The 55,883-nt window shown below is 64.6% G+C and carries 53 protein-coding genes and 1 pseudogene (1 of these 54 running past the window's edge); 25 read left to right on the forward strand and 29 right to left on the reverse strand.

Annotated features, from left to right (window positions below):
- Window positions 1-239: 239 nt before the first annotated feature.
- The 4 genes from FHW64_RS29745 to FHW64_RS29760 all read right to left on the reverse strand — a co-directional run bounded on the left by FHW64_RS29745 (window position 240) and on the right by FHW64_RS29760 (window position 2,918).
- On the reverse strand, window positions 240-998 hold the full coding sequence (locus tag FHW64_RS29745; RefSeq protein WP_184532124.1) for an SDR family oxidoreductase: 759 nt from the start codon (window positions 996-998) through the stop codon (window positions 240-242).
- Between the two features lie 23 nt (window positions 999-1,021).
- Complete coding sequence (locus FHW64_RS29750; protein ID WP_184532126.1) at window positions 1,022-1,501, reverse strand: carboxymuconolactone decarboxylase family protein; 480 nt, start codon at window positions 1,499-1,501, stop codon at window positions 1,022-1,024.
- A gap of 141 nt (window positions 1,502-1,642) precedes the next feature.
- Complete coding sequence (locus FHW64_RS29755) at window positions 1,643-2,650, reverse strand: bestrophin family protein (protein WP_184532128.1); 1,008 nt, start codon at window positions 2,648-2,650, stop codon at window positions 1,643-1,645.
- Window positions 2,651-2,684: 34 nt separating this feature from the next.
- Window positions 2,685-2,918, reverse strand: coding sequence for a hypothetical protein (locus tag FHW64_RS29760; protein WP_260306477.1), 234 nt, complete (start codon window positions 2,916-2,918; stop codon window positions 2,685-2,687).
- 201 nt (window positions 2,919-3,119) lie between these two features.
- Here FHW64_RS29760 and FHW64_RS29765 point away from each other — a divergent pair, with 201 nt between their 5' ends.
- The 5 genes from FHW64_RS29765 (at window position 3,120) to FHW64_RS29785 (ending at window position 9,765) form a co-directional block, all read left to right on the forward strand.
- Window positions 3,120-5,969: a winged helix-turn-helix domain-containing protein gene (locus tag FHW64_RS29765; protein WP_184532130.1), complete on the forward strand. Its 2,850-nt coding sequence runs from the start codon at window positions 3,120-3,122 to the stop codon at window positions 5,967-5,969.
- A gap of 65 nt (window positions 5,970-6,034) precedes the next feature.
- Entirely contained in the window at window positions 6,035-7,042 is a 1,008-nt protein-coding gene (locus tag FHW64_RS29770; protein WP_184532132.1) for a LysR family transcriptional regulator, read from the forward strand.
- A gap of 268 nt (window positions 7,043-7,310) precedes the next feature.
- Window positions 7,311-8,144: an alpha/beta fold hydrolase gene (locus tag FHW64_RS29775; protein WP_260306491.1), complete on the forward strand. Its 834-nt coding sequence runs from the start codon at window positions 7,311-7,313 to the stop codon at window positions 8,142-8,144.
- 28 nt (window positions 8,145-8,172) lie between these two features.
- The gene (locus FHW64_RS29780; RefSeq protein WP_184532136.1) at window positions 8,173-9,036 is read left to right on the forward strand and encodes a hypothetical protein; all 864 of its coding nucleotides are present in this window, start codon (window positions 8,173-8,175) and stop codon (window positions 9,034-9,036) included.
- 21 nt (window positions 9,037-9,057) lie between these two features.
- Window positions 9,058-9,765 (forward strand): dienelactone hydrolase family protein, encoded by a 708-nt coding sequence (locus FHW64_RS29785; protein ID WP_184532138.1) that lies wholly within the window; start codon window positions 9,058-9,060, stop codon window positions 9,763-9,765.
- Between the two features lie 24 nt (window positions 9,766-9,789).
- Here the strand turns inward: FHW64_RS29785 and FHW64_RS29790 are convergent, their stop codons facing one another.
- Complete coding sequence (locus tag FHW64_RS29790; RefSeq protein WP_184532140.1) at window positions 9,790-10,248, reverse strand: carboxymuconolactone decarboxylase family protein; 459 nt, start codon at window positions 10,246-10,248, stop codon at window positions 9,790-9,792.
- 40 nt (window positions 10,249-10,288) lie between these two features.
- On the reverse strand, window positions 10,289-10,705 hold the full coding sequence (locus tag FHW64_RS29795) for a cupin domain-containing protein (RefSeq protein WP_184532142.1): 417 nt from the start codon (window positions 10,703-10,705) through the stop codon (window positions 10,289-10,291).
- A 239-nt stretch (window positions 10,706-10,944) separates the two neighbouring features.
- On the opposite strand from FHW64_RS29795, the gene FHW64_RS29800 reads away from it, so the two are divergent.
- Genes FHW64_RS29800 through FHW64_RS29810 form a run of 3 tightly spaced genes read left to right on the forward strand, consistent with a single transcriptional unit; the run spans window position 10,945 to window position 14,256 of the window.
- Complete coding sequence (locus tag FHW64_RS29800) at window positions 10,945-11,283, forward strand: hypothetical protein (protein WP_184532143.1); 339 nt, start codon at window positions 10,945-10,947, stop codon at window positions 11,281-11,283.
- Window positions 11,284-11,304: 21 nt separating this feature from the next.
- A complete protein-coding gene (locus tag FHW64_RS29805; RefSeq protein ID WP_184532145.1) occupies window positions 11,305-13,194 on the forward strand; it encodes a CocE/NonD family hydrolase in 1,890 nt (629 codons plus the stop codon).
- Between the two features lie 21 nt (window positions 13,195-13,215).
- Entirely contained in the window at window positions 13,216-14,256 is a 1,041-nt protein-coding gene (locus FHW64_RS29810; RefSeq protein ID WP_184532148.1) for an acyltransferase, read from the forward strand.
- Here the strand turns inward: FHW64_RS29810 and FHW64_RS29815 are convergent.
- The 3 genes from FHW64_RS29815 to FHW64_RS34575 form a co-directional block, all read right to left on the reverse strand.
- On the reverse strand, window positions 14,210-14,818 hold the full coding sequence (locus FHW64_RS29815) for a glutathione S-transferase family protein (RefSeq protein ID WP_184532150.1): 609 nt from the start codon (window positions 14,816-14,818) through the stop codon (window positions 14,210-14,212). The genes FHW64_RS29810 and FHW64_RS29815 overlap by 47 nt on opposite strands.
- Before the next feature lie 95 nt (window positions 14,819-14,913).
- Entirely contained in the window at window positions 14,914-15,609 is a 696-nt protein-coding gene (locus tag FHW64_RS34790; RefSeq protein WP_311733396.1) for a glutathione S-transferase C-terminal domain-containing protein, read from the reverse strand.
- A gap of 72 nt (window positions 15,610-15,681) precedes the next feature.
- Window positions 15,682-15,978: a glutathione S-transferase N-terminal domain-containing protein gene (locus tag FHW64_RS34575; protein ID WP_260306478.1), complete on the reverse strand. Its 297-nt coding sequence runs from the start codon at window positions 15,976-15,978 to the stop codon at window positions 15,682-15,684.
- Between the two features lie 261 nt (window positions 15,979-16,239).
- Between FHW64_RS34575 and FHW64_RS29825 the strand changes: the two genes are divergently transcribed.
- The 8 genes and pseudogenes from FHW64_RS29825 to FHW64_RS29860 all read left to right on the forward strand — a co-directional run bounded on the left by FHW64_RS29825 (window position 16,240) and on the right by FHW64_RS29860 (window position 24,001).
- Window positions 16,240-17,631 carry an amidase gene (locus tag FHW64_RS29825; RefSeq protein WP_184532152.1) on the forward strand — a complete coding sequence of 464 codons (1,392 nt, stop codon included), beginning with the start codon at window positions 16,240-16,242 and terminating at the stop codon, window positions 17,629-17,631.
- A gap of 34 nt (window positions 17,632-17,665) precedes the next feature.
- Window positions 17,666-18,565: a tryptophan 2,3-dioxygenase family protein gene (locus FHW64_RS29830; RefSeq protein ID WP_311733397.1), complete on the forward strand. Its 900-nt coding sequence runs from the start codon at window positions 17,666-17,668 to the stop codon at window positions 18,563-18,565.
- A gap of 171 nt (window positions 18,566-18,736) precedes the next feature.
- Window positions 18,737-19,426: a nitroreductase gene (locus tag FHW64_RS29835; protein WP_260306479.1), complete on the forward strand. Its 690-nt coding sequence runs from the start codon at window positions 18,737-18,739 to the stop codon at window positions 19,424-19,426.
- Between the two features lie 44 nt (window positions 19,427-19,470).
- Window positions 19,471-20,421 (forward strand): ring-cleaving dioxygenase, encoded by a 951-nt coding sequence (locus FHW64_RS29840; RefSeq protein ID WP_184532154.1) that lies wholly within the window; start codon window positions 19,471-19,473, stop codon window positions 20,419-20,421.
- A gap of 17 nt (window positions 20,422-20,438) precedes the next feature.
- Entirely contained in the window at window positions 20,439-21,074 is a 636-nt protein-coding gene (wrbA, locus tag FHW64_RS29845; RefSeq protein WP_184532156.1) for an NAD(P)H:quinone oxidoreductase, read from the forward strand.
- Window positions 21,075-21,147: 73 nt separating this feature from the next.
- Window positions 21,148-22,060, forward strand: a pseudogene (locus tag FHW64_RS29850) (LysR substrate-binding domain-containing protein).
- A 115-nt stretch (window positions 22,061-22,175) separates the two neighbouring features.
- Complete coding sequence (locus FHW64_RS29855) at window positions 22,176-23,294, forward strand: iron-containing alcohol dehydrogenase (protein ID WP_184532158.1); 1,119 nt, start codon at window positions 22,176-22,178, stop codon at window positions 23,292-23,294.
- On the forward strand, window positions 23,291-24,001 hold the full coding sequence (locus FHW64_RS29860; RefSeq protein WP_184532160.1) for a tryptophan 2,3-dioxygenase: 711 nt from the start codon (window positions 23,291-23,293) through the stop codon (window positions 23,999-24,001). The genes FHW64_RS29855 and FHW64_RS29860 overlap by 4 nt, the downstream gene beginning before the upstream one ends.
- Before the next feature lie 59 nt (window positions 24,002-24,060).
- On the opposite strand, the gene FHW64_RS29865 is transcribed toward FHW64_RS29860, so the two are convergent.
- Window positions 24,061-24,993: an MBL fold metallo-hydrolase gene (locus FHW64_RS29865; protein WP_184532162.1), complete on the reverse strand. Its 933-nt coding sequence runs from the start codon at window positions 24,991-24,993 to the stop codon at window positions 24,061-24,063.
- A 277-nt stretch (window positions 24,994-25,270) separates the two neighbouring features.
- Between FHW64_RS29865 and FHW64_RS29870 the strand changes: the two genes are divergently transcribed.
- Genes FHW64_RS29870 through FHW64_RS29880 form a run of 3 tightly spaced genes read left to right on the forward strand, consistent with a single transcriptional unit; the run spans window position 25,271 to window position 28,071 of the window.
- Window positions 25,271-25,744, forward strand: coding sequence for a MaoC/PaaZ C-terminal domain-containing protein (locus tag FHW64_RS29870; protein ID WP_184532164.1), 474 nt, complete (start codon window positions 25,271-25,273; stop codon window positions 25,742-25,744).
- Between the two features lie 52 nt (window positions 25,745-25,796).
- Window positions 25,797-26,627, forward strand: coding sequence for an SDR family NAD(P)-dependent oxidoreductase (locus tag FHW64_RS29875; protein ID WP_184532171.1), 831 nt, complete (start codon window positions 25,797-25,799; stop codon window positions 26,625-26,627).
- Between the two features lie 16 nt (window positions 26,628-26,643).
- Window positions 26,644-28,071: an aldehyde dehydrogenase family protein gene (locus FHW64_RS29880; RefSeq protein ID WP_184532173.1), complete on the forward strand. Its 1,428-nt coding sequence runs from the start codon at window positions 26,644-26,646 to the stop codon at window positions 28,069-28,071.
- Window positions 28,072-28,111: 40 nt separating this feature from the next.
- Here FHW64_RS29880 and FHW64_RS29885 read toward each other — a convergent pair whose 3' ends face one another.
- From FHW64_RS29885 to FHW64_RS29900, 4 genes are all read right to left on the reverse strand, one after another.
- Window positions 28,112-29,242: a CaiB/BaiF CoA-transferase family protein gene (locus FHW64_RS29885; RefSeq protein WP_184532175.1), complete on the reverse strand. Its 1,131-nt coding sequence runs from the start codon at window positions 29,240-29,242 to the stop codon at window positions 28,112-28,114.
- A gap of 26 nt (window positions 29,243-29,268) precedes the next feature.
- Window positions 29,269-30,282, reverse strand: coding sequence for an acyl-CoA dehydrogenase family protein (locus FHW64_RS29890; protein ID WP_184532177.1), 1,014 nt, complete (start codon window positions 30,280-30,282; stop codon window positions 29,269-29,271).
- Window positions 30,283-30,287: 5 nt separating this feature from the next.
- Window positions 30,288-31,448, reverse strand: coding sequence for an acyl-CoA dehydrogenase family protein (locus tag FHW64_RS29895; protein ID WP_260306480.1), 1,161 nt, complete (start codon window positions 31,446-31,448; stop codon window positions 30,288-30,290).
- 125 nt (window positions 31,449-31,573) lie between these two features.
- On the reverse strand, window positions 31,574-32,479 hold the full coding sequence (locus FHW64_RS29900) for a LysR family transcriptional regulator (protein ID WP_184532179.1): 906 nt from the start codon (window positions 32,477-32,479) through the stop codon (window positions 31,574-31,576).
- A gap of 94 nt (window positions 32,480-32,573) precedes the next feature.
- Between FHW64_RS29900 and FHW64_RS29905 the strand changes: the two genes are divergently transcribed.
- Entirely contained in the window at window positions 32,574-33,758 is a 1,185-nt protein-coding gene (locus FHW64_RS29905) for an acyl-CoA dehydrogenase family protein (protein WP_184532181.1), read from the forward strand.
- Between the two features lie 28 nt (window positions 33,759-33,786).
- Window positions 33,787-34,767, forward strand: a complete 981-nt coding sequence (locus tag FHW64_RS29910; RefSeq protein ID WP_184532183.1) for a tripartite tricarboxylate transporter substrate binding protein — start codon at window positions 33,787-33,789, stop codon at window positions 34,765-34,767.
- A gap of 165 nt (window positions 34,768-34,932) precedes the next feature.
- Here FHW64_RS29910 and FHW64_RS29915 read toward each other — a convergent pair whose 3' ends face one another.
- The 7 genes from FHW64_RS29915 to FHW64_RS29945 all read right to left on the reverse strand — a co-directional run bounded on the left by FHW64_RS29915 (window position 34,933) and on the right by FHW64_RS29945 (window position 45,061).
- A complete protein-coding gene (locus FHW64_RS29915) occupies window positions 34,933-35,781 on the reverse strand; it encodes a tripartite tricarboxylate transporter substrate binding protein (RefSeq protein WP_260306481.1) in 849 nt (282 codons plus the stop codon).
- 28 nt (window positions 35,782-35,809) lie between these two features.
- Window positions 35,810-36,586 carry an enoyl-CoA hydratase/isomerase family protein gene (locus FHW64_RS29920; RefSeq protein ID WP_184532185.1) on the reverse strand — a complete coding sequence of 259 codons (777 nt, stop codon included), beginning with the start codon at window positions 36,584-36,586 and terminating at the stop codon, window positions 35,810-35,812.
- Between the two features lie 16 nt (window positions 36,587-36,602).
- The gene (locus FHW64_RS29925; RefSeq protein WP_184532186.1) at window positions 36,603-37,826 is read right to left on the reverse strand and encodes a CaiB/BaiF CoA-transferase family protein; all 1,224 of its coding nucleotides are present in this window, start codon (window positions 37,824-37,826) and stop codon (window positions 36,603-36,605) included.
- 794 nt (window positions 37,827-38,620) lie between these two features.
- On the reverse strand, window positions 38,621-39,745 hold the full coding sequence (locus FHW64_RS29930) for an ABC transporter permease (RefSeq protein WP_184532188.1): 1,125 nt from the start codon (window positions 39,743-39,745) through the stop codon (window positions 38,621-38,623).
- Window positions 39,746-39,747: 2 nt separating this feature from the next.
- Window positions 39,748-42,507 carry a ribosome-associated ATPase/putative transporter RbbA gene (rbbA, locus tag FHW64_RS29935; RefSeq protein ID WP_184532190.1) on the reverse strand — a complete coding sequence of 920 codons (2,760 nt, stop codon included), beginning with the start codon at window positions 42,505-42,507 and terminating at the stop codon, window positions 39,748-39,750.
- Entirely contained in the window at window positions 42,504-43,577 is a 1,074-nt protein-coding gene (locus FHW64_RS29940; protein WP_184532192.1) for an HlyD family secretion protein, read from the reverse strand. Before FHW64_RS29940 ends, rbbA begins: the two co-directional genes overlap by 4 nt.
- Window positions 43,574-45,061 carry an efflux transporter outer membrane subunit gene (locus FHW64_RS29945; RefSeq protein ID WP_184532194.1) on the reverse strand — a complete coding sequence of 496 codons (1,488 nt, stop codon included), beginning with the start codon at window positions 45,059-45,061 and terminating at the stop codon, window positions 43,574-43,576. The genes FHW64_RS29940 and FHW64_RS29945 overlap by 4 nt, the downstream gene beginning before the upstream one ends.
- A gap of 648 nt (window positions 45,062-45,709) precedes the next feature.
- Here FHW64_RS29945 and FHW64_RS34935 point away from each other — a divergent pair.
- Complete coding sequence (locus FHW64_RS34935; protein ID WP_184532196.1) at window positions 45,710-45,922, forward strand: hypothetical protein; 213 nt, start codon at window positions 45,710-45,712, stop codon at window positions 45,920-45,922.
- A gap of 98 nt (window positions 45,923-46,020) precedes the next feature.
- Here FHW64_RS34935 and FHW64_RS29955 read toward each other — a convergent pair whose 3' ends face one another.
- Together FHW64_RS29955 and FHW64_RS29960 are read right to left on the reverse strand one after the other, a co-directional pair.
- On the reverse strand, window positions 46,021-46,428 hold the full coding sequence (locus FHW64_RS29955; protein ID WP_184532199.1) for an Hsp20/alpha crystallin family protein: 408 nt from the start codon (window positions 46,426-46,428) through the stop codon (window positions 46,021-46,023).
- A gap of 16 nt (window positions 46,429-46,444) precedes the next feature.
- Complete coding sequence (locus FHW64_RS29960; protein WP_184532200.1) at window positions 46,445-46,897, reverse strand: Hsp20/alpha crystallin family protein; 453 nt, start codon at window positions 46,895-46,897, stop codon at window positions 46,445-46,447.
- A 278-nt stretch (window positions 46,898-47,175) separates the two neighbouring features.
- On the opposite strand from FHW64_RS29960, the gene FHW64_RS29965 reads away from it, so the two are divergent.
- Together FHW64_RS29965 and FHW64_RS29970 are read left to right on the forward strand one after the other, a co-directional pair.
- The gene (locus FHW64_RS29965; RefSeq protein ID WP_184532202.1) at window positions 47,176-47,484 is read left to right on the forward strand and encodes a hypothetical protein; all 309 of its coding nucleotides are present in this window, start codon (window positions 47,176-47,178) and stop codon (window positions 47,482-47,484) included.
- A gap of 11 nt (window positions 47,485-47,495) precedes the next feature.
- Window positions 47,496-47,735, forward strand: coding sequence for a hypothetical protein (locus tag FHW64_RS29970; RefSeq protein ID WP_184532204.1), 240 nt, complete (start codon window positions 47,496-47,498; stop codon window positions 47,733-47,735).
- A gap of 93 nt (window positions 47,736-47,828) precedes the next feature.
- On the opposite strand, the gene FHW64_RS29975 is transcribed toward FHW64_RS29970, so the two are convergent.
- Together FHW64_RS29975 and FHW64_RS29980 are read right to left on the reverse strand one after the other, a co-directional pair.
- On the reverse strand, window positions 47,829-48,785 hold the full coding sequence (locus tag FHW64_RS29975; RefSeq protein WP_184532206.1) for a fasciclin domain-containing protein: 957 nt from the start codon (window positions 48,783-48,785) through the stop codon (window positions 47,829-47,831).
- 496 nt (window positions 48,786-49,281) lie between these two features.
- Window positions 49,282-50,499, reverse strand: coding sequence for an MFS transporter (locus FHW64_RS29980; protein ID WP_311733398.1), 1,218 nt, complete (start codon window positions 50,497-50,499; stop codon window positions 49,282-49,284).
- A gap of 122 nt (window positions 50,500-50,621) precedes the next feature.
- Here FHW64_RS29980 and FHW64_RS29985 point away from each other — a divergent pair, with 122 nt between their 5' ends.
- Window positions 50,622-51,542, forward strand: a complete 921-nt coding sequence (locus FHW64_RS29985; protein ID WP_184532210.1) for a LysR family transcriptional regulator — start codon at window positions 50,622-50,624, stop codon at window positions 51,540-51,542.
- A 55-nt stretch (window positions 51,543-51,597) separates the two neighbouring features.
- Here the strand turns inward: FHW64_RS29985 and FHW64_RS29990 are convergent, their stop codons facing one another.
- The 4 genes in view from FHW64_RS29990 to FHW64_RS30005 are tightly spaced (each overlapping or abutting the next) and all read right to left on the reverse strand, a layout consistent with a single transcriptional unit that may run on beyond the window.
- On the reverse strand, window positions 51,598-52,518 hold the full coding sequence (locus FHW64_RS29990; protein ID WP_184532211.1) for an ABC transporter substrate-binding protein: 921 nt from the start codon (window positions 52,516-52,518) through the stop codon (window positions 51,598-51,600).
- Complete coding sequence (locus tag FHW64_RS29995; RefSeq protein WP_184532213.1) at window positions 52,515-53,357, reverse strand: alpha/beta fold hydrolase; 843 nt, start codon at window positions 53,355-53,357, stop codon at window positions 52,515-52,517. Before FHW64_RS29995 ends, FHW64_RS29990 begins: the two co-directional genes overlap by 4 nt.
- Entirely contained in the window at window positions 53,350-54,792 is a 1,443-nt protein-coding gene (locus FHW64_RS30000) for an amidohydrolase family protein (RefSeq protein WP_184532220.1), read from the reverse strand. Before FHW64_RS30000 ends, FHW64_RS29995 begins: the two co-directional genes overlap by 8 nt.
- Window positions 54,792-55,883, reverse strand: the 3' portion of a protein-coding gene (locus tag FHW64_RS30005) for an amidohydrolase family protein (protein WP_184532227.1). Its footprint extends 279 nt past the window's final position; the window shows 1,092 of its 1,371 coding nt (coding positions 280-1,371); the start codon falls outside the window, past its right edge; it ends in the stop codon at window positions 54,792-54,794. The genes FHW64_RS30000 and FHW64_RS30005 overlap by 1 nt, the downstream gene beginning before the upstream one ends.

Consider the following 55,883-nt stretch of genomic DNA (forward strand, 5'->3'; position numbering starts at 1 on the left):
CTGTTGACCCATCATGTCAAAGCGCCTCCAACAAATTCGTTGCCTTCAACATAGGCGACCCGAACCAATTTGCCAGCGGGTTTTTCAACAGAATCGCTGCGAAGCGGTCTTGCGCCGGGAAAAGAGGGAATTCGAAAGCCAACGTTCCGAGGTCAAGTCGGCTCCGTACCCTGGGGAGAAGCGGCGTTCCCGGAAGAGCAGACCGATTCTTGAACCCGGAGCAAATTGGAGGCTCGCAATCAACGCGGCGTCTTCGGCAGGGCGAACCAGGCTTCGAAACCAAGCGCACCCAGACGAGGGTTGGGGCTGCCCGGTACCAAGGTGTCGTCCTTCAGTTCGGCCCCGAAGTAGCGCGCATGCGCGTCCGGCACCACAGTGCGCGGATCGTTCGATGCCTTCAGGAAACGCTGCACCAGATCCGACAGCCGCACACGCTCCGGCCCCGCGATCTCGACGATGGCGTTCTGCGGCGTGCTGGCCGTGTAGTCGGCGACCGCATCCGCCACATCGTCCGAGGCAATTGGCTGCACGAAGGCGGGGGACAGGTGCACCTTGTCGCCATTCACCCCCGATTGCGCGATCGAACCCAGGAATTCGAAGAACTGGGTCGAGCGAACGAGGGTGTATGGAATCTTCGACTCGCGGATCAGCGTCTCCTGAACGATCTTGGCCCGGAAGTAACCGCTCTCCGTGAGCCGGTCAGTGCCGACAACCGAGAGGGCCAGGTGGTGCTTCACGCCGGCCTTCGCTTCTGCCGCCAGCAGGTTCTGCCCCGAGGTGCGGAAGAAGTCCATCACCGCCTTGTCCTCGAACGATGGCGAGTTGGCCACGTCCAGAACTACCTGCGCGCCGGCGAGCGCCTCGTCGAGGCCCTCGCCTGTGAGCGTGTCGACGCCCGATGCCGGCGACGCGGACAGCACGTCATGTCCACGCGCGCGCAGCCTTGCGACGGTCTTGGACCCAATGAGGCCGGAGCCTCCGATGACGACGATCTTCATGATGATGTTCCTTTCGATGTGCTTCAGGAGAGCTTCGCCTTGTCAAGGCCGAGAACCTTGTCGGACGAGCCGGGCACGCTCTTGAAGCCGACGTTCAGACGACTCCATGCGTTGGTTGACATCACGAGGAAGGAGAGGTCCGAGATTTCCTTCTCCGAGAGTTGCGTGCGCACGCGGTCGTAGATGTCGTCGGGAACGCCCTGCTCGGGCAGCTTCGTCAGCGCCTCGGTCCATGCGAGTGCGGCGCGCTCCCGCGGAATGAATAGCGTGGAATCGCGCCACGCAGCGAGGTGGTAGAGCCGCAGTTCTCGCTCGCCATGGATCCTGGCCTGCTTGACGTGCATGTCGAGGCAGAAGGTGCAGCCATTGAGTTGCGAAGTGCGGATGGCCACCAGGTCGCGGATCGATTCCTCGATGGCGCCCTCCTTGATTGCGTTGAGGAACTCGACGAACTTCTTGAACAGTTCCGGGGACTGCTCCGCATAGTTGATACGTTGGGTCATGACTTAACTCCTGGATGGAACGGCTTGCGGGAACCGCGAAGCGGAATCGATGCTAGGTTTGAGGACTCCATCCGGGTAGCCATTCGCGCGTGCTCACGATGTTGAGCGCAACGCAACAATCGACGGCATGCCTGCATGCGATCACATCAGGATGTCGTTGACGGGTTGCGGCACCTGCGGCAGTACGGACTCACCGGCAAGCGCCATCAACTCGCGCTCGATACGCTTCGAGATGTGCGTGATAGGGACGTCGTTGGCGCTGCCTTCGAAGGGGTTCTCGGTGCTCTCCCCCACCTGATCCAGTGCGGCGTACATCCATGAGATGGTGGCGCTGAACGGCACCACGAGCCACACCATGTAGCCTTGCATGAGGCCGGTGATGCCCTCGTTGAGCTTGTCGAACTCCTTCAGCAACCCGAAAGGCAGCAAGGCACAGAACGCCCAGACGAAGATCGTGTTGATGATCGCGTACTGCCTCGGATAGGGATAGTTCTTGATGCGTTCGGCGCGCCCTTGCTGGTCGATGAACTCTTTCAGTAGCTTGTTCAGCTCGAGGTGATAGGTCGGCGACAGGCGTCTCTCATCCAGAAGGCGTTTCAATGCACGGCCTTGCAGGCAGAGCACAAGCGTCGCCTTGTCTGCGGCATTCGCAACCAGCCGCTGCTCCGCCGGGTGCAGGTGACGCCGCAGTTCGTGCTCGATGGCGGTCTCGTGTTCGGGAATGCGGTACAGGCGACGGTACTCGGCATGCGACGCTTTCGTAAGGGTCTCCCACGGCCTCGGCGTTCTGAGTTCATGCCGCAGGCAGGTGACCCATGCCACATGCCTCGCGAGGAGGTCCCGAACGTCGGCAGGATTCAGTGCGTAGCTGTGCACGCTGGAGCCCCAGAACCGGCTGGTTCCGAGAATGGCGGTCCAGAGTTGTTGCGCCTCGATCGTCCGGCTGTAGGTCTGGACGTTCTTGAAGCCGACGATGAAGGAGGTGGCAGTGCCAAGCAAGCCGACCACGGTGAGCGGCAAGCTCAGCCACTTCAGGCCGAAGACCTGGTAGAGGATTACCGGCACGGCACCCACGCACAGAAGAAGATAGATCTGACGCCGGGTCCAGACGATGAACTCGGTGACCTTGTAGGACTTTCCCAGGTGCATGGCGGTCGTGTGGTGTGAGATGCGGGCCGCGCCACTAGACCCGAAGTCCCATGCTTTTCATGGCAGCAAGCACCTCGCGCGGCTCGGCACGTTTGCGAATGTCTTCTTCGATGAATGCGAAGCGGATCTTCCCTGCGGTGTCGATCACGTAGGTGGCGGGCACCGGGAGCACCCACTGCCCGTTGCCATTGAGCACCGGGATGTCGGTGCCGATGCTTGGGTGCAGGATCGCCGGCGCGCCTGGCGCGTGCCGCGATTCCGGTGGCATCGAAGACCTCGTCGGCCTCGCTGGGCTCATCGTGACCGTTCTTTAGGAGGTTCATGCGGCAGATCGTAGGAAGCCACCCCCCGATGCAGAAGACATGTGCAATCGCGCACTGCGTTGACGGAGACGCACCAATGGCCCCAATGTCCCCGCATTGGATAGGGTCCTCCGCTAGACTCGACGGCCTTCGCGGATCATCGCCCCATGGAGCCACCGCACACAGCGCAAGCCGAACCCACACAAGCGCCGACCGACACCTGTTGGCGCTTCGGCTCGTTCGTCTTGTGGGAAGCGCAGCGGCGTATCGAGCAACAGGGTGAGGCCGTGCGCCTGGGCTCCAGGTCCTTCGACCTTCTTCTGCAACTGATCAAACGGCCCGGCGAAGTGGTCAGCAAGGAGGACTTGCTGGCCACGGTCTGGGCCGGCGTCGTCGTCGAAGAGGCCAGCGTGCGCGTCCACATGTCCACGCTTCGCAAGGCATTGGGCGAGCCGGAGGACGCGCAGGAGTGCAAAGAATGGATCTCCAACATTCCACTGCGCGGCTACCGTTTCAACGGCCGGGTCTATCGCGAAGCGACGCCCCCCACTGTCGCGGACAGGCAGGTGCCGTCCGATGTGAATTTCACGAAGCTGCCAGTTCGCCTCACCCGACTGATCGGGCGCGAGGCCGACGTGGAGCGCATCCACCAGGCGCTCGGGATCGGTCGGCTCGTGACCGTCGTCGGCACTGGCGGCATCGGCAAGACGAGCGTCGCGATCCGTGCGGCGGAGTGCCTCGAACAGCAGAAGGCTTCCCGGATCGCCTTTGTCGATCTGTCGCCTCTGGCGTCCGGCGACCGCGTGCTGAGCACCCTGGCCCGAGCACTGAGCGTGACTACCGATATGGGCGACACCATGCAAGCGGTCGTCATGCGCCTTGCCGGCCTGGATGCGCTTCTGCTCATCGACAACTGCGAGCATGTGGTGGACACCGTGGCGCCGCTTGTGTCCAGGCTGCTGTCCGAGCTTCCGCAGTTGCGCATTCTCGCGACAAGCCGGGAAGCAATGCGGGTCCAGGGAGAGCACGTGCTGCGCCTCTCTCCTCTCGCCGTTCCGGATGAGGACGACGTGGGTTTCTCAGAGGCAATGCGTGCACCGGCCGTCGAACTCCTCGTCGAACGAGCCGCCGCTGCGGGCTCGCGCGTGTTCGGCGAATCGGATGGCTCCGCCCTGGCAAAGATCGCTCGACAGATCGATGGCATCCCCCTGGCGATCGAGCTGGTGGCCGCGCGCCTGGGCGTTCAGCCCATCGGCGACTTGGCCCTGCGGCTGAACGACCACATGCGGCTCTACTCCATGGACAAGCGGGCCCTGCTCGCACGCCACACGACGCTCGCCGCCACCCTGGAATGGAGCGCGACGCTGCTGACACCTGACGAGCTGAAACTGTTCCGGCGGCTTTCGGTCTTCCGCGGCCGCTTCGACGTGGAGTCCGCGCTGAGCGTGGCGCAGAGCGACATGGACGGTGAGCTGGCCTTCGACGCGCTGATCTCGCTCGCGAACAAATCGCTGGTCTCCTTCGACAACAACGACGCGATCGCGCCGTACCGGCTCCTCATCACGACCCGCAGCTATGCGGCCGCTCTGCTGGCGGCGAGCGACGAACGCCCGGCCATGATCCGCCGGCATGCCGCACTCATGCTCGATCTGATGAAGACGGCGCGCACGCAATTGCACGAACTGGGCGAGCAGGCGTGGCTCGGCAGGTACGCGTTCCGGCTGGACGACGTGCGCCTTGCGATCGAGATGTGCCTGACGGAACAGCTCGATACCAAGTTCGCCACGTCGCTGATCACCGCTTCCGCTCTGTTGTGGTTCCAGGTGTCGCAAGTCGCGGAATATCGCGACTGGGTCCGGGCCACGCTCGCGCTGGTCGACAGACAGCCCCATCCGGACATCGAGACCGCCGCCTCGTTGAACACCGCACTGGTGAGCGCGTTGCTGAGCACCGGCGCGCCCAGCGACGAAAGCAGCGAGGCATGCGATCGCGCGCTGGCCGGCGCCCTGGCCGTGAAGATGCGGATCCCGGAACTGCATGCGCGCTGGGGTCGCTGCACGCACGACATGTTCCGCGGTGAGTACCTGGCGGCACTGCGCAACAGCGAGATCCTCGAATCGGTCGTGCAATCCTGGGACGACCCGCCGGCACTCATCCTCTCGCACCGCGTCAGCGCCATGGCGAATCACTTCTGCGGCAGCTTCGCGCTTTCGAGGAAGCACAGCGAAGCGGCACTGGGCCTTTCCGGCCCCTTCGGTCGAACGGCCGTCACCGCGGTGGTCGGGCCCGAAGACGTCGTCGCAGCCAAGGCCGTGCTGTGCAAGACGCTGTGGCTGCAAGGGCAAACCGTGAAGGCGCTGGAAGCAGCCAGCGACGCCGTCTCGCGCGCGGAGGCGACCGGCAACTCCGTGTCGCTGTGCGCTGCGTTGTACGGGAGTTGCGCCGTCGCACTGTGGAGTGGCGAACTGGAACTGGCCCGCAGGTGGATTCCACGGATGATGGAAGAGGCCCGTCGCAAGGGCCTGGAGGGTTGGTACCGATACGCGGAATGGTTCAGCCAGGGCCTCCAGCTGCGTCTCGCAACGGATCCGCAGCTTCATGTCTGCGGGGTCCGGGAAAAACTCGCAGGCTACGACGCACCCCACAAGGAGATGCTCCTGACCTTCTGCGTCAACTGGCTCGACGATGAGATCATTGCCCGGATCGAAAGGGGCGAAGGCCTGTGGTGCGCGGCCGAAGCCTGGCGTGCCGCCGGTTGGCGCGAGGAACAGCGCGACAGGCTGCCCGCGGCCGGGGATTTCTACCTTCGCGCGATCGATCTCGCCCGGCAACAGGGCGCGCTGAGTTGGGAGCTTCGTGCAGTCACCAGCCTCGCCAGACTGGGACAGCGCCTGGGCAAGCGGGATCGGGCCGCCGGCAGGTTGGCGGAAATCTGCGAGCGCGCCGCCGCGGCCGGCAGCGAAGGCCCGGAACTCGACGAAGCCCGCGCCCTGCGTCTCCAGCTCACGTGTCCCTGAGCCGATAACAAACCTTGACAGGCATTAACTGGCCTCCACTGGCCGGTGCGCGCAGAGTGCATGCCATGTCAATATCCTTACTGTCTCCTTCCTCGATCGCGTCGCCGACGGTGCACGCCGATCCACTTGCATCCAGCTTCGCCACGACCTATGCGGGCGTTGTCGCCTTCATCGCCGTGGTGGCCGAGGGCAGCTTCGCGCGCGCGGCGGACCGGCTCGGCATCGGCCGCTCCGCAGTGAGCCGCAGCGTGCAGCGACTGGAAGACCAACTCAACGTGCGACTGTTCCAGCGCACCACGCGCAGCACGACCTTGACTCGCGAGGGCGACATGTTCTATGCGAGTTGCCACACGGGTGTCGACCGGATCGTGCAGGCGGTGGAGGAAATGAAAGACCTGCGCGCAGGACCACCGCGCGGGCACTTGCGCATCAGCGCCGCGGCCGGCTTCGGCCGCAGGGTGGTTGCACCGCTCCTCTGCGAATTCCAGCGCGCCTATCCCGAGGTCACGATCGACCTGTCCCTCGGCAACAAGCCTGCGGATTTCATCGCGGACCGCATCGACATCGAATTTCGCAACGGGCGCATCGAGGACGCGCAGATCATCGCCAGGCAGATCATCCCCATGCAGATGCTGGTCTGCGCTTCCCCGGCCTACCGGCAGGCGCACGGACTGCCCGCCACGGTCGAGGCTTTGGCGCAGCACCAATGCATCAACTTCCGGCACACCTCGGGACGGATCTCGGAATGGGAGTTCAAGGTGGATGGCGAGCTTCGCAAGTTTCTGCCAAAAGCCAGGCTCACCTACAACGACTCGGACCTAGTGCTGCAGGCGGTACTCGACGGCCAGGGCATCGCCCAGTTGCCCGGCTACATGATCTGCCATGCGATGCGCAGTGGCGCGCTCGTGGCCTGCCTTGCAGATCATGCGCCCGACGATCGCGGCCACTACATCTGCTACCTGAGCCGGCAGCATCTGCCCACACGCATGCGCGCCTTCATCGACTTCATGGTCGAGAAGATCCGGGCCGCCGATCTTCAGTGCGCGGCCGAACCCGAGTTGCAGGCCGCCTGATCGTTGCACGGCTACCGGCATTGGTGCCCGCCGAACAACAGGTTGAGTCCCCCCTCGGATCTACCGCGCGCGGGGACGCAAACCTACGATGAACCCGTCACTTTCAACACAGAGGACTCTCATGACCCAAGCACATATTCCTGCGCGCCGCCGCAGCCTTCTGCTCGGCGGCGCTGCTCTCGCCACCGGCGCAATGACCGCATTGACGGAAGGCACGGCCAACGCCGCCACTTCTTCCCCCGCATCCCAACCCAACAGGAGTTCCCGCATGACCAGCAGCACCATCACCACCAAGGACGGCACGCAGATTTACTACAAGGACTGGGGCGATGGCCCCGTGGTCACGTTCTCGCACGGCTGGCCGCTCAATGCCGACGCGTGGGACGGGCAGATGCACTTCCTCGCGCGCAACGGCTTCCGCGTCATCGCCCATGACCGGCGCGGCCACGGACGGTCCACGCAGTCTTCCTCGAACAACGACATGAACGGCTATGCCGACGATCTGGCGGCCCTGTTCGAGGCGCTGGACCTGAAGAAGGTCACCATGGTCGGGCACTCGACGGGCGGCGGCGAGGTGGTGCGCTACCTCGGGCGGCATGGCACGAAGCGCGTGGCCAAAGCCGTTCTGATCGGCGCGGTGCCGCCGGTGATGGTGAAGTCGGCATCGAACCCCGAAGGACTTCCGATGCAGGCCTTCGACGACATCCGTGCCGGCGTCGCAGCGGACCGCTCGCAGTTCTACAGGGACCTCGCGATGCCGTTCTATGGCGCCAACCGCGCGGGCGCGAAGGTCTCGCAGGGCATCCTCGACCAGTTCTGGCTCTGGAGCATGCAAAGCGGTCAGAAGAACGCCTACGAGTGCGTCAAGGCCTTCTCGGAGACCGACTTCACCGAAGACCTGAAGCGCATCGACGTGCCCACGCTCTTCATGCACGGCGAGGACGACCAGATCGTGCCGGTGCACGATTCCGCAAAAAAGGCCGCGAAGCTGGTCAAGGGCGCCAAGGAGATCTACTACCCCGGCGCGCCGCACGGCCTTACCGCGACCATGCAGGACAGGGTCAACGCGGATCTGCTCGCCTTCCTGAGCGGCACTGCCTGAGTGGGGATGAACCGCACGCGACCGAGCCATGCTTCACCTGTTGCTCCAGACCACCATTGAAGACGTGCCGGACGACTGGAACGTTTCGCGCTTCAGTCTTCTGAGTACCTTCCTGCGCGAATTGCAGGACGAGCATGGCCGACCGCTGTTTCGCGTGACGGCGCGCAATCGCACTCGCCGCGGCGCGCCGGACCCAATGCTGTCGACGCTCGATGAATCGGACGTCGACCAGCTCTGGCTTCTGGGCGTCGACAACGGCGACGGCCTCACGGCCGACGATTGCGCGGGCATCACCCGCTTCCGCCGCGCCGGCGGATCGCTTCTGATCACGCGCGACCACATGGACCTCGGCAGTTCGCTCCTGCACCTTGCCGACATCGGTGCAGCGCATCACTTTCACAGCCGCAACTGCGAGGCTGACCAGAGCCGGCAATGCATCGACAACCCCAACAGTCCCGGCATCTCCTGGCCCAACTACCACTCCGGCGCCAACGGAGACTACCAGCGGGTGTGGTCGGTGGGGAGCATCCATCCGGTCATGCGCGACAGGCACTCGTCCAGCGGCGTCATCCAGTACCTGCCCGCGCATCCGCATGAAGGAGCGGTGAGTGCGCCGCCGGACGATCCGAGCAGCCGCGTGATCATGGAGGGCAGGAGTTCGGCCACCGGCCGGCGCTTCAACATCGCGGTCGCCTTCGAACGATCCCACCAGGGCGGGCGCGTCATCGCGCAATCGACCTTCCATCACTTCGCCGACTACAACTGGGACCCGGCCGCCGGCTGCCCATCCTTCGTGATCGAGCCTGCCGGTTCCGGCATGGCGCGGTTCGCGGAGGCGCTTCGATCGACCCGGCAGTACGTGCGCAACGTCTCGCTCTGGCTCGGCTCGTAGTCTTTTCCAAAGGAGATTCAAATGTCACATCCCATCCGGATCACATCGCCGGAAGGCACCTTCGCGGCGTACGTCGCCGAACCCAAGAACACGCCCGCGCCCGCGCCGGCGATCGTCGTCATCCACGAGGTCTTCGGCGTCAACGCCGACCTGCGCCAGACCTGCGATGAACTGGCTGCGCAAGGCTATCTCGCGATCTGCCCGGACCTCTTCTGGCGCATCGAGCCCGGCATAGCCCTGACGGACCAAACCGAAGCTGAGCGCATCAAGGCAACGGCGCTCTACGCTGCCTTTGACCTCGACGCCGGAGTGCGGGACATCGCAGCCGCCATCGAGACCGTGCGGAAGGTGCCGCAGTGCACGGGCAGGGTCGGCGTGGTCGGCTACTGCCTCGGCGGATTGTTGAGTTACCTGACGACCGCACGTGTCGGCGCCGATGCCGCCGTGGCCTACTACCCCGGCAACGCCGACAAGCATCTGGAAGAGGCGGCGGGCGTGAACAGTCCTCTGATCGTTCACCTCGCAGAAGAAGACGAATACATCGGCAAGCCCGCACAACGGCAGATCCGCGAGGCGTTCGCGTACCGGCCGACGGTGGAAGTCTTCAGCTATCCCGGATGCGGGCACGCCTTTGCGCGGCACCACGGCATCGCCTATGACGCCGCGGCCGCCGCACTGGCGAACGAACGGACCCGCGACTTTCTGCAACTGCATCTGAAGCGGGCCTGATCGCCCTCGCGGGCGATGCGCGACTCACTCCAGTGGGTCGCGCGAGGGGGGCGTGCGCATGCCGACCGACATGCGGTTCCACGCGTTGATGGAGGCGATGGTCCAACTCAGCTCCACGATCTCCTGGTCGCTGTAGTGCGCCTTCAGTTCCTCGAATGCGGCGTCATGGTCATAGTGATGGTCGGGCAACTGGGTCAGGACCTCGGTCCAGTTGAGCGCGGCGCGCTCGCGGTCGTCGTAGAAGTCCACCTCGCGCCAGGTCTGGAGACTGTTCAGGCGCTGCCAGCTCTCGCCGTGCTTGCGCAACGTACGCGCATGCATGTCGAGGCAGAACGCGCACCCATTGATCTGGGAGGCGCGCGTCTGAACGAGTTCCATCAGCGCGGGGCCGAGGGAGGACTTGGCAATTGCGCCATTGACCGAAGCCATTGCCTGGTAGGCCTTGGGCGCGATCTGAGTCCACGGCAGTCTGGGTTGATTCATGAGTTTCTCCTGGTGGTGGGTTGAAAGAGCGCAGCCGGCCTCAACGGCCTTCCTGCACCGGAATGAAGAACTGGGCGTTCTTCGGCTTGATCAGCGTGACGATGAACTTCGCGGGTTTGCTGTTGCTCGCGTTGCGGCCGACCGTATGGATGTCCCCGGGCCCTTCATAGAAGGTCTGCCCCTTGGTGAGCGTGACTTCGTTGCCGCCTTTGAGCCCCATCACGATGGTTCCCTCGAGGACGTAGACGAAGGCATGCGCGTCGTGCCGGTGGACGGGATCGACCGCGCCCGGGGGATAGTCGACGCTGATCGTCAGCACCTCCTTGCCGGGTATGTCGGGCAGGTCGTGCGTCATGAGTTCCTTGACGACGGCCTGGGGCGCCGCGGCCGCATGCTGTGCGAGCAGCACGCCGCAGGCCAGGAGCAGTTGTCTTGCTGTGTTTCGGTTGGAGAACATCGACTTCATCCTTCAGCGAGTGCTGGTAGTGGTGGTGTCGACAGATCCTATGAACCGACCGCCACGTCAGGTAGACATGCCAAAGGGAGCACGGTGTTGCTGGCTGCGCACCAGTTCGGTTGTCGCCCCGAGGACAACATTCCAGTGCCCGCCAGCCAGCTTCCGGGGCCTATGGCGTCCACCTAGCATCGAGGCATCGATCCACCGATCCACCGATCCACCGATCACGAGGTGAGCAGATGAACCAGACGATCCTTGCGCAAGAGAACGCAGCCTTCAAAGGAAGCGGCGGCGTCAGCGCCAACAACAGGTCCTTGGGATTTCGCCCCGCGTTTCGCAACAACGAGACCGGCCTCATCTATGCGTCACGCTTCGCAGATGGGAGGCTCGCGCCGATTCACCTGATCGATGGCCTGCCCGACGAAGTGGTCATCGCGCGATCGGCCTCAGGCCGGGTCATCTTGGTGAAGCCGTCGGTGCAGGCAGGATTCACCCTGGACGGCGACTTCTACGATCGCGAGCAGGCGGCATGCAAAAGCCGCCAGGACGCGGCAAGATGTCGAACTTCGGTTTCCTGACGCAAACCCTCCTCCGACACGATGGCCAGAACAGGAAGAACCGGCTTCGCTGCCGGACTCGCATTCACGGTGGCATTGGCCTCGGCCTTCGCGGCACATGGACAGGAGGGCCCGCTCGATCCGGACACCGGGCTTCCGGTTTCGAAGCCGTTCAAGTTTCCGGAACTCGGCGTGATGAAGCCGTTCTGGGCTCGCCGCATTACCGGCTACATGACGACTGCCGACGGAGCGCGACTGCGCTATAGCGCGCTTCTGCCCAAGAACACGGGCAGGTTCCCGACGGTGCTCACACTCAACGGCTATGACGCCGGATCGATCGGAACCACGCCCTACCTGAAGTACAGGACCTCCATGTCGGTGGATCTGGACAAGCGGCTGGTGGAAGCGGGCTACGCGGTGATGGGCGTGAACACGGCCGGCACCGGCTGCTCCGACGGCAGGCTGGAGTACACGCGGCCTCAACTAGGTCAGCATGGTGCCGAGGCCGTCGAGTTCGCTGCCGTGCAGCCTTGGTCCGATGGCAAGGTCGGCATGGTGGGCGCGTCGTACAGCGGGTCGTCCCAGGTCGCAACGGCGCAGAATCGACCGCCGCACCTGCGCGCCATCGTTCCCGGCATGGTGCTGACCGACTACCGCGACGCCATTGCGCCTGGCGGCGTGCCCGCACCGGGGTTCCTGACGCCGTTTCGCGTCGTCTTTCGCGGCTACTGGAGTGACATCGTCGCGCAGGCCGCGGAGGAAGAAGGGGATACGCAATGCCTGCAGCAGATCGTGAGGAACCTCGCGGCCGAGGAATCGAACTCGGTGATGCATCTGCCGGTGGCGCACCCCTTGCGCGACGACTACATGAACAGCTTCGACCTCGCGCGCAATGCGGATCGCATCCAGGTGCCGGTGCTGTCGGTCGAGGCCTTCCAGGATCAGGCGATCACGCCGCGCAGCAGCCACTATCAGGCCCGGCTGGACCCGGACAAGCTATGGCTGTTCCAGACGAACGGGCGGCACGACATGTACTTCGCCGCGGCCTTCCAGGCTATGGCAATCCGCTTTCTCGACCGCTTCGTCAAGGGGCAGGACAACGGCTTCGAGCGCGACACACCACGCACGACCGTGTGGATGGAGACCTTCGAGACCGGCGACAGCGTGCTCGAACGCCGCGCGTCGCCGCAGCCGCGCTGGACGGTGCACAAGCCCACGGTCAAGCCGTCCGATCTCGTTGTGAAGGAGTACCACCTGGCGCCGGGCGGCGTGCTTTCCGATGGCGTTTCGCCGGGTGCCGCCGATGGGTTCGACTACCCGGGCGCCGGCGTCGCAGTCAATGACGTCGCGGGCACCACCTTCTGGGGGCCGCTGCCCGCCGACTGGAAGAAGACGAGCCTTGCCTACACCTCGGCGCCGCTCGAGCGCGACATGTTGGTGTATGGGCCCGGCAGCGCGGACCTCTGGGTCACGGCCAACGCCGGTGATGCGGACATCCAGGTCACCGTGACCGAGCTTCGTCCCGATGGCCAGGAGACCTATGTGCAGCGCGGATGGCTGCGCCTGTCGAATCGAACGCTCGACACGGCGCGATCGACGCCGCTCCTGCCAGTGCATTCGGAGCAACCCGAGCATCTCAGCCCGGTGCTGCCCGGCCGACCGACCTTCGCGCGCGTGGAGATCAACAAGATGGGCCACTATTTCCGCAAGGGCTCGCGGCTTCGCATCTGGATCGACACGCCCTCGCAGACCGGCGGCCTCGTCTTCGACAACTTCACACAGGCGCAGCGCGTGCATGTGCTGCATACCACCAGATACGACTCCATCGTGCGGTTCGGCCTGCTCCAGGACGTCAGCGGACCGGCCGCATATCCAGAGTGCGGGAAGACGCTGATGCAGCCGTGTCGACCTGATCCCCTGACCGGCCATTGACTCGAGGGGCGCAGGAACGCGATGCACTACAACCCTGCACTCGATGGCGTTCGCGCCCTGTCGATCCTCGCGGTCGTGCTCTTCCACTCCAACGTGCCGGGCGCCGGCGGCGGGTTCGCCGGGCTGGACATGTTCTTCGTCCTCTCCGGCTTCCTGATCACGTCGCTGCTGGCCGACGAGTACCGGCAAGCCGGGGACATCCGCATCGGCCGCTTCTACGCCCGGCGGGCGCTCAGGCTCTACCCCACCCTGCTGCTCATGCTGGCGGCCTATATCGGGCTGGCACCGATCGTGTGGCCGACCGAGAACCGATGGATGAGTGCCTCGCTCTCCGCGCTCTACGTCATGGACTACGCGATGGCATTCATCCGGAATCTTCCACCTACCGTCGCGCATACCTGGTCGCTGGGGGTCGAGGAGAAGTTCTACCTGCTATGGCCGCTCCTGCTTCCGCTCGTGCTGCGCACGCGGCGCCCGGTGGCATGGCTGGTCGCGGCCTTCGTGGCAGTGACCGCGTGGCGCTATTTCGTCGCGCTCAACTGGGGATGGCGGCAGGCCTACTTCAGCTTCGACACGCGCATGAGCGGCATCCTGCTGGGTGCGATCGCGGCGCTGGCCCGGCCCAAGGTGTCAGGTGGTTCCGTCGCGGTGGCCAGCGTTGCGCTGGCCTTCGCCATCGCAATGCCATTCATGCCATCGCTGCCGCTCCATCGCGAGGTCGAGGCAGTGACGCTGTCGATCACGCTTGCGGAGCTTTGCTCCTTCCTCCTGATCTGCCATGTCGCGGATCACGCGCACAGCCGCTTTCTCGCTTCGCGGCCGATGGTCTACATCGGCCGCCTTTCCTACGGGATCTTCATCTGGCACTTTCCGCTCGTCTTCACGCTCAGGAAGTTGGGCACACCGGTCTGGATCACGTTGACCTGCGGCATCGCCTTTTCATTCGCCATGGCCGCGATCTGCCTGCACCTGGTGGATATGCCCATCAAGCGATGGCGCGAAAGAGCATGGCCTCTCAGCCGGCTTGCGGGATCAGCTCCACCCATCCAGTCTGACCCTTGACTCGCGCGATCCATTCGCCAATGGAAGGAAATCGGTCCATCTCGTAGCCACCTTCGGAAGCCAGCGAGACGTAGGCGAAAACTGCCGTGTCTGCAACCGTATAGCGCTCTTCGACCAGCCAGGTTCGCCCGTCCAGCCATCCTTCCAGCATCTCGAGGGCCGCGTAACCCTCGGCATGAAAGCGCTGGATCTCCTGTTCTCTGCCGCTAGTGAGGCCACGCAAATGCCATACGCGCGGTATCGCGATCGGCTTCTGCAAGTCGGCCTGCTCAAAGAAAAGCCAACTCGTCACCTGCGCGCGAACGAACGGATCGTCCGGGAGGTAGGGCGTGCCCTGCGCCAGATAAAGCAGGATCGCGCCGGACTCCACGATCGTCTGGCCGTTGTCGAGTTGGAGGACGGGAACGCGTGCGAAACGGCTGAGCTTGCGAAACGCCGGATCCTGCGTTTCATGCTTGACGAGATCGAGCGTGATGCGCTCATACGGCAGCCCGAGCTGGCTCAGCAGGATTCGCACCTTCCACGAATTCCCGGACAACCGACTGTCATAGAGGCGAAGCATCCATTGGCTCCAACATTGACTGCGCGCCGCGATTTTCCCACCACGAAGGTGGGATGGCGAGATCAAGGCCGGAGCCCAAGGCCCGCTTGCTGCAATCAATGCATGAGCGCATCCATGGGTCTGGAGTGCGGCAAGCTCCGCACCGAGGCTTCGATCGCCTCCTCGTACAGCGAAGGCCGCTGGACCAGCGCATCGAAATACCGCGTGACGTTCGGGAGGTCGTCCCACAAAGACGCCAGCCCGAGATAGGCCACGCGAACGAGATTGACACCCCAGACCACGTCACCGAGAGAAAAGGCGCTTCCCATCAGGTACGGCGACTGCCCATCCAGGTCACGGTCGAGATCCTCGAGCAGCTTGCGCGTATGGAGGCGAGCGGCGCGCTGGAACTCCGCGTCCCGTCGCCTTGGCAGGCCGCCGCTTTCCTTCGTGATCTTCGCGCGGTAGGCCGCGACGAGTTCGGGCTCCCCGGCATTGGCGGCGATCAATCCCTCCAGCACCCGGATCTTGTATTCGTACACCGTCTCCATCACCGACTTGAGTGCCTCCGGCCGCATGTCGGCATCCGGATGGAAGCCATAGAGCAGCGCGGTATTCGGAATCCTGTCGACGATCCCTGCCTGGCGCATCACTTCGGCAATCGCTTCGGGGGCGTTCGGCACGAGCTGGATCGCCTCGCGGGATGTCGAATCGAGGTACGCGCAGATCCGCAGCGAATCCGCGATCACACGACCCGCCTGGTGATCGACGAGCAACGGAACGACGCAAGGGTCGAAGCCTTCAGTTTCCACCGACGTCCGCCCGCTGTAGCCCTTGACGAACTCCCGACCCAGCTCGCGACAGGCGACCAGCCGCAGACGGACCTAGGCAGGGCTGTAGTGTTCGGCCGGCACAAGCCCTTCGGCGCCCATCGAACTCAGGATGAGCATGTCGTTCGATCGATAGGGCAATCGCTTCTCGTGGAGCACAGCCCGCACCTTCTGCGAGCACAGCGAGCTCGCAGCATGGAACAGCTCGAAGCGAGGGTTCGCGAAATCGCCCACGATGGTCGAGCGAGCCGGATCCACCATCGCCGCGCGAGCGGCTGTCGCCATCTTCATCAACGACTCGTCACTCGACATCGAATCGCTCTTGCTTGCGTCGCTCTTGATTGCATTCACGGCAGCTACTCCATCAGGTCCTGGCAAAGATTCCAGTAGAAGTTCGAGACACGCGTCTCTCGGCGACCGACTCTAGGCACATCCACATCCACGGTGAAGCCTGCAGTTCTTGCACGCACGGTTCGAGGACGCCGAACGATCTCACCGCATGCCGTCGTCCATATCGCTGGACGCTGTGTCCTGCAAAGGACAGCAGACGACGGACGCTCATTGGCATATCTTTTTACGCAAGAGAACAGGCACCGATCGAGTCCCCACGCCATGAGCCACGTCCATCAGTCATCCACCGCAGCATCGCGCTCCCCAACCCTTCGAACCGCGCTCGATGCGCTCGCGACGCGGCGCATCACCGCTGTCGAGTTGATCGAACAGTCGCTCCAATCCGCGGAGGCCTGCAAGCGAACCGTCAACGCCTTCTCCATCGTTGACTGGGATCGTGCGATGGCGGCGGCAGCGGACAGCGATCTGCGCTACGCCCAAGGCACGCAGCGACCGCTGGAGGGCCTGCCGATCGGCGTCAAGGACCTGATCGACACAAAGGACCTCGAGACCCGGTACGGCTCTGCAGCCTATCTCGGTCATGTCCCCACCGCCGATGCCGACATCGTGAGAGCTCTCGTCGAGCAAGGCGCGATCCCCATCGGCAAGACGAGTACGCATGAGTTCGCATGGGGCGTCACCACGACCAGCAGCGTCTTTGGTGACACGTTGAACCCACTGGACAAGCAACGCATCGCCGGAGGCTCCAGCGGCGGCGCGGCTGCGGCGATCGCCTTTGGTTCGATTGCCGCCGGATTGGGTACGGACACCGGTGGCTCCGTCCGCATCCCCGCAGCGCTGTGCGACATCGTGGGCTTCAAGCCGACGTTCGGGACACTCTCCACGCGCGGCATATTCCCATTGGCGCCGACGCTCGATCACCCGGGCCTTCTCGGAGCAACAGTCGATGACGTCGTCCTTCTCGCGAAGGCCCTCCAGATTGAATTCCCCCCGCGCAATGCTTCGGCTTCCGCGCGCCTGGGCGTCATACGTGGGATTGCCCCAGTGCCCCCGAGCCCGGAGGTCGCCTCTGCATTCGGCAACGCCATCGATTGCATCAACGAAGCGGTGGAGTGCGTGGAGGTCGATGCCGCGGCATCCGGTCTCTTCGACAAGCTCTACGACGCGTTCGCGAGCATCGTGCTGACCGAAGGCGCCATAGAGCATTTCAGGCGAAACGACTGGGACCGCATCGTCACGCACTATGGCGCCGAGACCGTCGAGCGCTTGCAGCGGGCAAAGAAGCTGGAGTTGCGTGCCTATGCCGAGGCACAGGAGACGCGCCGGTCCTTCGCAGCCAACCTGCACCGGGTCATGTCGACGGTCGACTACCTCGTGCTGCCGACCTGCCCTTGCACCGCACCGTTGCGGCACGCGCAATCGACCGTGATCTGCGACTGGTCCGGCACTGTGCGCGAGGCGCTCATGACCTACACCGCGCCTTTCAACCTCGCGGGATTCCCCGCCATCTCGATTCCCCTGACGCACGCTGGCTGCGCGCTTCCCGCATCGCTGCAGATCGTGGCGCGGCCGGGACAGGACGGCGCGCTCCTTCGGCTTGCGGCGCAGTTGGAGTCGATAGCGCGCGTCCCATCCCATCGAACGGAACCCTGAATCCACCCCGCCAACGCAACCCAAGGAGATAACTGTGAGCAACAACCCTGCAAGCCTGGACATCCAGGCATCGTCAAGCCACGGAACCGGACAGACACCGTACAGCGCGTGGATGCAGACGGATGCACTTCACGCCCTGCAGCGCACGGTGAGCGACCACCCCGGAGAGCACGCTTGGATCACGCACGTGCAGGTCTCCGAACTCTATTGGATGCTCATCATCAAGGAGATCCAGACCGCGCAGGCCTGTCTGCGGGCCGACAACCTGCGCGAGGCCCATCGAACATTGCGCCGCGTCGTCGCACATCACGCGCCGCTCCAGGCCATCTGGAAATCGATCGAGTGGATGACCCCCTCTGACCTGTTCGCCATGCTTTCTTGCGCGGTCGCGAAATATGGCAAGGACACGGCACTTCAAGGGTGGACGTATCGACAGATGGTCTACCTGCTCGGCATCAAGCAATCCCAGCACCTGGAGCACTTCGTGCCGCAGCCCGAACGGCTGGCACAACTCAGGAAGGTGCTTTCCGAGCCAAGCCTCTACGACGACGTCCTCGCATACTTCAGCCGGATCGGCCGGTCTGTGCCCACGTCATTGCTCGAACGCGATCTGAGCGCACCCTACAGCCCCAGCAAGGAGATCGAGCAGATCTGGCGAGACATCTACGCAGACCCGGACAAGAACATCGAGCTTCAGCAACTCGGCGAGACGCTTGCCGACATCGCCGAAGGATTCACCGAATGGAAGCATCGCCACCTCATGGCGACGCGCAGGACCTTCGGCGCCAGGCCGGCCTACTTCGGCACCGAAGGCGTTGCATGGCTCATGCCCACGATGAACGAGATCCCGTTTCCGGAGCTCTGGTCGGCACGTACCTTCATCGGCGATCCCCCAGCGGTATGCCCGCACATGTCCAAGGCCAGGGGCGCCTGACGACCCACTGCCAAGACGGCTGCGAGGTCGATCGTTCGGCAATCCGGGACCGTGCGTACAAGCATCGACGCCTTCTCAGTCGAAGGTCCCCTCCCTACGATTTCCTTGCTTTCATCAATGCGTCACACACACAGAGGAACGACCATGTCAGCGAACCCACGGATGGAGAGTATGGAGTTGAGTGCGAACCCTTTCATTGACGACCTGATCCGGGACCGGCACACCAAGCGCGGCTTTCTCGATCGCCCCGTTGCGCTCGACATGGTCAGGGACATCCTCGAGGTCGCGAGGTACGCGCCCAGTTCGAGCAATACACAACCCTGGCGCTGCTATGTCGTCACGGGCGAAGCGCGCAAGCGCGTGACGACCGCAGCCGTAGCTGCGTTTCGCGCCGGCCCGGAGAAGCTGGAACCCGAGTACGCGTTCTTCCCGCAGCCCCTGCCCGATCCGTATTCGACCCGGTTCAACACCTTTCGCGGCCAGCTCGGCGATGCGCAAGGCGTGCATCGCAGCGACAAGACGGGGCGCATGCGTGACGTCGAGCGCCAGTTCCTGTTCTTCGATGCGCCCGTCGGCATCATCTTCACGATGGATCGATGCCTGGAGCGGGCGAGTTTCATCTGCTACGGATGCTTCCTGCAGAACGTGATGCTTGCCGCCAGGGGCCGAGGGCTCGACACCTGCCCTCAACAGATCTGGTCGCTGCAATACCCGGTGCTGCGCGCCGAGCTCGGCATCCCCGAAGACGAGATGGTGATTGCCGGCATGTCGCTGGGCTGGGCCGACAACAGGCTGGCGGAGAACAGGATGACCCTGCACAAGGTGGAAGTCGACGACTTCACCTCGTTCATCGACGCATAACAGCGGCATCCATCAACCATTTGAGTCATTCACAGGAGACTTTCATGTCAATCATCAAGGGCTTTCATCATCTGACCGCGTGCGTCAGCGGCGCACAGGAAGACGTGGACTTCTACGTCAAGCTGCTAGGACAGACCCTCATCAAGAAGACGGTTCTTCTCGACGGCGAAGAACCGGTCTACCACCTCTACTACGGCAATTCACAAGGTGACGCCGGCACGCTCGTGACGTCGTTCCCCTTCAAGCAGAAGGGTGTGAAGGGACGACGCGGCTCCGGCCAGATCAAGGTGATCAACTACTCGGTGCCGAAGCATTCGCTCGATTTCTGGCGCGACCGCTTCAGCGCGAAGGGCGTTGCCTTCGACCAGGACGTGGTCGAGAGATTCGATGAAAGACGGCAGCGCTTCCAGCACCCGTGCGGCATCGAATTCGATCTCGTCGAATCCGACCGGGACACGCGTCCGCCCTGCTCCGCCGGCGACATCCCGGAGCAGTTCGCGATCCGCGGCGTGCACAGTATCACGCTGTCGCTTCGCGAGGTCGCCGAATCGATCATCTTCATGCAGGAGGCGCTGGACTTCCGGTACGCAGCCCAGTCCGGTCCTTACCACCGCTTCGAAACCGCGAACGGCGCGCCCGGCACGATCGTCGAGTTCGTGCATGAACCTGACCGGCTGCAGGGATCGTCGATCTACGGCGAAGGCACGATCCATCACGTCGCCTTTGCCGTTGACAACGTCGAGCAGCAGATGCTCATCAAGGAAAAACTCATGTCGATGGGCCACATCGACACGTCCGAGTCGGTCAACCGCAATTACTTCCGCTCGATGTACTTCAAGATGCCCGGCGGCGTGATGTTCGAGGCGGCCACCACGGACATCGGCTTCGCCATCGATGAAGCGCCGGGGCACTTCGGCTCGGAGTTCCAGCTCCCGCCGTGGCTGCGCGAGCGCAAGAACGAATTGCTCGGCCGCCTGGAACCCATCGCCGTCTGACCCGTCAGGAAAAAAAAATGTCGAAACCCAAGATCCTCATCGCCTTCTACTCCCGCAACAGCTCGACCGAACTCCTCGCAAAGGCCATCGCCGAAGGCGCGCTGTCCGAGGGCGCCGAAGTGCGCCTCCGTCGGGCCCGCGAATTCGTCGGACCCGAGGTCATGCGGCAATCGCCCGGCTGGTCGGAGCGTGCCACCGAAATGAACGCGAAGTACGAAGCCCCGACCGAAGCCGACGCCGAATGGGCAGATGCCATCGTCTTCGGAACGCCGACGCGCTTCGGGTCGATCTCGGCCGAGCTGAAGGCCTACATCGACGGGCTCGGCGGCCTCTGGCTCCAGGGCAAGCTCAACGGCAAGGCAGGCTCCGTGTTCGGATCGACCTCGTCGAAGCACGGCGGCAACGAGTCCACTCTCCTGTCCATCTACGCACCCATGGCGCACCTCGGCCTGATCATCGTTCCGCTGGGCTACGCCGACGCAGCGATGTTCAGCGCCGGCACGCCGTACGGCGCGACCCATGTGTCCCACCGGGATACGGTGATGCCCGACGCGGATCACCTGGCCGTGGCGAACTTCCAGGGGCGGCGCGTAGCGTCGGTTGCGCGCGCATTGGCAGGCCCACGCATCCGCGTACCCGAGACCGTCTCCTGAGTGAGAGCGGCTGGCCAGGAACGCGGCCCGCGGGTCGCGTCATCCAGGTCGCGCGCAGTATGCTTGCCGGACCATGTTGGACTTGAAGGATGTCTTCTATTTCGTTCAGGTCGTCGACCGGGGTGGATTCACCGCCGCCGGCACGAGCCTGCGATTGCCGAAGTCGACTCTGAGCCATCGCGTTCAGGAACTGGAGACGTCGCTGGGCGTTCGTCTCCTCAACAGGACTTCGCGTCAGTTCGGCATGACCGACATCGGCAAGGAGTTCTACGAATACGCCGTCGCGGCGCTGCGCAGCGCGGAGATCGCCGAAGAGGCGGTCCGCCAAAGGCTGACGGAGCCCAGCGGCGTGATCCGCTTGACGACGGCCGTCGAGATTGCACAGTTCGCCCTCCGGGATCTGCTGCCGATATTCCTCAATCGTCATCCGAAGGTCCGCATCGTCGAGATCGCGACCGACCGCTACGTCGACATCGTCGGCGAGGGTTTCGATCTCGCGATACGCGGGCATACATCGCCGCTGCAGGATTCGTCGCTGGTCCAGCGTGCCATCGCCCACGTCCCCCTGGTATTTCTTCGCGGGGCCCAAGTACCTAGAGCAGATGGGCGTGCCCGAACGACCCGAGGATCTCGCTCGACACACGGCAATCTCGATGGTGCTCAACGGTCCGCCCAACTGGCAGTTGCGCGGACCCGACGGCGAAGAAATCACGATGCCGATCGAGCCCCGATTCCAGAGCAACAACATGGTCGCGCTCAAGGAAGCGGCATGCGCCAACCTGGGCATCGCCGCGCTGCCCGGCTACATCTGCAGGTCGGAACTGCAAAGCGGTGCGTTGCAGCAACTCCTGCCGGACTGGATGGCGGCCGATGCGCGCATATCCGCGCTGATTCCCTTTCGCACAGGCCTGCTCCCGGCGGTGCGATCGCTTGTCGACTTCCTTTCCGTCGAGATTCCCGTCATCACTGCATTCGATCGGCAGTAGCCTGCGCGGGCCTCGATCGTCCACCGACGTGGACGCTGCGTTTGATGTTTGACGGCTTGTGAGCGGATGGCGTGGACTCTATCTTTTGGTCCTGAATCTGAAAGGACCGATCGAGATGAATCAATACAACTGCCTCCCGCAAGACGGCGTGTTCTGGGGCGAGCACATCCTGCAAAGCACCGTGGCGCGACTTGGGGATTACGGAATCCATCGCGCAATCACCTTCACTGTCGAGCCGTTGGCGAAGCTGCATGACACCTACGTGCAACCCAACGTCAAGTTGGGTGTCGGCACCTTCACGGACCTTCCGGCGCACGCCCCCGACGTGGCCGTGCAGATGGGGCTCGATGCGTGCACGAACGCCGGAGCCGAATCGATCATCGCGCTCGGCGGCGGGTCCGTGCTCGATGCCGCCAAAGCGGTGTCGCACTTGCATCACGAGAGGACCGGCCGCTTTCTTCCCATAGCCGCTCTGCCCACCACGCTGTCGGGCTCCGAGTTCTCTCACTACTTCGGCATCACCGAGACCGATGGTGCACAGAAGTTCAAGCGCAGCTACGCCGTCCGTGAAACAGTTCCGAAGGTTGTCGTGATCGACCCCGTGCTTGTGCTCGACACGCCGCGCGCACTGCTTCTGTCTTCCGCCATCAAGGGGGTAGATCACGCGGTCGAAGGCATGCGCAAGGTCACCCGCGAGCATCCTCACGCGGTCATGGCCGCGAGCGGTGTCGCGCGATTCCTTCGAATTCTCGAGAAGTGGCCCAGGGCAATGCAAACCCGCGAGGCCATCGACGAGGGGCTGGTCACGGCCAACGACCTCCTGCAGCTCCAGCTTGCCGCATGGCAGTGCTACTTCTCCCCGGCTTCTGTCATCTACGGGCTCAGTCACCGCATCGGGCATATCCTGGGTGGGACCTATGGACTGCCCCACAGCGCGACCTCCTGCATCACGCTCGGTCCCGTCATTCGTGCCTGTGCGGATTTCTACGGTGACAAGCTCGAAGTCTTTGCGGCGCGCGCGGGTGACAAGCGGGCGGCGAACGATCTGGCCGACAGGATCACCGGCGTCGTGAAGTCATTGGGGTTGCCCTATCGCGTCAGTGCATTCGACCTCGACAGGGCAAAGTTGCCCGAGGTCGCAACGCTCCTGAAGAAGAACTATCCCAACGAGGTCGCCGACCTTGGCACGAACGCCACGGCAAAACTCGACGCCCTGCTCGAAAGCCTCTGGTGACCACCACAACTGCGCACTCGCCGGATGCGCCTGGAATCCTTGTTGCGACTCAGGTTTCCGAACTCTGGTGGACGCTGATCGCAGAAGAGCTTCGGACGGCCCAGGAGCAGCTTCGCGCGGACAATCCGAGCGGTGCAACCCAAACCTTGGGACGCGTGGTCGTTCACTTCGAACCGTTAAACGCCACCTGGCGCTCGATCGCAACGACGTCACCAAAGGACCTTTTCGGGACGGCCACATTTGATAGCTGGCGCTATCACTACACCCTGTATGTCCTCGGAGGGGCGCAGGCAGAGCATCTGCGGTCCCTCGCATCCTCACGACATTGGCCGCAGATCAGTTCGGCGTTGGCCAAACCGACCGTCTATGACGATGTCCTTGCGTACTTCAATCGCATCGGAATGCGTGTACCTGAACATGTCCTCGAACGAGATCCCAGTGTGCCCTACGTTCCGAGTCTTGAGGTGGAACAGATCTGGCGCGAAATCTATGAGGACCCGTACCCGGATGCCACACTGCAGCAGCTCGGCGAAACGCTCATGGACACTGCAACAGCGTTGACCGATTGGAAGTGCCGCTGTTTGATGACGATGCGCCGAACGATCGTTGAGCGGCCGACCTCCATTTCAGATACGAGTGAGATCTCATTTCCGGAACTCTGGTCGGCTCGGCGATGCGTTACTGGCCCGTTCGACGTTCAGACGTAAAAACGCCGCGGATCTCTTGAACCCGCGGCGCTCCCCTAAGAGTCCTCAGGGCAAGGCTATTAGTAGTCCCATTGCACTGGCACGAATCGGAAGGCCGCACCGTCCTTTGCAACATGCCCGATGGATGGGAACGCGACATGCGCCGCAGCCAGCAAAGCGCCGGTCTCAGCCGCTTCATTGAGGAGCGCGATACGCGCCTCGGTGGCTAGTTCAGGCTCGTGCTCGAAGCCGTTCTGCCAGTCGGGATTTTTGAAGCCGACCGCGAAGATCATGTCGCCTACGAACGTCAGCTTCTCACCTTTCGATGCAACGTCCACGACGCAATGTCCCGGCGTGTGTCCACCCGTCACACGGGCCGACACGCCCGCAGCAACTTCCACGGTCTGATCGAACTGCACGATGTTCTCGCCATAGAGTTCCACGAACTTTGCGGCAGCCTTGCGGAGTGCGGGAGGAACCGCTTCGGGCATGACGGTCTTGCTGAAGTCCGGATTTTTCCAGAATGCCACTTCTTTGGCCGATACGTGAATGCGAACGTCCGGGCGCAGCTTGGCCTTCACGCCATCAACGTTCAGCCCGCCGACGTGATCCATGTGCATATGCGTGATCACGACATCGGTGATCGCGGCCAGTTCGATGCCAGCGGATTCGAGACGCATGACCGATCGGCCGGCGCGTGAGAAGTATTCAAAGCCGTCGCCCACGCCCGAGTCGACCAGGATGAGGCGATCGCCGCTCCGTATCAGCGCGATATTCAGCGCCCAGTCGAACATGTCACGTTGCAGGAAGTGATCATCGAACCATTCGTTGCGGGCCCCCTCGCTCACGTTGGTGGACATGGTGGTGGTCGGCAGCGGCAGAACACCATCGCTGATCATCACCACGTCAACGTCACCGATGCGCACTGCGTAACGAGAAGACACGAGTTCGCCTGAGCCCTCTCTTCCGAGATCGTCAGTAACCGGTCGAGTATTGCGGATTGTTTCGCTCATTTCAGTAATCCTGTAAGTTAAGTGGGTAAGCCGCACTGGGCGGCGGCATACGGCCAGCTTCGTAGTGCGGCCCTCTTCTTCGACAGTCGCAACGGCTTGCGCAACTACCGTCGGAATGAGTCTAAGAAGGAGCTTGGGGTCGCTGGTAGTACCGCGAGAGCGGCTACCGCGTTGCTCGCAAGGCAACAATCCGCGACTTGGCGCGGCCGATTGGGCGGCTGCCCGCCGCCGCGCATTGCCGCATCAGGCCGCGAAGTGAAGGTATTCCTCTCAACAAATGACCGCAACGGGCACGGACCCGCCCATCCACCCTGCCCTTCCGAAGGACGCTTCACGCTGCAATGCCGGCCTCGCCAAGACGGCCTCGCTCGGCGGCACCGCATTCCTTTGCTGTGCTTCAACCGCGCCGCTTGAGTTTGTGGTCCGTAGCGCCTCCGGCGACCACAACCCGATCCACATCGACATCGATTTCGCACGCTCTGCCGGGCTCGACGATGTGTTCGCGCACGGCATGCTCTCGGCCGCCTACCTCGGTCGCCTCGTCTCCGACTGGGCCGGGCAGAAGCGCATGCGCAACCTGCAGGTGCGCTTCACCGGCATCACCCATGTGCACGACGCGCCGCTCTGCACCGGCAAGGTCGTCGAGCGCTTCGACGAAGGCGGCGAGACGCGCTTGCGTGTCGACCTCCAGTGCGCGAACCAGAAGGGCGAAGTCAAGCTCACCGGGCAGGCCGTCGTCGCTATTCACTGAGCCCGCCTTTCATCTCTCCATCCCCCGACATCTCGATTCACAGGAGCAATTCATGAGCAGAAAACTCGAAGGCAAGGTCGCCATCGTCACCGGCGCGGGCCGCGGCATCGGGCGCAGCGTCGCCCTCAAGCTGGCCGGCGACGGCGCGAAGGTCGTCGTCAACGACCTCGATCCCGCACCGGCGAATGAAGTGGTCGCCGAGATCCGTGCTGCTGGCGGCGAGGCCGTGGCCTTCGCCGGCAGCGTGACGGCTGCCGGCTTCGCCGAAGGCTTCGTCCGCTCCGCGCTCGACACCTGGGGCCGCCTGGACGTCATCGTCAACAACGCCGGCTACACCTGGGACAACGTCATCCAGAAGATGAGCGACGAGCAGTGGGACGCGATCGTCGATTGCCATCTCAAGGCGCCGTTCCAGATCCTGCGCGCCGCGCAACCCTACTTCCGCGAGGCCGCCAAGGCCGAGGCGGACAAGGGCCAGGAGGTCTTCCGCAAGGTCGTCAACATCTCTTCCACCTCGGGTACCAGCGGCAACGCGGGCCAGTCCAACTATTCCTCGGCCAAGGCAGGCGTGATGGGTCTGACCAAGTCCCTCGCCAAGGAGTGGGGCCGCATGAAGGTCAACGTCAACTGCGTGGCCTTCGGCTATGTGGAGACGCGCCTCACGCAGCCCGTGACGCAAGAGACGACGGTTGCCATCGAAGGCCGCGACATCAAGGTCGGCGTACCCGCCGACAAAATCGCCGGCGCGATGCGCGAGATCCCGTTGGGCCGGGGCGGCACGCCCGAGGAAGCGGCGGGCGCGGTCTACCTGCTGTGCATTCCGGAGTCGAACTACGTGACCGGGCAGACGCTGATCTGCGGCGGCGGACGCGGCGGGTTCTGAGCTTGCACGGCCACCCATGACCGACATCAAGAGCTACTACATCGGCGGCCGCTGGGTCGCACCGGCCGCGGGTAATCGCGCCCCCGTCTTCGACATGGTCGACCCCGCGACCGAGCAGGTCCACGGCCGACTCTCGATGGGCAGCGCGCAGGACGTGGACAGCGCCGTGGCCGCCGCGCGGGCGGCCTTTCCATCGTGGTCGCGTACGAGCCGCGAGCAAAGAATGGCGCTGCTCTCGCGCATCCTCGACGGCTACAAGGCGCGGCTGGCCGACATGGCGGACGCGATCACGAGCGAGATCGGCGCACCCGCATGGCTGGCGAAGGAGTACCAGGTCAATTTCGGCATGGTCCAGATCACCCACTCGCTCGCTGCGCTGAAGGACTTCGCATTCGAGACCACGCACGGCACGACTCGCATCGACCATGTGCCGATCGGCGTGGCCGGTCTCATCACGGCGTGGAATTGGCCGGCCGATCTGGTCTGGGGCAAGGTCACCGCGGCGTTGGCTGCCGGCTGCACGATGGTGCTCAAGCCTTCCGAATACGCACCGCTGGATGCGCGCATCGCGGCGGAGATTCTTCATGACGCCGGCGTGCCGCCTGGGGTTTTCAACTTGGTTTACGGCGAGGGGCCCACGGTAGGCGATGCGCTCGTGCGCCATCGCGGCGTCGACATCGTGTCGATCACCGGATCGACACGCGCGGGGCGGCAGGTCGCGGTGGCGGCCGCCGACACGGTCAAGCGCGTGGTGCAGGAACTCGGCGGCAAATCGCCGGCGGTGATCCTCGACGACGCGGACCTGAAGACGAGCGTGTCGGTGACGGTGATCAACGTGATGCTCAACGCGGGCCAGACCTGCACCGCACCCACCCGTCTGCTGGTGCCGCGCGCGCACTACGAGGCCGCCGTAACGATCGCTGCCGCGACGGCCGACGCCATGCCCGTCGGTGCACCGCGCGATGACGCGACCAAGATCGGGCCTGTAGCCAACCAGGCGCAGTTCGAAAAGGTGCAATCGCTGATCGAGGCCGGCATGGCCGAAGGCGCGAGAGTCGCAGCGGGCGGGCCCGGTCGGCCGGACGGGCTGAACATGGGCTACTACGTAAAACCCACCGTCTTTGCAGACGTGCGCAACGACATGCGCATCGCCCGCGAGGAGATTTTCGGCCCGGTGATCTCGCTGATCCCCTACGACACCGAGGAAGAAGCCGTGGCCATCGCGAACGACACCGACTACGGGCTCGCGGGCTACGTCTGGTCCACCGACTCCGCACGCGCGCATCGCGTGGCACGGCAACTGCGCGTCGGCGTGGTTCGCGTGAACGGTGCGACGATGGATTTCGGCGCGCCCTTCGGCGGCTTCAAGGCCTCAGGCAACGGACGGGAGCACGGCGCGCACGGCATTGCCGAATACCTCGAGTTGCGCTCCGTGATGGGTTGAATCGAGCATGGGAGGCGCTTCGGCGCCTCCCTGATCGGCGTCAGCCGCCGAGCAACGGCTTCCACTTTCCGATCCCCTCCGGCGAAAGCCATCCTCGCAAGGCAGCGCCAGCATCAGGCGCACACGGCGGCGATGGTTCCGCCGACGGCGTCTGGCTGAAGCGCACCGCCGGTGCGGGCTGCACCACACCTCCGACATCCACGAATGTTCCGCGCGCCTTCAGATGCGGATGCTGCGGTGCCTCGGCGAAGGTAAGGACGGGGGCGAAGCACACGTCCGTGCCTTCCAGCAGTGCACACCATTCGTCGCGCGTGCGTGTGCGGAAAGCGCTTGCGAGTGTCTCTTTCGCGCGCGGCCAGGCGGCCCGGTCATTCTGTGCACCGATCTGTGCGGGATCGATGCCGAGGCGCTTCAGCAGATCGGCGAAGAAGCGCGCCTCGATCGGACCGATCGAGATCCACTTCGCATCGCTGCACTCGTACGCGTCGTAGTAAGGCGCACCTGAATCGAGCACATTGCTGCCACGCTCCGCACGCCATTGGCCCGAAGCCGTCATGCCGTAGAAGCCGGTGCAGAGCGACGCCGCGCCGTCGACGATGGACGCATCCACGACCTGCCCCTGCCCGGTCTCACGCGCATGCAGCACCGCAGCCAACACGCCGAGCGCCAGGAACATCCCTCCGCCGCCCATGTCGCCGACGAGCGCGAGCGGTGGCGTCGGCGGCTGGCCTTCGCGGCCGATGGCATGCAGCGCACCGGTGAGTGCGATGTAGTTGATGTCGTGCCCGGCGGCTTGCGCAAGCGGCCCGGTCTGGCCCCACCCGGTCATACGGCCGTAGACCAGCTTCGGATTGTGTTTCAGGCATTCGTCGGGGCCGAGGCCGAGACGCTCGGTCACGCCGGGGCGGAAGCCTTCGATCAACACATCCGCTTCGGCGACCAGTTCGAGCACGAAGCGAATGGCCTCCGGGTCCTTGAGGTCCAGTGCGATCGACTGGCGGTTGCGGATCAGCAGGTTGTACTTCAGCTGCTTCGGCACGCCGAGGTCTGCAGGCTCGCGCCGATCGATACGCAGCACCGTGGCGCCCATATCCGCGAGTTGCATCGTGCCGAAGGGGCCCGGCCCGATGCCGGCGAGTTCGATGATCTTCAAGCCCTTGAGGGGTCCCATGTCGAGTTCTCCTTGTGTGTCCGCCATCACGCCGACGGTGCCAGCGCAGCGGCGGCGAAGTCGATGAATCCCTCGCCGGTGCGCATGACGGCCCGGCCCAGTTGTTCCGCGCAGGCGCGTTCGGTGGCACTCGCGCCGCGCCATTCGTGCAGGCGGGTGGTGAACACGCCCAGCACCAGTTCCTCGGTGATGCCGATGGCGCCATGCACGGCGTGCGCAAGCGGCGCGACGATGGCCGCGGCTTCGCACGCTCGCAGCTTGGCGGCAGCGGCCAGCAACGGGTCGGGGCATAGGGCATCGCCAGTGCAGCCCATGCGCGCGCCCATCGCGGCGGCAGCGGCTTGCTCGGCCATCACTGCAAGCTCTTGCTGGATCGCCTGGAACTGCGCGATGACCTTGCCGAACTGGCGGCGGTCTCCGGCATAGCCGACGGTCATCGCGAGCACGCGGTCCATGGCGCCGGCCATGGCAGCCGCACGGGCGACGTTGCAGAGCGTCACAGCCGTTGCCGCTCCGACGTCGAGTCGCACGGCCGCCTCGCGCGCCGAAGTCCAGCGCAGCGATGCAGACGCGTGCGGACGCATCGCGCCTGGCACCGCTTCAGCATCCGCGCGCGGCATCAGGAGCCATTCACCGGCCGCATCGACGAGAACGAACGACGCCAGTCGTGCACCCGGAACATCGGGACAGAGCAGCCCTTCCCCATCGCGTGTTGCGGCGGCGAGCGCAATGGCGCCGTCACCCGCGACATCGCGCTTGCCGTGCGCCGCGAGCAGCGCCCGTGCCAGCATGGTCTCCCCAAACGGATGCGGCAACCCGCATCGCCCAGCCGCCAGCAGCAGGTCGCAGGCATCTGCGAGCGCGAGGCCGGCGCCGCCGTGCTCCGCCGGCACCAGCGCGTCGGTGAATCCCAGCGCGTCCACATCGCGCCACAGGCGATCCGCGTCGGCGGCGTCTCCGGCCTCGATGGCGCGCAGGCGTTCCGGCGCGCAGAGTTGTTCGAGGGCGCGTTCGAATTCGTTGGCAATGGAGTCGGTCATGGTGTTCAGCGCAGCCCCAGGCCGCGAGCGAGGATGCCGCGCATGATCTGGCGAGTACCGCCGCGCAGCGAAAAGGTGGGCGAGATGCGGGTGACGAATGCAAGCGTGCGCAGCAGCCCATCGGAAGGCGTGAACTGCGGCACTGCTTCAAGTGCATCCCTGATCCATCCGGGGATGGCCTGCTCGAACTCCGTGCCGAGGTCCTTCACGAAGGAGGCCTCCAGTTCGGTGCTCTCGTGCCGTTCGAGCTTGCCGGCCACCGCGAGCGACATGGCGCGCAGCACCGCGAGCCGACCCGCGATGCGTCCGGCGGCGACATTGACCACCGGATGATCGATCCCTGCCGCGCGCATCTCCGCGAGCCAGGTGTCGGCCAGCACGATGCTGGAGTAGATGCGCTCGGGCCCGCTGCGCTCGTAGCCCAGTTCGGCCGTGACCTGCGCCCAGCCGCTGCCTTCCTCGCCGATCAGCGCATCGGCGGGCAGTTCCACGTCCTCGAACAGCACTTCGCAGAAGTGGCTGTCGCCCGCGATGTCACGGATCGGGCGGATGTGGATGCCCGGCAGCTTCGTGCTGAAGATCAGTTGCGAGAGGCCCTTGTGCCGATCCTCGGGGCCGCCCGAGGTGCGCACCAGCGCGCAGATGTAGTCGGATCGATGCGCATTGCTGGTCCAGATCTTCCGGCCGTTGAGGCGCCACCCGCTCTCGGTGCGCGTGGCCCGCGTGCGAACGCTCGCGAGGTCGGAACCCGCATCGGGTTCGCTCATGCCGATGCAGAAGAAGACCTCGCCGCGCGCCATCTTCGGCAGGAAGAATCGCCGCTGCGCCTCGGTGCCGAAGCGCTGGATCAGCGGGCCGGTCTGCCGGTCGGCGACCCAGTGGCCCGCGACAGGAGCCCCCGCGGCAAGCATCTCCTCGACCATGACGAAGCGTGCATGGTTGCTGCGGCCTCCGCCGCCGTACTCTTTGGGCAAGGTCAGGAGAAGAAGGCCCTCGCGCCCGAGCGCACGGCTGAATTCGGCGTCGAAGCCACCCCACGAGCGGGCGCGCACCTCGGGTGGCACGTCGCGCAGATGTTCACGCAGGAAGGCGCGCACACGCGGGCGCATCGCCTCGTCTTCAGGCGGAATGCCGGCCAGCGGCAAGGGTGGAAGCAGGGAATTCAAGTCGGCTCCGGGATACGTTTTCGCTACCCATCGGCGGGTGGCCCACGTAATCTAGGAGCGGTAAACCGGTGCGTCCAATACCGCTTGCAGTGCCAACGATACGAAGCAGGTATGACGCCGCGCGCTCAGTCCGCGGGCGCGTCCTTCATCACTCTGTGCGCGAGCGCGACGAAGTTGCGCGTCGTCGGCGTCTCTGCGCCTGGCAGCGTTGCAATACCCATCCCGAGGTCCAGCCGCGCGCCCGGTCCCACCAATTCAATCAGCTTCACCTGCTTGCTGACGTGGCCCGCCACGCCGGCCGACACGAGCGCAACCCCCATGCCGCCCTGAACCAGTCCCAGCATGGAGGTCACCTGAACGGCCTGCTGCACGACACGGGGCTGCACCCCGGCCTGCTGGAAGGCGTTGAGCACGATCGAATGCATGTGGGGTGCAAGCGTCGGCGAATGGATGATGAAGGGCTCTCCGGCCAAGTCCGCAAGTGAAATCTCCGAGCGCTGCGCCAGCGGCGAATCGGCATGCACCGCCACCGCCAGGCGCTCGTGCCGCAACAGCGCAACATCGGCCGTGGTGCCTTCGAGCACCGGATAGGCCACCAGTGCGACATCGACGGACTGGCTCTCGATGCGTCGCAGCAGTTCGCTCGTGCTCGATTCGTGGATCTCGATGGCCACCTTCGGATACTCGGCGCGATAGGCGCGCAGCAGGCGCGGCACCAACTCGTACGCGGCCGAGCCGGTGAAACCGAGACGCAGCAGCCCCGTGGTGCCCGCCGCACCCTCACGCGCGGTTCGCCGGACCTGATCGGCGTGGAACAGTGCGAGCCGCGCGTCGCGCAGCACCGCTTCGCCCACGGATGTCAGCCGCACGCCGCTGGGAAGACGGTCGAAGAGGATCACGCCCAGTTCCTCTTCCAGCTTGCGAATCGAAGCCGAAAGCGGCGGCTGTGCCATGTGCAGCCGCTCGGCCGCACGCGTGAAATTGAGCGTCTCGGCCAGCATCACGGCCTGACGCAACTGGCGTAGCTCCATAGGCGCCGGATTGTGGCACGCCATACGCACGGTGTATCGCGGCAGACGAACACGGTATTTCCTTTCCTGTGCGCCAGTTCCTAGCATTCGAGCCATGAACACAGGAGACATCTACACAGCCAATCTGAGCGCCGAGCAGCGCGAGATCCGGGAGGCGATCTTCCAGCTCTGCACGCGCTTCGATGCCGACTACTGGCTGGAGAAAGACCGCGCGGGCGGATTTCCCGGCGACTTCCACATGGCCCTGGCCGAGGCCGGCTGGCTGGGCATCTGCATTCCGCAGGCCTACGGGGGATCGGGCCTCGGCATCGCCGACGCAGCCGTGATGATGCAGGCGGTGGTCGAGACCGGCGCGGGCTTCAGTGGCGGCTCGGCGGTGCACATGAACATCTTCGGGCTGAACCCTGTCGTGGTGTTCGGCACCGAGGAGCAGAAACACCGCATGCTGCCGCCCCTCATCGCCGGCAAGCACCGCACCTGCTTCGTCGTGACCGAGCCCAACACGGGACTCAACACCACGCAGCTCAAGACGCGTGCGGTTCGCGACGGCGACCACTATGTGGTCAATGGACAGAAGACCTTCATCTCCACCGCACAGGTCGCCGAGAAGATGCTATTGCTCGCGCGCACCACGCCGCTGGAGCAGGTCAAGAACAAGACCGAGGGCCTGACGCTCTTCTATACGGACTTCGACCGCAGCCGCATCGAGGTGCGCGAGATCGAGAAAATGGGCCGCAAGGCGGTGGACACCAACCAGCTCTTCATCGACAACCTGCGCATTCCGGTGGAAGACCGCATCGGCGAGGAAGGCAAGGGCTTCCACTACATCCTCCACGGCATGAATGCCGAACGCATCCTCGCGGCGGCGGAGACGGTCGGGTTGGGTCGCGCGGCACTCAAGCGCGCGGCGCAGTACGCCAACGAACGCATCGTGTTCGACCGGCCGATCGGAAAGAACCAGGGCGTGCAGCATCCGCTGGCCGAGCGCTGGATGCATCTCGAAGCCGCCAACCTGATGGTGATGCAGGCCGCCGCCAAATTCGACCGCGGCGAGAACTGCGGCGTCGAGGCCAACGCCGCCAAGTACCTCGGCGCGGCTGCGTGCTGGAATGCCTGCGAAACGGCGGTGCTCACCCATGGCGGCTACGGCTATGCGAAGGAATACCACGTGGAGCGCTATCTGCGCGAAGCCATGATCGCACGCATCGCACCGGTGAGCGAGCAGATGATCTTCTGCTTCGTCGCGGAGAAGGTGCTCGGGCTTCCCAAGTCCTACTGACCGCATCGACAACGACTGGAGACAAGCAATGACATTCACGCGCAGACGCGCCGTCGCATCCCTCGCCGTACTCACGGCGCTTCCGCTCGCTGGAGGCAACGCCATGGCCGCTGGATGGCCCGAGCGCCCAATCCGGCTGGTGCTTCCCTATGCCGCCGGCGGACCGACCGACGCGGTCGCGCGCGCCATCGCGCAGAAGATGGCCACCGAGCTGGGCCAGCCGGTCGTGGTCGACAATAAGGTCGGCGCGAGCGGCGACATCGGCACCGACTTCGTCGCGAAGGCACCCGCCGACGGCTACACCGTGCTCTACCACTCTTCCGGCATCGCGCTCAGCCCTGCGCTGAAGAAGAAGCCGGTCTTCGACCCGCTCAAGGACTTCGCACCCGTGTCGTGGGTGGCGACGATTCCCGGCGTGCTGGTGGTCAACCCGAAGCTGCCAGTGAACAACGTGGCGCAGCTCGTCCAGTACCTGAAGGCGAATCCCGGCAAAGCGGCCTATGGCAGCGGCGGCACGGGCAACGGCAGCCATCTGGCCATGGTGCAGTTTCTTCAGGCGCAAGGCGTGGAGGCCGTGCATGTGCCGTACAAGGGCACCAACCCGGCATTGATGGACCTGATCGGCGGGCAGGTGCAGTTCATGCTGGACGCGATCAGCACCAGCCTGCCCTACATCCGCGACAACCGCCTGCGCGTGCTCGCGACCACCGGCCTGGAGCGCAGCGCGCTGCTACCAGACGTGCCGACGCTGAACGAATCGGGCATGCGCGGCTATTCGTTCCAGACCTGGCAGGGCCTGCTCGTACCGGCCAATACACCTGCGGCCGTCGTGCAGAAGCTGAACGCGGCGGCCGTAAGGGCAGCCGATGATCCCGCCATCCAGCGGCAGTTCGCGGCGCAAGGCGTCGTGATGCGCGGCAGCAGCGCTGCGGAGTTCTCGACGATGCTAAAGAACGAAGTGGCGTATTGGGCCAAGGCCGTGAAGGCGGCCAACGTCGAGCCCGAGTGAGGCACCTCGGCTCCGGCGTTTGCCGGAGCCAGCCGGCTCACTCCAACTCGATCCCGGTGCTGCTGATGAGTCGCTTCCAGCGCGCGATTTCCTCGACCTGGAACTTGCGCATGTTCTCCGGTCCTTGTGGCAGCAGCTTCATGGAGAAGCGATCCATGAATGCCCTCACTTCGTGCGAATCCGCTGCGGTGCGAAGCAATGACGCAATTCCTGCTGCACTGCGGGCGGCGTCTTCGCGGCAACCGCGACACCGGACCAAGCCATTGGATTGAAGCCCGGCACACTCGCCTCGGCCATGGTTGGCACGCCCGGCAGCGGCGCATAGCGTTCCTCGCCGGTGTAGGCCAACGCGCGCATGCGCCCGCCCTTGACCTGTTCGCTGCTCGCCGACGCGTCCACGATGGCATAGTCCACCTGGCCGCCAGCCACGGCGGTGAACACATCGCCCGCGCCCTTGTACATGATGTTCGTGGTCTTGATGTGGGCGATCTCGTTGAGCCACGCACTCCACAACGCGTACGAAGGCGAGCCCGCTGCGTGATTCAGCGCGCCCGGACGCTTGCGCGCGTCGGCCAGCAGGTCGGCTAGCGTCTTGTGGGGGGAGTTCGCGGGGACGATGACCGCGAGGTACTGCCCGCCGACCAGCGTGACCGGCGCAAAGTCCGCGAGCGGGTCGTAGGGCAGCTTCCTGAAGATTGCGGCGTTGGTGGTCAACGTCGAATTGCTGCTGAAGAACACGGTATAGCCATCGGCCGGCGCGGCCAGCGCCGCCTGCACGGCTGGAATGCCATTGCCGCCCGACTTGTTCTCGATCACGACCGGCTGGCCCGACTTCTCGCTGAATGCCTTTCCATAGAGGCGTGCGAGCGTGTCGGTATTGCTGCCCGGCGCGAAGGGCACGATGAAGCGCACGGGGCGCGTCGGGAAGGTGCGCGTCTGGGCCCATGCAGCAAGCGGTGCGGCGAGCGCTGCGCCCAGCAGCGCGCGGCGCGAGAGCTTTGAGGTGTCATTCATGTCCCGCCTCCTTCGTGGCGCGCGCGTTTCAGCGGCGATGGAAGACCGGCATGCGCCGCTCGGCCATGGCTGCCACGCCCTCACGGAAGTCGGCGGTCGGCAGTTGCTTGTGCTGTTCGCGCAGTTCGCGCTGGTTGATCTCGTGGATCCGGTCCGCGAGCCCAAGGCGCATGGTCTCGCGGGTCGATTCGACCGCCAGCGGCGCGGACGCGGCGATCTCTCCGGCGAGTTCGAGCGCACGTGACAGCACCTGGTCATCGGGCACGAATTCGTCGAGCAGCCCGATGCGCATCGCAGCCTCGCCGTCGAAGCGGCGGCCGGTGTAGAAGAGCAAAGTCGCCTGCTGGTCGCCCACCACGCGCGGCAGCGTCACGCTCATGCCGAAGCCCGGATGCAGGCCCAGCCGGTTGAAGTTGGCACAGAAGCGCGCGGCAGGCCCGCCGACGCGGAAGTCCGCCATCAGCGTGAGACCCATGCCTGCACCGATCGCCGGACCATCCACCGCCGCCACGATTGGCTTGCGCGTACGGTAGAGGCGCATGACCTGGCCGTAGAAAGAGCGCACATCCGGCGGTTGCCCTGCGCCGGCGCTGCTGAGGTCCGCACCGGCGCAAAACACCTTGCCCTGCGCGCAGAGCACCACCGCGCGGCAACTGTCGTCGGCGTCGAGCGCCTCCAGCGAATCGGCCAGCGCGCGAACGATCGATTCGTCGATGTAGCCCGGCGGCCGAAGCCGCATTTCGAGTTGCGCGACCGCACCGTGGCGGATGACGAGGACGTGATCAGAAGTTGTGATGTGGGTCATATGTCTCTTCGATGGCTCAGGATTGCAATGGAAACTGCGTGATGCCCGCGGCGGCCATGGCCTCGATTTCCTCAGGGGCGTAGCCGAGTTCATCGAGGAGTTCGCGCCCCTGCTCGCCCGCGCGCGGTGCCTGGCGCCGCACGCCGGGCTGGGTCTTCGACCAAGTGGACGGAACTGCCATCTGCACGATGGCGCCTTCCGTTGGATGCTCGACGGTCTGCAGGAACCCGACGGCCTTGAGGTGCGGGTCTTCCATCAGCGACTCGACCGAATGCATCGGCATGACCGGCACGTCGATGCCGTTGAGCGCTTCCAGCCACTGTGTAGTGGTGCGCGTGGCCATCACCTCGGCCACCATGGCGTAGAGCGCATGGATGTTCTCGGTGCGCTTGCCGATCGTGCTGAAGCGTGGATCGCTGTCCATCACCTCGGGCTGGCCGATCAGCCGGAAGAAGTCGCGCCAGTGCCGATCGTTGTAGAGCAGCACGCATAGGTATCCGTCACGTGTTCGATAGGGCTTGCGGTGTTCGTTGAGTACGCGCGGATAACCGGTGTCGCCGACTGCTGGCACGAAGCCGTGGCCGTACATGTGGTCGGACAGCACGAGCTGCGCCATGGTCTCGAACATGGGGATCTCGATGGACTGGCCTTCGCCCGTGCGCTCACGATGGAACAAGGCAGCCGTAACCGCACCGACTGCCGCGACGCCGACGAAGCGGTCGGCAATCGGCGTCGGCACATACACAGGTTCATCGCTGCCCGCGCGCACCGATAGCGCCGGGAAGCCCGTAGCGCCCTGGATCAGGTCGTCATAGGCCGGCTTGGCCGCATACGGGCCACCCTGGCCGTAGCCGTAGACGCCGGCATAGATGATGTCTGGGTTGATCGAGGCGATCTCCTCGTAGGAAAGACCCAGCCGTGCCATGGCTTGCGGTCGCACGTTGTAGAGCAGCACATCCGCCGTAGCGACAAGCCTCAGCAGGGCGTCGCGGCCCTGCGCCTGCTTAAGGTCCAGTACGACACTGCGCTTGTTGCGGTTGACCTGAAGAAACGGGCTGCCCATGCCGGGGTGTCGCGCGGGACCGATGCCCCGCACGTTGTCACCGCCGGGGGCTTCCACCTTGATGACGTCGGCGCCGTAGTCCCCGAGGATCTGCGTTGCGTAAGGTCCCATCAGCACCGTGGTGAGGTCCACGATGCGCACGCCGGCCAGAGGGCCACGGGGAAGCGTGTCGTCCATTGCTGCTCCTATTGGTTGTGGACGCCATGCTAGGAATTTGGGGGGCGCAACGGAAATACTTTATGGCGGGCTCGCCATACGTGTGCGGTATGGCGGTCCAGAATGCCGGCAGGCGACTACGACGGCGGCTCCAAGCGCGGCGCGACGTGCGTGTCGCCGGTCCCACGCGGGTTGGGCCCCAGGTTGTGGTGGGGCGCTGCCATCTCATCGATCAGGCGCGAGCTGCAAAGCAGTTTGCATGCACCTCATCGCCTGCTTTTTGTCGCCTTGCGCTGAGTAGTGCCTAGACATGTCTGCCCAGACGGCGGCGTTTCTTGGAGACACCTTCAAGAGGGATCGCCAGCGCGCAACATCAACCGCGATCGTCGGGGGCGGCTGGTGCCCTTGAGACGCTTCGTTTGCCTGCCTGAGGAGAGGAGCCGGGGCGCTGGCGGCGTTTTGACGTATGTATGCAGCGCAGCGCTTCACTGCGTCCACATTGCCTTCGAGGAGTGCCTCGCGCTCGCTGGCTGCTCCTCCTACCGGATCGATGACATCGATCTGACCCGGAAGGAACAGACCTGCGCCAGGGAATGCACCGCGATTTATTCATCGTGCGTTTCAGAGGGGGTAAGAACTCAGGAATATTGCGGGCGTGCCGCGACGCCTATTCCGCCTGCGTGACCACCTGCCCGGCAAAGTAGGCCGCCGAAGAAATGGATGCGCTCAAGAAGAGTTCGCCTCATTCATGAGGATCAAGATGGATGAGCGTCCGGCTCCCGCCACCAAACCCATGCAAGTCACGCCTGCAGATCTCAGGTCATCTGGCTGATAGTCTTGCGAAAACGCGCCAGCGACAAGGCAAAGAGCGCCGAGCCGATCACCAGCAGGCAAAGAAAAGGCTTCCACACCACCGCGATGCCCGCACCACGGTAGAGGATCGCCTGGCCCAGCTCCACGAAGTGCGTGGTTGGGGCAAGCAGCATCACGTTCTGCACGAACTCGGGCATGCTCTCCCGCGGTGTCACGCCGCCGGACAGCAGTTGCAGCGGCAGCAGCGTCAGGATCAGCAGCATCCCGAACTGGGGCATGTTGCGCGCGAGTGTCGCCATGAAGATGCCCATCGACGTGGTGGCAAACAGGTGCAGCGCGGCGCCCGCCAGGAACAACAGGATCGAGCCTTCGACCGGCACCCGGAGCAGGCCCTGCACCACGAGCACCAGCGACGATGTCGCCGCGAGCAGCACGACCAGCCCCATCGACCAGACCTTGCTCAGCATGATCTCCGTCGGCGTGACTGGCATCACCAGCAGATGCTCGATGGTGCCGTGCTCGCGCTCGCGGATCAGTGCCGCGCCGGTCAGGATGATCGACAGCATCGTGACGTTGTTGATGATCTCCATCAGCGCGCCGAACCACGGCTGGCTCAGGTTGGGATTGAATCGCATGCGCAGCACGAGGTCCACCGGCGCAGGGGCGCTGCCGCGATGGCGCTGCAAGAATTCGTTGATCTCCGACAGGACGATCTGCTGGATGTAGCCGCTGCCGGTGAAGGCCTGGCTCATGCGCGTAGCATCGACGTTGAGCTGGAGCGCCGGTGATCGGCCCGCCAGCACGTCCTGCTGAAAGTTGGGCGGAATGTTCAGCGCGAATGTGTATCGGCCGGCGTCCATGCCCGCGTCGACTTCGTGGAGGGAAATCATCGACGGCGGCGTGAACTGCGGCGGATAGAAGGCCGATGCGATGCGCGACGACAGCGGCGAGCCGTCCTCGTCGACGATGGCGATCGGTGCCTTGTGCAAAGTCTCGGGCATGGCCGTCGCGGAGCTGTAGACCATTCCGGTGAAGGCAAAGGCGATCAGCACCAGCATGACCGGGTCGCGCGCCAGGCTCCAGAGCTCCTTGATGCCGAGGCGAAAGATGTTGGAGATGCGCGGCATGTTCAACTGTCCTGTTTCTTGAGCAGCGCGATGGTTGCCACGAGCACGACCGGAACCGCGAGCAGGAGCGGCCAGAACGCACTGTGAAGATCGGACAGGTGCAGCGCCTTGCCGAACACACCTCGGCTGATGAGCAGCATGTAGGTGGCGGGGTAGATTTCGCCCACCAGCCTTCCGGCCCCTTCCAGCGAGGAGATCGGATTGATCATCCCGGCGAACTGCACCGCCGGCAGAATGGTGCTGATCATGGTGAAGAACATCGCCGCGATCTGGCTGCGCGTGAAGGTCGAGGCCAGCAGGCCGATGCCAGTGGAGAGCACGCAATAGACCAGGGTCGCCAAGGCGAGGGCGAAGAAGCTGCCTTTGACGGGCACCCCGAACACGGTGGCCGCCAGCAGCGTCATCAGCAGGAAGTTGAGCATCGCCAGCGCGACATAGGGAATCTGCTTGCCCAGCACGAACTCTGTGCGCGTGACCGGCGTGACGTAGAGGTTGATGATCGAGCCCAACTCTTTCTCGCGCACCACCGCCAGCGCGGTCAGCATGGCCGGCAACATCAGCAGAAGCAGCGGGATCACCGCAGGGATCATCGCCGGCAGGCTCCTGACGTCGGGGTTGTAGCGAAAGCGGGTCTCGATCGTGGCCGCGCTCGCGACGCTCACACCGAGCCGATGCGTCGCCTGGTCGAGCAGCCAACCCTGATGGAGACCCTGCATGTAGCCGCGCACGGTCTCCGCGCGCTGCGGCATCGCGCCATCGACCCAGGCGCCGACTTGCACCGGCTTCCCGCGTTCGATGTCGCGTGCGAAACCCGGCGGGATCTCGATCGCCAGCGACAGCTCGCCGCTGCGCATTCGGCGGTCGAGTTCGGCATAGTCGGCGATCGGCGGCTGCTCGATGAAGTACCGCGAGCCGGCGAGATGGAGCGCATAGTTCTGGCTCAGCCCGGTCTGGTCGCGATCGAGGACCGCGTAGCGCAGGTCTTCCACATCCAGGCTGATGCCGTAGCCGATGACGAACATCAGCACCATGGAGCCGAGCAGCGCGAGGGTGCCGCGCACCGGATCGCGCTGCAGTTCGAGCGTCTCGCGCCACAGGTAGCTGAACATGCGGTCCCAACTGAAGCGGCTGCGGCGCGGCGCAGGCGGGGGGGCGACCTCGGCGGGCATCCTCGACGGTGTGGCATCGGCAGGCTGAGCCGCTGCGCCGCCACCGGCATCGACCAGATAGCCGATGAAAGCCTGTTCCAGAGAATCGGTTCCGCGCGAGTGAACGATGGCGGCGGGCGTGTCGCTGACCAGCACCCTGCCCGCGTGCATCAGGGAGATGCGATCGCAGCGCTCGGCCTCGTTCATGAAGTGCGTGGAGATGAAGATCGTCACCCGGTCGCGGCGCGACAGGTCGATCAGCAGGCGCCAGAACCTGTCGCGTGCGATCGGGTCCACGCCCGATGTCGGCTCGTCGAGGATGAGCAGCTCGGGCTGGTGCACCATCGCCACCGCCAGGGACAGACGCTGGCGAATACCCAGCGGCAATGCGTCCGGAAGCGAATGGAGCGACTCCTGCAGGTCGAAACGCTCGACCATCTGCTGCACACGCGCCGGCACATCCTGCTCGGGGACCTGGAACAGCCGCGCGTGCAGCACCAGGTTCTGCTGCACGGTCAGCTCGGTATACAGGGAGAAGGCCTGAGACATGTAGCCCACGCGGCGGCGCGTGTCGATGTCCTTCGGGTTGACCTCATGGCCGAACAGCCAGCCCTGGCCTTCGCTGGCCGGCAGTAGCCCGGTCAGCATCTTCATGGTGGTCGACTTGCCGCAGCCGTTGGACCCGAGGAAGCCGAAGATCTCGCCACGTCGGATGCGAAAGCTGACGTGATCCACCGCGACGAAGTCGCCGAAGCGCATCGTCAGGTCCCGCGCCTCGATGGCGACCTCGCCGCCACCGTCGCCGTCGCTGCCGGGCAGCGGCGGGATCGTCACCGCGACGTGACCGCGTTTCTTGCTTTCGGGCAGCAGCGCGATGAAGGCGGCCTCCAGCGACGCGGCACCGGTGCGGTCGAGCAACGCCTGCGGCGTTCCGGTGGACAGCACCTTGCCGTCGTCCATCGCCACCAGCCAGTCGAAGCGCTGCGCCTCGTCCATGTAGGCGGTGGCGACGACCACGCTCATGCCCGCGCGTTCGCCGCGAATGCGTGCGATCAGCTCCCAGAACTGCGCGCGCGCCAGGGGATCGACGCCGGTGGTGGGCTCGTCGAGGATCAGCAGGTCGGGGTCATGGATCAGCGCGCAGCACAGGCCCAGCTTCTGCTTCATCCCGCCCGAGAGCTTGCCGGCCGGCCGTGCCAGGAACTGCTGCAGGCCGGTGCTGCGGGTGAGTTCGTCGATGCGCCTTCGACGCTCGGCGCTGTCGTGGCCGAACAGCCGGCCGAAGAACTGCAGGTTCTCTTCCACCGACAAGGTGGGATACAGGTTCTTGCCCAGTCCCTGGGGCATGTAGGCGATGCGCGGGCACACCGCCTCGCGGTGGCGCTTCGAGGCCATGTCGCCGCCCAGCGCCTCGACCGTGCCCTGTTGCACGGCACGCGCGCCGGCGAGGATGGAGAGCAGGCTGGACTTGCCCACCCCGTCCGGGCCGATCAGGCCCACCATGCGCCCGGCCGGGATCTCCAGGTCGATGCCGCCCAGCGCCACGGTCTTGCCGTAGCGCTGCCAGAGGCCGACCGTTCGCGCCGCCGGTGCCGAGCCTGCATCCGTGTTCATTCGGGAATTCGGATCGCCAGTTCCGCTGGCCACCCGGCCTGCGCATCGAGCTTGAGCCAGGCCACACCCGGCAGCCCCGTCTTGATCTGCGTCAGGTGCTTTCGCAACAGCTCGCGATCGATCCGCGCCTTGACACGGAACATCAGCTTCTGCCGCTCACTGGCAGTTTCGACCGTCTTGGGAGTGAACTGCGCCGTGGCGGCCACGAAGGACACCTTGGCCGGGATCACATAGCTCGGTGCGGCGTCGAGCACCACGCGCACGTCGCTGCCGAGTGCCACCCTGCCGGCGACGGTTTCGGGCAGGAAGAAGGTCATGTAGACATCCGACAGGTCTATCAGATTCAGCACCTTGCCGCCGCTGCCCAGCACCTCGCCCGGTTGCGCAATGCGGTACTGGACGCGGCCGTCGAGGGGAGCCTTGAGTTCGCTGTCCGCAATATCGGCTTCGACCCGCCTGACCGTGGCCTCGGCCGCTGTCACTACCGAGCGCGCGCCCACAAGTTGCGCCTTCGCTGCATCGATCGCCGCTTGCGCCGCATTCACCTGGGCCTTGGCCGCATCCGCAGCAGCTTGCACGCTGCGCGCACGGGCGCGGTCGTCGTCGAGTTCCTGCACCGACGAAGCGCCTTCGCGCGACAAAGTCTCCGAACGTGCCAGCCGTCGCCGCGCGGCATCGAGTTCACTCTCGCGCTGCGCAACCAGCGCCTGGGCCGCCAGCTTGTCGCTCTCGCGCACGGCGACCTGGGCCTGTGCGCTGGCGACGGCATTGATCGCCTGCTGCTGGTTCGCACGCGCCTCATCGCGCTGCGCCTCCAGGACCTGGATCTGCATCTTCGCGAGCGGCTGGCCGGCGTTCACGAAGTCGCCCTCGCTGACGAGGATCTCGGCCACCCGGCCAGCGAGCTTGGTCGCCACGTCGACCTCGGTGGCTTCGATGCGTCCGTTGCCGCTGACGAAGCCTTCGCCGAGACCGGACGGCCGCAGCCGTGTCCATGCGTAATAACCGGCCGCCGCGAGAGCCGCCACGAGCAATGCGGCGATCAATTTGTTCTTGGTTGTGAGGGTCATGGTGCTTGTCGAACAATCACAGGGGTCGGCGCCGGGGTCAGTTCCTGCGAACCGCCGCCGAGCGCGGCATACAGGCTCACGCCCGCCGACAGCAGTGCGCGGCGCGACTGCACCAACTGCTGTTCGACATCCAGGAGGTCGCGCTGCGCGTCGAGCACTTCGAGGAAGGCGGTTGCGCCGTTGCGATAGCGGAGGTTGGCCAGGCGGGCGCGCTCGGATTGCGTGGCCAGGGTCGACTGCTGGATCTGCACCTGCCTGGCAAGCCACTCGCGCGCGGACAACGCATCGGAGACTTCGCGGAATGCCGTCTGGACCGTCTTCTCGTAGTCGGCGACTGCGATGTCACGGCGGACTTCGGTGAGCTCGAGCGTCGATCTGCGCCGACCAGCATCGAAGATCGGCAACGTGAGGCTGGGCGCGAAACTCCAGGCTTGACTGCCGGATGCGAATAGTCCATCGAGTTCGGCACTGGCCGTGCCGAGGTTGGCTGTCAGCGTGATACGCGGGAAGAACGCCGCGCGGGCCGCGCCGATGTTGGCGCCCGCGGCACGCAACTGGTGTTCGGCCGCGGCGATATCGGGGCGATCGGCCAGCAGGTCCGACGGCAGGCCCGCGCGCAAGGTCGGCTCAAGGCCCGGTTCATCCAGCCGGCCCTCGGACGGGGCCAGGTCGACCGGTGCGCCCACCAGGCGTGTCAGTGCATGAGCCTGTTCCGCACGGGCCCGCTGGAGCTGGACGTTCAGGGCCAGCGCCTGGTCGAGCAGCGTGCGCATCTGGGTCAGATCGAACTTCGAGGTCGAGCCGACCTCGAAACGGCGCGTGAAGATGCGCAGCGATTCCTCGCGGGTGGCGATGGTTCGCTGCGCCAGCAGCACGCGCTCGTCGAGACTTCGCAACGTCAGGTAGCTGTCGGCGACTTGCGCGACCAGCAACAGGGTCGCGGCACGCCGGCCCGCATCGGTCGCAAGATACCCCTGCAGCGCCGCGTCCTGCAGGCTGCGCACACGGCCCCAGAAGTCCAGCTCCCAGGCGTTCGTGCCGAGTCCGACCTGGAACTGATTGGCGACCAGCGGCGCCCCGGTAAAGCTGAGGTCGGCAGGCACGCGGGAGCGCTCGGCGTCCACGCCGAGACCGACGGTCGGCCAACTGTCGGCGCGCTGAATGCCATAGAGCGCGCGCGCTTCCTGCACATTCAGGATGGCGATGCGCAGGTCGCGGTTGTTCTCCAGGGCCTGCGCGATCAGTTGCTGAAGGTGCGGGTCGGAGAAGTAATCGCGCCAACCGACCGCGGCGGCCCGCGCCCCGGCCTGCGAGGCCGCTGGCACATCGGGCGGATAGCGTTCAGCCACCGGTAACGGCGGCGTCTCGTAGGGAGGTGCCATCGATGCACAGCCTGCCGCGAACAGCGCGGCAACGGCAAGCAGGCCTCCCGACGAAAAGCGGCACCGCGAAAAGAAGGCGGCGGCGGGATTAGGACTGGACATCCAAATTAACTCTAGGGCACGGCTCCTATTCGGATTTGATTCAGATCAAGCGAGCGACAGAATGAGCAGACCTAAGTACCGTATATGCCGGCGTCTGTGGAGAGCCGCTATACGCGGGGACTACCATCCGGTTCGCACTTGGCCCAAACGAACCGCCGAATGACCCAAAGGTTTCGCACGCCAGTCGAGGGGCGCAGCCACCCTGGAGAGCACACCCGGCCACGGCACGACGGTCACGCTGTACTTGCCCCCTGTCGTGCTCGATGACGTCGGGCTGGAAGCGCAGGACGCCAGACCCGCAACAAGGTTCCCCAAGGGGCTGAAGGTGCTGCTCGTCGAGGACGACCCGGAAGTCATCGAAGTGGTCCGGCAGATCCTGACATCGATGGGTCTCGAGGCGCTGCCCTGCGCAGATGGACAACAGGCACTTCAGGTATTTGGAGAAGCAGTCGATCGACCTGCTGTTGACCGACGTCTTCCTGGGGCCTGGCCCGCGCGGCACGGAAGTGGCGCTCCAGGCAAGACGCAGGCACCCTGGCCTTCCGATACTCCTGATGTCGGGATACTCCCGCGAACTGCTCGACGACCCGCACGGTTGGTGACCATCGCACGACTAGAAACCCGGTCGCCGCGGCACACGCCCCGGACTTGCAGTCCGACCAGGTCGCAACCCCGCAGCTTGCTGTCGAAGCCCAAATTGAAAAGCGCGAGATCGCGGACACGCTTGCTCATCTGAAGATGCATGCGTACCTGTGTCCCCCGGTCGGCGCAGCGCTTGGCTCGAAGATCAACGAGCATAAGCTGTTCGACAAGTCCACCCAGCTCGACGCCTTTCTGGAGAAATGTCGGACCTACATCTGACCCAGAGTGCGTGACCGAGACCTCCGATGAAGGAAGCGAGTGCAAGCGGCGCGCACCACATGCCGTACTGGCGGAAGGCATGCGCCGCTCGGCACCGCTCATGCCGTGCGGACCTCGATGCGACGTGGTTTCGCGTGATCCGCTTTCGGAATGGACAGCTTCAGTACGCCATCGGCAAGCTCGGCCTTCACCTTCTCCGTGTCCAATTCGGAGCTGAGCGTGAAGGTCCTGTGGAAGCGGCCGAACCCGACCTCGGTGTGGCTCGACTGGAGGCCCTCGGGCAGGTTGAGGTCGATGTCGGCGTCGATGGTGAGCGTTCCCGCCTCGACCTGCAGATTCAGTCTGTCGCGCGAAACACCCGGCAGGTCGGCGTAGAGCGTAATTCCGCTGGCGTCCTCGACGACGTCGACCGGAGGCATGAGGGCGGCGGCGTTGTAGCGCGCCTCGTTGCTCTGCTCTTTCGCGGTCGTCGCCGGTGCACGTTGCTGGTCGCGAAGATCGTTCATTTCAGGGCTCCTTTCCTCATTGAATGGCGATGCGGCGAGGCTGGGCCGCGGCACGCCGCTGCACTGTGATGTGAAGGACGCCGTCACGGTACCTGGCCTCCACGGCCTCGGGATCGGCGTCATCGGGTAGGCTGATAACTCGGCGGAACCTGCCCGACAGTCTCTCGTTGATGTGCACGGCGACGGCGCTTCCCTTGGCCGTACTCTCAGGCTCGGGCAAGTCGGACTTGCGGCTTCCGGCAAGCGTCAGCACCCCGCGGTCGAGGGTGATTTCCAGGTCCGACGGATTCAGCCCGGGGGCGAAGGCATAGACCTCCACAGTCTGGGGCGTTCCTCCCACGTTCAGGGCGGGGAAGCCGCCGCGGCCGAAACCACGGATGGTGGGAGACAGATCGAAGGCCTGCTGCATCTCGCGCTGCAGGCGATCCATCTCGGCGAACATGTCGCGCGGAAACAGGGATCGATACATAGCGAATACCTCCATTCAGGTTGAACGGCGCGCCGGAGGCGTCCTTCAGCGCTTCCGGTTCCCGAAGTAGGGTCTGGCAAAAATGCTTTCAAGAGCAGGTTGGTGGCCGGCAATTGCGCGCCCTGTCGGAGTCGTTCCCTCCCGGGTCAACTGAGGCAGCCTTGCGGGGGAACAAAACGCTAAATTTTTGTCGGCCAGTGTCGGCACTCTTGATCTTCGATCCGGTAGACACTATCTCTCGCTCGCTCTGGTCATTGTTGAAAAAAGGAGGTAGTCAAATGGCCATGGACCTGCTCAGACAGCTCGCCGCCAGCTCATTGCCGGCGACGTTCAGCACCCCAGTCGAGATCGACAAGATCAAGCTTCTGCGCGCTGCGGGTCTGGTGATCGCGCTCACACCCGCCTCCCCTGCTGCGCTGACGCCTTCGGACACGACCGATGCCGCCCACGTGCTGGCCATCACGGAAAAGGGTCGTGAAGAACTGGCGAGATTCAGCTTCCCAGGAGATGCGCCGCCCAAACGACGGACCCGCATACCCTGGTGGAAAGCCAGAAACGCAGCAGCTCATTTCCGTCGTGCGCCTTGATGGAGGGGAATATGCGAGAAGCTTCTTCAGATCCGATCATCTATCGCGACGTCTCCATCGCCATCAACGTCACGAGAGCCGGTGACCGCGTCTTCGGTCATGCCGACCTGTTCGCGGCGAACGAGTTCAAGGGACGAATCTCTCTCGGCAGCGCACGAGCACGACCTCGGGAAGTGCGCGAGAAGTTGCGCTGTCTGGCCAAGGCCAAGGTGGACGTCTGGACCACGGTCGAGGCAGCGGCTCGTCATTGAGCGTTGGCGACGACGAGCACCCGAACACTCGCCGGCAGGCTGTGGGTCGGGTCCGGATCTTCCCTTCCTCGAACGGGGCCGAGACGCAACGAATCAGGAGGGCAGGAGCACCTTGTCGATCAAGTGCACCACACCGTTGGTGTTGAAGATGTCCGTCGCGGAAATGCCCGAAGTCCGTCCCCGCTGGTCGATGATCTGCAGGCTGCTGTTGATGGTGATGCTCTGGCCTTGAACCGTCGCGATCGGTGAGTTGAGAGGAATCTCGGCCTTGAGGACCCGCTTTGGAAGGACGTGATAGGTGAGCACCTTGGTCAGGAGCGCCTTGTCGGCCAAGAGTGCATCCTTGGTGATACCGAGTTCGGACAGGAGCGCCACAAAAGCATCGTTTGAAGGCGCGAATACAGTGAAAGGCCCGGGCCCCTTGAGGGTCGCAACAAGATCCGCGGCGACCACGGCTTCGACGAGGATGCTCAGGGTGGGAACGCCCTGCGCCGTTTGCACGATGTCCTTGTTGGCGGGCAGTAGGACGCGATCGATGACATGGACGACACCGTTTTGCGCCGTGATGTCTGTCGCGACGATGTTCGTGACGCGGTTGCGGCCATCGGTGATGCGCGCGCTGGAGCCTTGCGTCTCGATCTTGAAGAACCCGCCAGCGAGCGGCTCGATCGCCTTGCCCGAAGGAATGTCCGCCGCACGAACGGTCGCGTTGAGCACGTGATACTTCAGGACTGCGGAGAGAAGCGCCTTGTCCGCGAACAGCGCGTCTTTCGTGGTCCCCAGTTCTCCCAGCAGCGCCACGAATGCGTCATTGTTCGGGGCAAACAGCGTGAACGGGCCGCCCGTCGAAAGCGTGGTCGTGAGGTCCGCCTTGCTGATGGCGTCGGACAGGACACTGAGGTCCGAACGGGAAGCAACAACCTGCGCGATGTTCTGCTGCGCAAGCGCGCCGAGCCATTGGTTGCCTCCACCTCCTCCGCACCCCGCCAAGGCAACACTGCCTCCCAAGGACCCAATGAGGACTGCGCGACGCGTGAGACAGGTGTTCATGAACTACTCCTGTTGCAGGTGGATGAGAACAACTGGAGACCGCGCGCTGCGCGGCTTCCGGTCAGTTCTACGAGTCGACTAGCCCCACGGACTTTTGGTGAAAACCCTATCGCGCTTCGTCCGCGGCATGACGCACGAGGCAGCCTTCGAATTCCGTGCGGTCGCCCCCGTCTGGCACGGTGCGGAGCTCGACACAGCGCTGACCCATCGGAGGTCGTTTGACTCTCACGCCATTTACGCAGTCGCGTTGCCCCATGGATCACTCCCCAATAGTGCGCACGTTTTTACGTGGGATAGACGCGTCAACCGATGCTGCGCCTCGCACAATGACTGCATAGGCCACGTTGACAGGTTCGCTCCACGCGCCAGCGGCCCGGAGGCCGAACGAACCCGCGTCGGCGGCTCTGGTATCCAAAGGGCCGTGCACTGGAGCGATTCAAAGTCCGAATTCAGGACGTGGAACGCCTTCCGCGCATCGGCATCGAATGCCCGCCGTCTACAGCACGTCGTGTGCGGAAGCCATTGTGCGCACAACCAAAGACGACACCGCCGCCCCGGTCGCGACCACCACCACTGCCATCCAGCCCCATTGCGCAAACACCAACGCGCCGAGCGCGGAGCCGGCCGCCATACCGATGAACATGCCTGCGAAGAGCAGTGCATTGAGGCGACTACGCGCGTTGGGTTCGATGCCGTAGATGATGGTCTGATGAGCGATGAGCATGCCCTGGAAACCAAGATCGAAACCGATGGCACTCGCGACCAGCAGAATCAGTTGCGCGTGCACATCGAGCATCGGTGCGAACGCCATCGCCGCGAACGAGATGACCGCGAGCGTGGCGCCGAGGCGCGTCACCAGTTCTGGACCCTTGCGATCCGCCAACCGGCCAGCCAGCGGCGCGGCGAACGCTCCGACCGCGCCTGCGAGCCCGAACGCGCCAGCCGCACCGCTGCCGAGATGGAATGGCGCCCCATGCAGCATCACGGCGAGCGTGGACCAGAAGGCGCTGAAGCCGATCGACATCAGCCCCTGCGATAGCGCGGCCCTGCGCAGCGCGCCGTGTCTGCGCCACAGCGTCGCGAGCGATGCGAGCAGTGCGCCGTAGCGAAGATGCGTGGTTGGCCGGAAGCGCGGCAATCCGCGCCATGCGACCGCGCCGGTCAGGGCGAGGCTCGCGGCCGCCAGCAGGAACATCGTGCGCCAGCCGAACTGCTCTGCGACCAAGCCGCTGAGCACGCGCGACAGCAGGATCCCGAGCAGCAGGCCGGTCATCACGGTGCCGACGACCTTGCCGCGGTGCGATTCGGACGCGAGCGTCGCGGCGGCCGGCACGATGTCCTGCGTCATGGTCGCGGCAAGACCGATTACGAGGCTGGCAGCCAGCAGAAGCCCGATGCCGGGCGCAGCCCCCGCCGCCAGCAGTGCCGCAGACAGCACCGCCGCCTTGGCCACGATGATGCGGCGCCGGTCGAAGCGATCGCCAAGCGGCGCGAGCAGGAGGATCCCGAACGCATAGCCCAATTGCGTGAGCGTCGGTACGAATCCGACTACGCGGGTCGAGGCGCCAATGTCGGCACCGAGCACGCCTAGCATCGGCTGGCTGTAGCAGAGCGCGGCGACGGCTAGGCCGGCGCTACTGGCGAGTAGCAATACCAGCGATGCCGGTAGGCCGTCGCGTGCCGTTGCGCCAATCGTCGATTGAATGGAAGACACAGTGTTCACCCGTGATGAGCAGTGCCGAGAGTGTGAGTTCGGCTCCCTCCCCGTGGTAGTGGCACCGCACGAAAGACGGCTATACGATCCACGCATACAAGAAGCCGCTCCCCGACCCGTCCATGTCGACGTCCTCGTCATCGGCTCCGGCCGACCGCATCGAACTAATGAACACCTTCGTCCGGATCGTCGAGGCCGGCAGCCTGTCGGCCGCCGCGACGCAGATGCGCACCTCGCAGCCCACCGTCAGCCGCCGACTTCAAGCCCTCGAGAAGCAGCTCGGCATCCGCCTGCTGCGTCGTTCCACGCATGCGCTGAAGCTCACCGAAGACGGCGAGCGCTGCTTCGCCCGCGCCAGGGAGCTGATCGCCGATTGGCAGGCGTTCGAAGCCGACATGCGCGGCGACGGCGAGCCCGAAGGCACGCTGCGCGTGATGGTCCCGCACGCCTTCGGTCAGCAGCTGCTGGTGAAGCCGTTGGCGGACTACGTTCGGCAATACCCGAACGTGAACGTCGATTGGCTACTCAATGACCGGCAACCCGATTTCATCGCGGACGGCGTGGACTGCGCGATCCATGTCGGTGAGATCGACGATCCAGGCGTCGTCGCGATCAGGCTGGCCGAGGTACCCCGCATCGTCGCGGCCTCGCCCTCGGTAATGCCGAAGGGCAAGCGGCCACCGCGGCACGCCTCCGAACTCGCGAGCCTGCCGTGGCTGGCGCTTCGAACCTACTACCGCACCGAACTGGTCCTCACACGTACGCACGACGGCGAGCAGTGTCGCATCCCGATGGACCCGCGCATCTGTACTGACAGCCTCTATGCACTGCGAAGCGCGGCGATCATGGGACTTGGCGCGTTCGTGGGCTCGACCTGGCTTCTGCGCGAGGACATCGATGCGGGGCGGCTCGTCCACCTCGTTCCGGAATGGCACGCCGCGCCGCTTCCCTGCTACCTCATTTACCCCTACGCGCGCCTTTACTCGCCCAAGCTGAAGCGCTTTGTCCAGCTCATCCGGAAGGGGTGGCATGACGAGTTCTGAGAGCTCACAGACCGTCGAGCACGGACAGGCTTCCCGGATCGGCGAGCATGCCGCGTCAGGCTGCGCTCCAGTACTGGAGGTCCACATACCGGGATGCGTCGTTCAATGGCCGGGGCGTGTCGGCGTAGCGGCTGCGCAGGCGCAAGACCGCCTCCACCCCTTTGGGGTCCAGTCGCACATCCCCATAGAAGCCGTCTTCGGGATTCAGAAGCGCATCGCAGGACAAGCGGCCCAGTTCGGCTGACATCGATGGCACGCCGGCACGCAGCAACGTTTCGGCGGCCTCGCGATTGGCCGGAGCGTGCAACCATCCGACCGCGTCGCGGTACGCGCGGACAAAGCCCACCAGCGCCTCGCCGTTGCTCGCCGCCCATGCACGCCGGGCCGCACCAACGATTCCCATGTACGGACCGATCAATTCCCGAACCTTGCCTAGACGATGGCAGCCGGCTTGCAAAGCCAGCAGATCGAAAGGCGTCCGCAACATCGTGGCCGCATGCTGGCCTGCAACCAGCGCCGCATAGCGCCGATCCGTAGCGCCGGCACTCTGCCATTCGACATCGTCCGGGGCCAAGCCGTTCATGGCAAGCATCTCGCGCAGAACCATCGAGAAGCCATTGGAAGGGTCATCGACGGACAGCGCCCGACCTGCCAGGTCGGCGAAGCTCCTGATGTCAGGCGCGGACACCAGAGACAGGAAGCCTTCGTCCGACCCCATGAACGCGAAGAAGTCAGGAGCGCCTTCCGACACGGCTGCCGTCTGCCGCTCCTGGTGCGCGACGATATTGTCGAGGGCTGTCAACGCAACGTGATAGGTGCCATCCGCGAGCCCGCGAAATACCTGGCGCGAATCCGCGGTGAAATGCAGTTCCATCGTGACACCATGGCGTTCGAAGTACCCGCACGCTTGCGCCGCCCAAAGAGGCAGGTTGAATCCGCCACCGAAGGAGATCACGGAGATCGTCGCATGGGTCATAGGGGCTTCGCTCCTTCGATTGCGTGGTCGACGAAGCTCGCCAACTCTTGATTGAACCGGGCCTCGTGCTCCAGGAATGGCATGTGCCCGCACCTCTCGTAGAGAGATAGCCGCGCATCGGGGAAGTGCCGCGCAGCGTGCCGGGAAGCGCTCGGGAGAATGATCGAGTCTGCGAGTCCGTGCGTCAGCTGCACGGGACACGAGATCGACCGAAGCATCTCTTCAGTTGTGCGAGCGCGATGCCTCAGCGCCCCCTTCAGGGAAGCCGGCACGATCAGCATGGTCTCCACAGCCAGATCGACGTGCTGGACGGAACGCGGCAGGAAGGTCATGCGCGACACGAACGCGCGTTCGGCATGCTGTGCAGAGAGCCCACCCCTAGGCTGCGATCTTTCGGACGAGAAGAGCGCTGATCCTGCAAACTCAGGATCATTGATCGGCATGGCTGCAACGAAGTTGACGCCAGCCAGCCCTTCGCAGCCGAAGCGCTCGACGTAGTCCAGCAGAACGCGCCCTCCATAAGACCAGGCAACGACGACGGGGCGCACTAGCTTGCTTTCCTGCATCACTGTGTGCAACTCTTCGGCCCAGAGCGCGGGATTCTCGTAGTTCGACGCATCGGCGGGCTTGTCCGATTCGCCATGGCCTCGCAAGTCGTAGGCAACCATCCGAAACCGCTGCAGAGCCGGGCTGGAGACTTGCGCGAGCCATGCGGCACACGATGCGCCGATCCCGTGAACGAAGAGGATCTCCGGACCGGCGGGAGTGCCCCATTCGGTCACGTGGACCATCAGTCCGTCCGGCGATCGAAGCTGCATCTGTACGGTGGGCTCAGGCACGAACTGCTCCAACGCGGACTTCGTCAGCTCTTTGCGGCCACCTTAGTTGCGCGCCGGCATCCGTTGCGCTTTCACGCGCGATTCTTCGTGCACGCCGCGTGGCTTCCTGCACTACGCCCGCACCGTCAGGCACGGAGAGCGGAATTCCTTGCCGCAGCACCATGCGTCCGTTGACGAACACGGTGTCCGCATCGCTGCCGCGCGAAGCCATCACCAACGACTGCACCGCTGAACCGGCAAGCGCCTGGATGGGACGGGTTGCCTTGAACAGCGCAATATCCGCGCGCTTGCCCGGCTCGAGCGAGCCGATGATGTCGTCCAGCCCCAGTGCCCGCGCCGCATTGATCGTGGCCATCTCCAGCGCATACGCCGGCGACAGCGCGGAACCGTCCCGATAACGGATGCTCTGCATGTAGACGGCCGCCTTCATCTGCTCCACCATGTCGACGCTGTAGTCGACTGCCGGCCCGTCACTGCCCAAGGCGCAATTCACCCCGGCTTCGACCATGTTGCGCCACGGCCCGATGCCGCCGCCGCGGATGGACTCGGAGGTGGGCGTGTAGACCACGTGGGCTCCGCGCCTTGCGACGGTCGCGATGTCGATGTCGCTGAAGTGGATTCCGTGCTTGAGGATCCACCGTTCGTCCAGCACGCCGAGTCGCTCGAGATACTCGACGTCGCTGCGGCCCGTCTGACGCCGGTACTTCGTGAACCCCATGTTCATCGACAACGAACCGCCGGACATGTGGACCGCGATGCGAAGATCTTTCTCCCGCGCCAGCTCATAGCCCGTACGGACAAGCTCGTCGGAGCTCTTTCCCAGTTCGGTGTGGTGCGCGTTGCATTCCACCACCAGCGCCATCTGCACAATTCCGTCGCGCGCGCCGTGGAACTCCTCGATGGCGCCAACCATCCGCTCCTTCGCCTGAGCGGCGGTGAGCGGATAAGCCGGAAGTTTTTCGGTGCGGCACTGGAAAGGCGCTGCCAGGACATGGCGGATTCCCGCACTGGAATAGAGATCGACGACCTGGCGTTCGGACTCCTCGAACTCGAATGTCGGATGGTGATTCAGCAGGCACGTCGTGCCCGTGCGCAGCATCTCCATGGCCGACAGAAGGGTTGACCAATCGAGGTCTTCCCTCGTGAGACGCGCACGTGCAGGCACGATCAGCTTGAACACCCAGGGCTCCAGGCGAATGCCATCCGCCAGACCCTTAAGAAGGTTCATCCACGGATGCTGATGCATGTTGATCAGCCCCGGCACCACGATCATCCCGCGCGCATCCACGACGCTGTCGTAGGGCCCTGCCGGTTCACTTCCGGCAGGGCCGATGGCCTCTATGTCGTGGCCGTTGATCACCACGTAGCCGGTGGAAATCACCTCGCGGCTTTCGTTGACCGGAATGACGGTGCCGCTACTGATCAAGGTTCGCATCAAAGTACTCCGTGCGCGCGTTGCGCGAGTTGGGACTGGAAGGCCTGCGCACACACGCGCGCGCCATCGCGTTGGAGATCACTGGCCGGCGAACTTGCCGGGAGGTCGTCGCCAACGACCGTTCGCCCCGCCACGAGAACGAGGCGCGCGTCATGACCTCGTCCGCAGCAGAAGAAGTTCGACAGCGGCTTATGGACAACCTGCATGTGTACGTCCCTCATGTCGAAGACGGCCACGTCGGCTTGCTTGCCAGGCTCCAGCGAACCAATCGCGTGAGCGAGGCCGATGGCTCTGGCCGCATCGATGGTCGCCATCTCCAGAGCCCGCTCGATCGACATTGCACCGGGGTCGAGCGCGACGGTGTTCTGGATCATGGCGCACGCCTTGATCTGCTCGACCATGTCGACCGAGCCGGTCAGTGCGGGCCCGTCCGTGCCGAGCGCGCAATTGACGCCCATCGAGAGCAGCCGCGAAACCGGCGTCACAGCGCCGCGCATGGCTTCCCTGGTGGGGGAATACACGACATGCGCGCCTGCCTCCGCGAGAAGCGAGCAATCGAGATCGTTCAGGGCGCCGCCGTCGCACAGCAGCACCCTCTCGTCGAGCGCGCCCAGTTCCATCAGGTGCACGACTTCCGAACGACCCGTCTTGCGGATGGCCTCGTCGAGGTCGCCGGCGTGTCGTGCCACACCGGCGGCACCACGCACGATCAGGCTGATCCGCCTTTCCCGTGCGTCGATGTAGCCAGCCAGCACGTGTTGCTCGGTTGCAATGCGGGTCGCGATCGAAACAGCGTCTGCCGTCACGGAGCCGGCGAGCCAGGTCAAGCCTCCGCGGGTGCCATGCCACTTCTCGAAGTTGCGCTCGATGTCACAAAGGTCGGTGCTCCCGAGTGGAGCGCCGACCGTGTCCAGCGCAAGGACCTGGCGCAGGCCGAGTTCCAGACCTGGCTCGAGCTCGGCGTCGACGATGTCTGCCTGCCCTTCGCCGGCGCATTCGTGCACGACGCAAGTCGTGCCGGTTGCGACCAGCTCGGCAGCCGCCAGGGTGGCCGCCGCACGGACGTCGCCGGGCTTCAGCTGGCGGCGGCC

The organism is Variovorax sp. Sphag1AA (assembly GCF_014192575.1).
Taxonomy (GTDB): Bacteria; Pseudomonadota; Gammaproteobacteria; order Burkholderiales; family Burkholderiaceae_C; genus Variovorax.

What these genes read in the sequence shown, in the direction of transcription:
- FHW64_RS29745 (WP_184532124.1), bottom strand. Translation starts at nt 998, where the DNA reads ATGAAGATCGTCGTCATCGGAGGCTCCGGCCTCATTGGGTCCAAGACC.
- FHW64_RS29750 (WP_184532126.1), bottom strand. Translation starts at nt 1,501, where the DNA reads ATGACCCAACGTATCAACTATGCGGAGCAGTCCCCGGAACTGTTCAAG.
- FHW64_RS29755 (WP_184532128.1), bottom strand. Translation starts at nt 2,650, where the DNA reads ATGCACCTGGGAAAGTCCTACAAGGTCACCGAGTTCATCGTCTGGACC.
- FHW64_RS29760 (WP_260306477.1), bottom strand. Translation starts at nt 2,918, where the DNA reads ATGCCACCGGAATCGCGGCACGCGCCAGGCGCGCCGGCGATCCTGCAC.
- FHW64_RS29765 (WP_184532130.1), top strand. Translation starts at nt 3,120, where the DNA reads ATGGAGCCACCGCACACAGCGCAAGCCGAACCCACACAAGCGCCGACC.
- FHW64_RS29770 (WP_184532132.1), top strand. Translation starts at nt 6,035, where the DNA reads ATGTCAATATCCTTACTGTCTCCTTCCTCGATCGCGTCGCCGACGGTG.
- FHW64_RS29775 (WP_260306491.1), top strand. Translation starts at nt 7,311, where the DNA reads ATGACCAGCAGCACCATCACCACCAAGGACGGCACGCAGATTTACTAC.
- FHW64_RS29780 (WP_184532136.1), top strand. Translation starts at nt 8,173, where the DNA reads ATGCTTCACCTGTTGCTCCAGACCACCATTGAAGACGTGCCGGACGAC.
- FHW64_RS29785 (WP_184532138.1), top strand. Translation starts at nt 9,058, where the DNA reads ATGTCACATCCCATCCGGATCACATCGCCGGAAGGCACCTTCGCGGCG.
- FHW64_RS29790 (WP_184532140.1), bottom strand. Translation starts at nt 10,248, where the DNA reads ATGAATCAACCCAGACTGCCGTGGACTCAGATCGCGCCCAAGGCCTAC.
- FHW64_RS29795 (WP_184532142.1), bottom strand. Translation starts at nt 10,705, where the DNA reads ATGTTCTCCAACCGAAACACAGCAAGACAACTGCTCCTGGCCTGCGGC.
- FHW64_RS29800 (WP_184532143.1), top strand. Translation starts at nt 10,945, where the DNA reads ATGAACCAGACGATCCTTGCGCAAGAGAACGCAGCCTTCAAAGGAAGC.
- FHW64_RS29805 (WP_184532145.1), top strand. Translation starts at nt 11,305, where the DNA reads ATGGCCAGAACAGGAAGAACCGGCTTCGCTGCCGGACTCGCATTCACG.
- FHW64_RS29810 (WP_184532148.1), top strand. Translation starts at nt 13,216, where the DNA reads ATGCACTACAACCCTGCACTCGATGGCGTTCGCGCCCTGTCGATCCTC.
- FHW64_RS29815 (WP_184532150.1), bottom strand. Translation starts at nt 14,818, where the DNA reads ATGCTTCGCCTCTATGACAGTCGGTTGTCCGGGAATTCGTGGAAGGTG.
- FHW64_RS29825 (WP_184532152.1), top strand. Translation starts at nt 16,240, where the DNA reads ATGAGCCACGTCCATCAGTCATCCACCGCAGCATCGCGCTCCCCAACC.
- FHW64_RS29835 (WP_260306479.1), top strand. Translation starts at nt 18,737, where the DNA reads ATGGAGTTGAGTGCGAACCCTTTCATTGACGACCTGATCCGGGACCGG.
- FHW64_RS29840 (WP_184532154.1), top strand. Translation starts at nt 19,471, where the DNA reads ATGTCAATCATCAAGGGCTTTCATCATCTGACCGCGTGCGTCAGCGGC.
- wrbA (WP_184532156.1), top strand. Translation starts at nt 20,439, where the DNA reads ATGTCGAAACCCAAGATCCTCATCGCCTTCTACTCCCGCAACAGCTCG.
- FHW64_RS29855 (WP_184532158.1), top strand. Translation starts at nt 22,176, where the DNA reads ATGAATCAATACAACTGCCTCCCGCAAGACGGCGTGTTCTGGGGCGAG.
- FHW64_RS29865 (WP_184532162.1), bottom strand. Translation starts at nt 24,993, where the DNA reads ATGAGCGAAACAATCCGCAATACTCGACCGGTTACTGACGATCTCGGA.
- FHW64_RS29870 (WP_184532164.1), top strand. Translation starts at nt 25,271, where the DNA reads ATGACCGCAACGGGCACGGACCCGCCCATCCACCCTGCCCTTCCGAAG.
- FHW64_RS29875 (WP_184532171.1), top strand. Translation starts at nt 25,797, where the DNA reads ATGAGCAGAAAACTCGAAGGCAAGGTCGCCATCGTCACCGGCGCGGGC.
- FHW64_RS29880 (WP_184532173.1), top strand. Translation starts at nt 26,644, where the DNA reads ATGACCGACATCAAGAGCTACTACATCGGCGGCCGCTGGGTCGCACCG.
- FHW64_RS29885 (WP_184532175.1), bottom strand. Translation starts at nt 29,242, where the DNA reads ATGGGACCCCTCAAGGGCTTGAAGATCATCGAACTCGCCGGCATCGGG.
- FHW64_RS29890 (WP_184532177.1), bottom strand. Translation starts at nt 30,282, where the DNA reads ATGACCGACTCCATTGCCAACGAATTCGAACGCGCCCTCGAACAACTC.
- FHW64_RS29900 (WP_184532179.1), bottom strand. Translation starts at nt 32,479, where the DNA reads ATGGAGCTACGCCAGTTGCGTCAGGCCGTGATGCTGGCCGAGACGCTC.
- FHW64_RS29905 (WP_184532181.1), top strand. Translation starts at nt 32,574, where the DNA reads ATGAACACAGGAGACATCTACACAGCCAATCTGAGCGCCGAGCAGCGC.
- FHW64_RS29910 (WP_184532183.1), top strand. Translation starts at nt 33,787, where the DNA reads ATGACATTCACGCGCAGACGCGCCGTCGCATCCCTCGCCGTACTCACG.
- FHW64_RS29915 (WP_260306481.1), bottom strand. Translation starts at nt 35,781, where the DNA reads ATGAATGACACCTCAAAGCTCTCGCGCCGCGCGCTGCTGGGCGCAGCG.
- FHW64_RS29920 (WP_184532185.1), bottom strand. Translation starts at nt 36,586, where the DNA reads ATGACCCACATCACAACTTCTGATCACGTCCTCGTCATCCGCCACGGT.
- FHW64_RS29925 (WP_184532186.1), bottom strand. Translation starts at nt 37,826, where the DNA reads ATGGACGACACGCTTCCCCGTGGCCCTCTGGCCGGCGTGCGCATCGTG.
- FHW64_RS29930 (WP_184532188.1), bottom strand. Translation starts at nt 39,745, where the DNA reads ATGCCGCGCATCTCCAACATCTTTCGCCTCGGCATCAAGGAGCTCTGG.
- rbbA (WP_184532190.1), bottom strand. Translation starts at nt 42,507, where the DNA reads ATGAACACGGATGCAGGCTCGGCACCGGCGGCGCGAACGGTCGGCCTC.
- FHW64_RS29940 (WP_184532192.1), bottom strand. Translation starts at nt 43,577, where the DNA reads ATGACCCTCACAACCAAGAACAAATTGATCGCCGCATTGCTCGTGGCG.
- FHW64_RS29945 (WP_184532194.1), bottom strand. Translation starts at nt 45,061, where the DNA reads ATGTCCAGTCCTAATCCCGCCGCCGCCTTCTTTTCGCGGTGCCGCTTT.
- FHW64_RS29955 (WP_184532199.1), bottom strand. Translation starts at nt 46,428, where the DNA reads ATGAACGATCTTCGCGACCAGCAACGTGCACCGGCGACGACCGCGAAA.
- FHW64_RS29960 (WP_184532200.1), bottom strand. Translation starts at nt 46,897, where the DNA reads ATGTATCGATCCCTGTTTCCGCGCGACATGTTCGCCGAGATGGATCGC.
- FHW64_RS29965 (WP_184532202.1), top strand. Translation starts at nt 47,176, where the DNA reads ATGGCCATGGACCTGCTCAGACAGCTCGCCGCCAGCTCATTGCCGGCG.
- FHW64_RS29970 (WP_184532204.1), top strand. Translation starts at nt 47,496, where the DNA reads ATGCGAGAAGCTTCTTCAGATCCGATCATCTATCGCGACGTCTCCATC.
- FHW64_RS29975 (WP_184532206.1), bottom strand. Translation starts at nt 48,785, where the DNA reads ATGAACACCTGTCTCACGCGTCGCGCAGTCCTCATTGGGTCCTTGGGA.
- FHW64_RS29985 (WP_184532210.1), top strand. Translation starts at nt 50,622, where the DNA reads ATGTCGACGTCCTCGTCATCGGCTCCGGCCGACCGCATCGAACTAATG.
- FHW64_RS29990 (WP_184532211.1), bottom strand. Translation starts at nt 52,518, where the DNA reads ATGACCCATGCGACGATCTCCGTGATCTCCTTCGGTGGCGGATTCAAC.
- FHW64_RS30000 (WP_184532220.1), bottom strand. Translation starts at nt 54,792, where the DNA reads ATGCGAACCTTGATCAGTAGCGGCACCGTCATTCCGGTCAACGAAAGC.